The organism is Bifidobacterium sp. wkB344, assembly GCF_003688305.1.
Lineage (GTDB): Bacteria > Actinomycetota > Actinomycetes > Actinomycetales > Bifidobacteriaceae > Bombiscardovia > Bombiscardovia mizhiensis.
Genome location: NZ_NPOQ01000005.1, coordinates 1 through 54,551, shown reverse-complemented (window position 1 = coordinate 54,551; position 54,551 = coordinate 1). Strand labels below are relative to the sequence as shown.

The following is a 54,551-nucleotide window of genomic DNA, read 5'->3' as shown; positions in this document are numbered from 1 at the left end:
TGATTTCGATGGTTGGTCGGTCGATTCGTAGGTGGTGGGGGTTGTTTGTGTTGCCTACGTTGTTGGCGTTTGTGGTTGGTTTTGTGGTGCCGTTTGTGATGGGTGTGTATTTGAGTTTTTGCCGGTTCACGACGGTGGTGGATGCCCGGTTTGTGGGGTTGGGCAATTATGCGGCGGCGTTGTCGGATAGGGAGTTCTGGCATGCGATGGTGTATACGGTGGCGTTCACGGTGGTGACGACTCTGGTCATCAATGTGTGTGGTTTCGCGGTGGCGTATATGCTGACCAAGGCGATCCGTGGGGCGAATGTGTTCCGTTCGGTGTTCTTCATGCCGAATCTGATCGGTGGGATCATCCTGGGGTATATCTGGCTGCTGTTGTTGAACGGGGTGCTGGCCCATTGGGGTCGTTCGATCACGTATTCGGGGGTGTATGGCTTCTGGGGGATGGTGCTGTTGTATTGCTGGCAGCAGATCGGCTATATGATGATCATTTACATTGCCGGCCTGCAGGCGCTTCCTGGGGATGTGGTGGAGGCTGCTTCGGTTGACGGGGCCAGCGGCCGTCAGATCCTGTTCCGGATCACGCTGCCGTTGATGATGCCTTCGATCACGGTGTGCACGTTTTTGACGATGACCAACGGGTTCAAGATGTTCGATCAGAATCTGGCGTTGACCAACGGGGCGCCGTCGAACACGTCGGAGCTGTTGGCGCTGAACATCTACCGGACCTTCTACGGGCGTACGGGCTTCGAGGGCGTGGGCCAGGCGAAGGCGGTGGTGTTCTTCGTGATCGTGGCGGTGATCGCGGTGGTGCAGAACAGGCTGACGACCAGCAGGGAGGTGTCGGCATGAGCGGCAAGGTGAAGCATTCGGGGCTGTGGACCCTGTTCTTTGCTCTGGTGTCCTTGTTGTGGGTGTTCCCGATCGCGCTGGTGGTCGTGAACTCGTTCAAGAACAAGGCGTATATCTCGCGCAACGCGTTCTCGCTTCCCACGGGCAGGACGTTCGTGGGTCTGGAGAACTACCGCAGGGGTGTGGAGCGGACGAACCTGCTGGCCAGCTTCGGCTGGACGGTGGTGGTGACCGTGGGTTCGGTCCTGCTGATCCTGGTGTGCACGTCCATGTGCGCCTGGTGGATCGTCAGGGTCAACACGCGGGTGGCCAAGTTCCTGTATCTGCTGTTCCTGTTCAACATGATCGTGCCGTTCCAGATGGTGATGTTCACCCTGTCGAAAATGGCTGACATGCTGGGTCTGAACACGCCGTGGGGGCTGTGTGTGGTGTATCTGGGGTTCGGTGCCGGCCTGGCGGTGTTCATCTTCACGGGCGTGGTCAAGGGCATCCCCCAGGAGCTGGAGGAGTCGGCCATGATCGACGGGGCCAGCATCCCGCGCACCTTCTTCGGGATCGTGGTGCCGATCATGCGTCCCTCGATCGTGTCGGTGGCGATCCTGGAGGCCATGTGGATCTGGAACGACTTCCTGCTGCCCTACCTGACCCTGGACATGCGCCGGTTCAAGACCATGAGCATCGCCATCCAGTACCTGAAGGGCGGGTACGGCTCGGTGGACATGGGCGCCATGATGGGCTGCCTGGTCCTGGCCATCATCCCCATCATCGTCTTCTACCTGATCTGCCAGAAATACATCATCAAAGGCGTCCTCGCCGGCGCCGTCAAAGGATAAACCAAAATCTGGTACATACCAGATTTTAAAAGGGCCTCGCAGCAATATGTGGATTACTGCGAGGCCCTTTTGTTGACTTGTGCTCAGCGTTCTTTGTCCGTTATTCCTGCACTGTGCGAACTACCCAAGCGGTTGTGTCTTGGGGAAGCGAGCCGTCCTCGGCTAGGTCTCCCGATGTGAGCACAATTCGTCCTTGTGGAAGGGGAGTCGGTGTCTGCGAAAAATTAGTCAGACAGGTCAGTTCCGCAGGTTTGGAATCGACAAGTGCCTTGCGTGTGTAGGAAATCCGGCCGTCTGTGGCAGATAGGGCCGTGACTTCCACGTTGCCTGTGGGGGTCAGCAATGTGGCTCGTAGATTAAGGGCTTTCCTATAGAGGGAGAGCATCGAGGTCTTATTGCTCTCCTCTTGATCAACAGCAAAGTCTTTGAACCAGAGCGGCTGCGGAAGATGGGGGTCGCTGGCTGGCCCTCCATCCTTGGTATGCGAGGGGGAGAACCCGAAGGAGGCCCCTTCTCCAAAGGCAGGATTCCACTTTGCGGGGGCAGGTGTGTCTCCGGCGACCCAGGGCAAGGGGACTCGGCACCCATCACGGCCTTTTTCGGTGTATTTGCCGCGGGTTCGGTGCGCAGTCGGATCCTCCAGACGGTCCCAGGGAATATCAGGAACTTCGAACAGGCCAAGCTCCTCACCCTGATAGATGTATACAGAGCCAGGTAATGCTGCTTCGAGGGCAAATCCTGCGCGTGCCCTGCGCGTGCCCTTGGCCCGGTCCTCGAAATAAGTCTGCCCGTCTCGAAGGATCCAGTCCTTGTCAAGCTGATGATAGGTGGAGCTGTCCACTTGGGGCAGCGCGTATCTGGTAGCTTGTCTGACCACATCGTGGTTGCTCATCACCCATGTTGTGGTCGATCCTGAGTCCTTGGCGGATTGCAGGCCTTCGGCAATGGCGGTGTACAGGGCCTGGCAGTCCCAATTGGCCTTGGCGAACTCGAAGTTGAAGACCTGCCCCAGTTCGTTCTCGGATGCGTACAGATGCTGGTGCTCAGGCACGACCCAGGCTTCTCCGACTGCGAAACGGTGAGGTTCGAATTCGTTGAAGACCTTTCGCCATTCCTTATATATGTCATGTACTTCGGGTCTGTCCCATAGCGGATGCTCATAGTTGTGATAAGTGGACTGTTCCTGGACGGGCCATTTGTCCAGCTCGGACAGAGGGCGGCTGTCCAGATCCTTGGCCAGCCCGTGGGCCACGTCAATTCGAAAACCGTCTGTGCCATGATTGGACCAGAAACGGAATATGTCCTTAAAGGCTTCGTGAACTTCCTTGTTCTTCCAGTTCAGATCAGGCTGCTCTTTGGCGAATATATGCAAGTACCATTCGCCGTCGTCAACCTGCTCCCAGGCAGGCCCTCCGAACAAGGACATCCATCCATTGGGTGGCAGTTCTCCATTCGTACCTCTGCCCCGGCGGAAGATGTATCTGTCTCGTTCGGGGGATCCCGGAGCTGCACGCAGGGCATCCTGGAACCATTCGTGCTTGTTTGACGTGTGATTGGGAACAATGTCCACGATGACCTTGAGCCCTAATGCATGAGCTTTTTCGGTCATTTCGTCGAAATCAGCCATGCTGCCTAGGCGTGGGTCGACATTGCGGTAATCCATGACATCATACCCGCCGTCGGCCAATTCCGATGGGTAGAAGGGTGACAGCCAGATGGCGTCTACGCCCAGGTCTCGCAGATATTCCATTTTTTCGGTCACGCCTCGGATGTCGCCAATGCCGTCGCCATTGACATCCTTGAAACTGCGCGGATATATCTGATATACAACTGCCTGCTTCCACCAATCATCGTTCATGTTGTTGTTGGTCATGCACATCTCCTCCTCGAAACAGGCCGTCTTATTGATCAGCTTTTATGTGACAACGATAGCAAAACCATTGGTCATTAATTTTCGGCTTTCTAACAGCATTCATTAGAGCTTATTTCAGAGCTATGATGAGTCAATGCGAGCTTTGGAAATGTGTAATTGCATACGTTCTCATTACCATCAAATTGATCCGTCTCGGCAATTTAGACGCAATGGGAATAATATTTGCCAGAAGAAGTTGAGTGATGTAGGCTCAAGTTTCGGAGTGGTCATGATGGCTGCTTGCCCGGGCCGACGGGAGCCGGCCATCGGGACCACGAACGAAGCGCGAGCGGAGAACGTGAACGATGAGGTGCAGGGTCAGGCCCTACGCCCCGATTTCATCAGGAGGTAATGAGTATGGCACGTGCAGTTGGCATTGATCTGGGAACCACCAATTCCTGCATTGCAACCCTGGAGGGCGGCGAGCCCACCGTAATCGTCAACGCTGAGGGCGCGCGGACCACGCCGTCGGTGGTGGCGTTCAGCAAGTCCGGCGAGATTCTGGTCGGCGAGGTGGCCAAGCGTCAGGCAGTCACCAACGTTGACCGGACCATCAGCTCGGTCAAGCGCCACATGGGCACCGACTGGTCCGTCGAGATCGACGGCAAGAAGTGGACCCCGCAGGAGATTTCGGCCCAGATCCTCATGAAGCTCAAGAGGGATGCCGAGTCCTACCTGGGCGAACCCGTCACCGACGCGGTCATCACCTGCCCTGCATACTTCAACGATGCCCAGCGCCAGGCCACCAAGGATGCCGGCAAGATCGCCGGTCTGAACGTCCTGCGCATCATCAACGAGCCCACTGCCGCGGCTCTGGCCTACGGTCTGGAGAAGGGCAAGGAGGATGAGCGCATCCTGGTCTTCGATCTGGGCGGCGGCACCTTCGATGTCTCCCTGCTGGAGATCGGCAAGGACGACGACGGCTTCTCGACCATTCAGGTCCAGGCCACCAACGGCGACAACAAGCTGGGCGGCGACGACTGGGATCAGAAGATCATCGACTGGCTGGTCAGCGAGGTCAAGAACAAGTACAACGTGGATCTGTCCAAGGACAAGATCGCCCTGCAGCGGCTCAAGGAGGCTGCTGAGCAGGCCAAGAAGGAGCTGAGCTCCTCCTCGTCCACCAGCATTTCCATGCAGTACCTGGCCATGACCCCCGACGGAACCCCAGTCCACCTGGACGAGACCCTGACCCGGGCGCACTTCGAAGAGATGACCTCCGACCTGCTGGGCCGCTGCCGCACGCCGTTCAACAACGTGCTGCACGATGCCGGCATTTCGGTCCAGGACATCGACCACGTGGTGCTGGTCGGCGGTTCCACCCGTATGCCCGCCGTCAAGGACCTGGTCAAGGAACTGACCGGCGGCAAGGAAGCCAACCAGACCGTCAACCCCGATGAGGTTGTGGCTGTCGGCGCTGCCGTGCAGTCAGGCGTCATCAAGGGCGACCGCAAGGATGTGCTGCTGATCGACGTGACCCCGCTCTCCTTAGGTATCGAGACCAAGGGCGGCATCATGACCAAGCTGATCGACCGCAACACCGCTATCCCCACCAAGCGGTCCGAGGTCTTCTCGACCGCCGAGGACAACCAGCCCTCCGTGCTGATCCAGGTCTATCAGGGTGAGCGCGAGTTCGCCCGTGACAACAAGCCTCTGGGGACCTTCGAGCTGACCGGCATCGCTCCGGCTCCGCGTGGTGTTCCTCAGATCGAGGTCACCTTCGACATCGACGCCAACGGCATTGTGCATGTCTCCGCCAAGGACAAGGGCACCGGCAAGGAGCAGTCCATGACCATCACCGGCGGTTCAGCCCTGCCCAAGGACGAGATCGACCGCATGGTCAAGGAGGCCGAAGCTCACGAGGCTGAGGACAAGCAGCGCCGTGAGGATGCCGACACCCGCAACGCCGCCGAGTCCGCCGCCTATCAGACCGAGAAGTTGGTCAACGACAACAAGGACAAGATCTCCGACGAGGTGGCTAAGGAGGTCACCGACAAGGTCAACGCTCTGAAAGAGGCTCTGAAGGGCGAGGACATGGACAAGATCAAGAACGCCCAGAGCGAGCTGATGACCTCTGCCCAGAAGATCGGCCAGGCCCTCTACGCCCAGCAAGGCTCCGCTGACGGTGCAGGCGCCCAGGGCGCTGCAGGTGCCGCCGGTGCTGCCTCGAGTGCAGGCTCCTCTTCGTCCGCCGATGACGACGTGGTGGATGCCGAGGTTGTGGATGACGACGACAAGAAGAAGGACGGCGAGTGACATGTCGGCCTTCGACAAGGATGATGCCGGGCCGCTGAAGGGCGACCCGGCCGCTGCCGGCGAACCGGACGGGAACGAGGCCAAGGCCTCTGACGCCGCATCGACACCCGACCAGGAAGCGGCTCGCGGACGTCACGCCGACAAAAGCGCAGCAGACGAGAGTCAGGCGGATGGTCAGACCTCGTCGGGTTCCTCCGCCAAGGACGCCTCGTCAGCAGATGCTCAGGTTGATGCTGATGCTTCGAAGTCCGATGACCAGGATGGTTCCGACTCGGCCAAGGAAGACGGCGCCGACAAGGAATCAGAGGGTCTGACCCCTCTGGGCCAGGCCAAGAAGGAGGCCGCCGATTATCTGGAGGCTCTCCAGCGTGAGAGGGCCGAGTTCGTCAACTTCCGCAACCGTGCCAAGAAGGAGCAGGACATCTTCCGCCAGCACGGCATCGTGGATGTACTGACCGCCCTTCTTCCGGCCCTTGATGACATTGACCGGATCAAGGAGCACGGGCAGATGGACGACTCCTTCCAGGCTGTGGCCAAGAAGATCGACAAGACCTTCGAGAAGTTCGGCGTCGAGAAGTTCGGTGAAAAAGGCGAGGACTTCGACCCCACCAAGCATGAGGCCATCCTGCACAAGCCAGACCCCGATGCCAAGAAAGAGACCGTTGACACGGTGGTCGAAGCAGGCTATCGGATTGGCGACCGGGTGATCCGGGCTGCCAGGGTAGTGGTGACCTCGCCCGGGCAGTAGCAGGGACGGTGATTGCGGACCTTCCGCAGGCTGAATCGACGCCTTCGCATGCGGCGGCTGGGTGGGTTATGGTCCCGCCCGCCGCCGCACGCGAAAGGGCGGATTCCAATTCCATATATTCGTAGCTTATGAGGAAAGGAGACATGGATGGCTGAGAATGAATGGCTGAGCAAGGACTATTACAAGGTCCTTGGTGTCTCCAAGGACGCCAGCGAAGCGGAGATCACCAAGGCCTACCGCAAGCTTGCCCGCAAATACCATCCCGATCTCAATAAGACCAAGGAGGCCGAGGAGAAGTTCAAGGATATCTCCGAGGCCTACGACGTGCTCAGCAACAAGGAGCAGCGTCAGAAGTACGATGCCATCCGCCAATTCGGCATGGGGGGAGCCCGGTTCGCGGGCGGTTCCGGCCAGGGTGGCTTCAACACCGATGCATTCTCGGACATCTTCGGCTCCATGTTCGGCGGGGCCGGGGCGCCGGGAGGCACCCGCATCCGGTTCGGTAACGGTTCGGGACAGCCCGATTTCGCTGACATCTTCTCCTCCTTCGGCGGAGGGGCCGGTGGTGGCGGCCGAACCACCTACCAGGAGAGCAGGCCCAGGCCCGTCAAGGGCGAGGATCGCAACTCGAAAATCGGCCTGTCCTTCCGTCAGGCGGTCAAGGGGGCCACGGTATCCCTGAGCGTGGGTGGCAAGCGCTTCAAGACGCATATCCCCGCTGGGGTTCACAACGGCCAGAGGATCAGGCTGGCCGGCAAGGGTCGGCCTGGCAGGGACGGGGGCGCCAATGGCGACCTCTACCTGCAGATCAGCGTTCAACCCAGCCAGCGGTTCACCATGGAGGATAGGGATCTGGTCATGACCCTGCCGGTGACGGTATCCGAGGCAGCCCTGGGAGCCAAGGTTCAGGCACGGGACATCGACGACCAGGTCGTCACCTTCAAGATTCCGGCTGGCTCCTCCAGTGGCGATGAGATTCGTATCGCCGGCAAGGGGGTTCAGGATCGCCGCGGCAAGGGCGACCTGGTGGGGCGGCTTGAGATCCGTATGCCCGGTCGGTTGGGCATGGCCCAGAAGAAGGCCATGCGTGACTTTGCCAAGTCCAGTGGCGACTTCGACGAGCAGATCGCCGGAGAACGCATGAAGATATGACGATCCGGATGCCGGATCAAGTCGGAACGAACAGCGGAGAGGAGTGATGATCATGGTCAGGGTGGATCCCGAGACCAGGCGGATCTATCTGGCCTGCGCTCGCGGTCTGGTGGCCGGGCGCATCAGCCTGGATGCTGCCGACGATGCCGGCTTGGATATTGAATTGCCGGTCTTCAGCGTCGGTCAGGTCGGGCAGTTGGCCAACATCCATCCGCAGACCCTGCGTCAATATGACCGGTTGGGTCTGATCGTGCCGGAACGGACCGAGGGGGGTGCGCGCCGGTACTCCCTGCGGGATCTGGATCGGTTGGGTCAGGCCCAGCATCTGAGCCAGGACGAGTCCATCAACCTGGCCGGGGTGACCAGGATTCTGGCCCTGGCCGAGGAAAATCGACAGCTGAGGCGCCAGCTGCGCCGCTCCCACCAGTCACAGGGGTCCAGCATGTTCGCCGCCGCTGCCGACGGCCGGGTTGTCGAGGTCAGGCGATCCAGCAGAGCTCGGCTCTGGCGGCAGGACACGACACATGACGAGGCCGATCCGACTGAGTCCAAATCGCTGATCGTCTGGAGCGTACGCTCCTGAGGCAGGTGAGTGGCCTGTGCTATGGTGTACAGGTTGGCCGCTCGCCCAAGAGCTGCGGCTGATCGTCGCCTGAATGCTTTGAGTACGGGGAAACCGCTTGCGCGAAATTCGTCATTCTCTGCTTTGCACGCGGCCCGCGAACTGTCGACCGACAGTACCGTTTTCTTCCCTGTTGTGAAAGGTCATTGTGACTGCTTCATCCATGCCCGATTCCAATTCGTCCAATGCCGACCATTCTGCTGTAGAACCTATGACTTTTGACCAGCTGGGGGTGCCTGAACCCTTGGTTCGTGTCCTGCGCAAGGACGGCAAGACCAGTGCCTTCCCCATCCAACGCGACACCCTGCCCGATGCTCTGGCTGGTCGTGACATCCTGGGCCGAGGGCGGACCGGTTCCGGTAAGACCCTGGCCTTCAGCATCCCCCTGGTGGCTCGGCTGGCTGCCGACCAGGGAGGGCGGGCTCGCCATGGCCGCGGGAATGCCGCCGGATCAGGCAGTCTGCCCCGCCCGCGTGGTCTTGTTCTGGCTCCCACCCGCGAGCTGGCCAATCAGATCGACGAGGTTCTCAACCCCCTTGCCCAGGCCTACGGCATGCGGACCTGCACCGTCTACGGCGGCGTTGGCCAGGGTCGTCAGGTCGATGCCCTTCGCCGCGGGGCCATGATCGTGGTGGCCTGCCCTGGTCGCTTGGAGGATCTGCTCCGCCAGCACAAGCTCAGCCTGGAGGATGTGGAGATCGCCGTGCTGGACGAGGCCGACGAGATGGCTGATATGGGCTTCCTGCCTGCCGTGGAGCGGATTCTGGCCCAGGTTCGCCCGGGCGGTCAGCGCATGCTCTTCTCAGCCACCCTGGATCACGGTGTGGATGCCGTGGTCAAGCGTTTCCTCAAGGATCCCAAGATTCACGAGGTGGATTCCGCCACCCAGCATGTGGATCTGATGACCCACCACATCTTCCGCACCACCCAGGCTGCCAAGCATGATCTCGTGCGCAAGTTGGCCTCGGGCACAGGACGGCGGATTCTCTTCACCCGGACCAAGTTCCAGGCCAAGAAGCTGGCCAAAAACCTGATCGACAATGGCATCCCGGCCGCACAGCTGCATGGCAACCTTTCTCAGAACCAGCGTGATCGCAACCTGGGGGCTTTCTCCCGGGGCGAGGTGAAGGTCCTGGTGGCTACCGACGTGGCCGCCCGCGGCGTGGACATCAGCGATGTGGACCTTGTGGTTCAGGTGGATCCGCCAGCCGATCCCAAGTCCTTCCTGCATCGGTCAGGGCGTACGGCCCGGGCCGGCCGTTCCGGCGACGTGGTCACCTTGGTCCTGCCTGACCAGTGGCGCGACACCAGGCGGATGCTACGCATGGCCCATATCGATGCCAAACCGGTTCAGGTGACCGCCGATTCGCCCGAGGTTACCGAACTCGTAGGGCCCGTGGCCAAGCCGGTGGAAGGCTGGTCCTTGCAAGCCGAGCAGCCGCAGGCCTCGGGGGGCCGTTCTGCCCGTGGAGGCCGTGGCGGCCGAAGTGGACATCGGAATCGTTCCCGGTCGGACAGGCATTTCGATCGCGGCGGCCAGGCTAGGGCTGCGGGCCGGGATCGGGACCGTCGGCCTTACCGTTCCCGGCGGTCAGGTGACCGACCGGTATTCGATCGTGAGGATGGCCCCTTGGACGGCCGGACCAGAGGCCATCGTCATTCCGGCAGCAGCGAGCGGACCCATGGTCACGACCATGGCCGTGGCAACGGCCGTGCTGGCTCTCGTTTTGACGCAGACCGTCGTGGGTTCCGCCGCGGTCATCGTCATCATCGTCGCGATGACAACCCCTTCCGCTCTGCCTCCAAGCGTTGATCCACTGATGGGCGTGTTTCCAGCGATACGTCCATCGTGGTTGTCGGCTTCGATGAAGCCTCTCTGAGGTTTGACGAGGAATTGCAGTTCAATCTGACCCTGGCCGTGCGCCAGGGTTCTTGCTTTTAAAATTGCCTGATTGATCCTGGCAGAAGAGCGATTGCGATGTAGCGAAACGGCATAAAAAAGAAGAAAAAGTATCTCGACACTGTGGAGCTGAGGGTAGTCGAAACCCCGACCTCTTCGATGCGAACGAAGCGCTCTACCAACTGAGCTACAGCCCCATTCGTTGCCCGACCGTAGCCGAACAACAGAAGCTTACTTTAGCGCGTGCCCTGGCCAAACGCAAAATATCTCAGGCCAGGTATCAGTCTGCCTTGGCGCTGGTTTCTTCGACGGAAGTCTTCTTGCGGCCGAACTTTGCCTTGGGCAGGCCAATGACCGTGGGCAGGACCGAGATGACCAGGATCAGGATGATGACCAGCTCGAAATGCTGCTGGACTGCGGGGATGCCGCCGAAGAAGTAGCCCAGGAGGGTGAAGAGACTTGACCATACCAAGCCGCCTAGCACACTGAAGGGAGTGAAGCGCCGCCACCGCATTCCGGAGATGCCTGAAATGAAAGGCATGAAGGTCCTGATGAAGGGGAGGAAGCGTCCCAGGACCACGGCCAGAGGGCCCCACTTGTCGATCAGGCCCTCGGTCTTGGCGATTCGCTCGGGGGTCAGTGACTTCACGCGCCCTGAACGGACGATGGCCCGGCCGAAGAAGTGCCCTATGAAGTAGTTGCTTTGATCGCCCAGGATGGGGGCCAGCCAGACGACGGGCAGGAGCACGTCCAGGGCCATACCGCTGGATGGGTCATGGGCGAAGACGCCGGCGGCGAAGAGCAGGGAGTCGCCCGGCAGGAAGGGCATGAACACCACGCCTGTCTCGATGAAGATGATCAGGAAGATGAATCCGTAGGTCGGCACCAGCCCCATGGCGATCCAGCTCGCGATGGCGCTGCGCGGATCCTTGAGCAGGTGTATCAACCAGTTGACGAACCCCATGAATCGCGTTCCATTCCGTCGATGTGTGCTTTTCCAGAACCGAGACATACTTTAACAAGCTGGCCTTGGCACCCGGCACTCCCCGGTCTGATTCCTTGCGAGGACAACACAACCTATCAGCAGTCGGCCACGGTCCTGTCGTCGGCCCACCTGTGCGAAGATAGGCGGGAAGGGTCACACAATTGAGGAGTGGACATATGGTCAATGACGAACGACTTGCCTTCCCTGAGGACTTCACCTGGGGCACGGCAACGGCATCCTTCCAGGTAGAGGGTGCGGCGCACGAGGATGGCAGGGAAGACTCCATCTGGGACGTTTACTGCAGGCAGCCAGGAAAAATAGCGGATGGATCCAATGGCGATGTCGCCTGTGACCAGTATCACCGCTACCCAGAGGACATCGCTCTGATGAAGCGGATGGGGGTGGGGGCCTACCGGCTGTCTGTGGCCTGGCCCCGTATTGTGCCCCAGGCAGGCGGCGCCATCAACCAGGCTGGCCTGGACCACTACCGGCGGGTGCTGGACATGCTGTTGGAAAACGGCATCAAGCCTGTCGTCACCCTCTACCACTGGGATCTGCCCCAGTACCTGCAGGAGGCTGGAGGCTGGGCCAACCGCGACACCGCCCAACGATATGCCGACTATGCAGCTGTCCTGGCCAAGGTTCTAGGCGATCGGGTGCAGACCTGGACAACCCTGAACGAACCCTGGTGCTCGGCCTATCTGGGCTACGGCAATGGCGGCCATGCTCCAGGCATCTGCGACTACGGGCAGGCTCTGGCAGCGGTTCATCATCTGAATCTCGCTCACGGGCTGGGAGCCCAGGCCATCCGTGCCGAGCTGGGTGACAGGGCGCGCATATCGGTGACCCTGAACCTGCAGGTCAACCGGGCCGATAGCGACGATCCGGCGGATCTGGCGGCCAAGACCCGGGCCGACTTGTTCGCCAACGAGGTCTGGCTGGGCCCCATGCTTGCCGGCACCTATGACCAACGCATCCATGATGCCGCCGAGGGCCTCACTGACTGGAGCTTCGTCCGTGACGGTGATCTGGAACAGATCCATCAGCCCTTGGACGTGCTGGGCATCAACTACTATTCAACCAACCACGTGCGGGGTCGAAACGGCGCTGGTTCCGAGCGCAACCCCATGCCCGCCCAGGATATGGTCGAGACTCTGCCTCCTCAGGGACCGTTGACCGCCATGGGCTGGAACCAGGAGCCTCAGGGACTGACCGACCTGCTTATGGAGGTCTCCGGCCGTTTCCCCAAGCTGGATCTTATGATCACCGAGAACGGGTCCGCCTGGGAGGACCAGGTCAGCTCGGATCCGTCCTTCCCTGGAGGCAAAGGGGTGCATGATCCCCAGCGGGTGGCCTATCTGGAGGAGCACCTGCGCGCTGTGGCCCGGGCCATCCATGAAGGGGCCCGGGTGACCGGTTACTTCGCCTGGTCCCTGCTGGACAACTTTGAGTGGGCCCTGGGCTACACCAAGCGTTTTGGGCTGATCAGGGTCGACTATGACACCCAGGAGAGGATCTGGAAGGATTCCGGTCTGCGGTACGCGCAGATCATCCATGATCGCGCAGTCTGAGCAAGACGGCATACAAAGGTTACTGCAAAGCGGTCGGGCATCCCTGTCCGACCGCCTTCTTTGTCTTAGATCCAGCTGGACAGCCACATGTGCATGCGCCAGAAGTCATAGGGGATGGGCATGGCGGTCCACAGCGGGTAGAAGAAGACGGAGGTCAGGCCTAGCAGGGTCAGGCCCATGATCATGGTCTGCCGGTAGAGGACGCCGTCCGAATTCTGCCGTAGCCAGTTGGCCACATAGCAGATTGCCAGGATCATCCAGGGCAGGATGACGATGGAATAGAAAGTGAAGGTGGTCCGGTTCATGTATTGGATCCAGGGCAGCCAGCCGGCCAGCATGCCTGCCAAGACCCCCCAGATCCGCCAATCTCCGTGCTTGACCACGACGGCGATGACGATGGCCAGAACCATGCAGATGCTGCCCAGCCACCAGGTCAGGGGATTGCCCAAGGATGTGACAGCAGCCACGCAGGGGGAGTCCTTGGCCAGTCCGCACAGGCCGGGAAAGCCTGTGATCTTCTGCCAGTAGAAGCTGGTGGGTCTGATCTGCAGGGGCCACGTCAGGGGATTGGCCATATATGGATGGCGGGTGTGCAGGGTGGTGTGGAAGTGCCACATCTGCCGGTGGTATTCAGCCAGGGACCGCAACCCCTCCGGCAGCCAGGTCAGACCCTGGCCAGGGTGCTGGGCCGCCCAGCTGTGCATGAAGGAATCGCCGTGCAGGAACCATCCCGTCCAGGAGGCCAGATAGGTGCCCGCCCAGACGGGGATCATAAGCAGGGCCGCCGGCAGCCCGTCCCTGAACACGGCGCTCTGCAGCCAGGATCCGTATCCTGCCTGATGGCGTTCCCAGCCATCCCAGAGCACTGAGATCAGGGCGAAGACGGCGAAGAAGTAGGCGCCTGACCACTTGGTGCCGGTGGCCAGGCCCAGGAGCAGGGCGGCTCCTGTCCGCCACCAGGACCAGGCGATGAAGGGGCCGGTAGTGGCCACGGGCAGTTCGACACGGCTTTGCCGTCCTTGCTGTCCCTGTGACTGGATGACCTTCACCCGGTAGTGCAGACGAAAATCAGCCTGATCCTTGGCCCAGGATTGTCGCAGCCTGGTCCGAGCCCAGTCCCGGTGGCCCATCAGGCACAGCCAGGCTCCCAGGACGAAGATCATGACGAAGTTGTCCAGCAGGCCGGTACGGCTCATCACGATGCCCAGACCATCGATAGCCATGAGGAAGCCAGCTGTCAGAGCGATGGGCAGGTTATGGAAGAGGCGCAGGGCTACTCGGCAGAGCAGCAGGATGGCGATGGTGCCCGCCAGAGCAGTGGCCGCTCGCCAGGCGAAGGGGTTCCCGGCTCCGCCGAACAGTTTGAGACCCAAAGCGATGCACCACTTGCCCACCGGCGGGTGAACCACGTATTCGGCCTGGGGCAGCCAGTCGCCTGTATGCCCCTGGGCAAAGAGCTGGTCGATGGGAAGGTCAAGGGGGCCGGCTTTTTTTGGCCAGTTGCGCGGCTCGCCGGTCATCAGCATGGTCCAGGCGTCTTTGACGTAATATGTCTCGTCGAAGACGATGGCCCGAGGGCTGCCCAGCCGCACAAACCTCAAAAGCCCGCCCAGAAGAGCCATGAGTATGCAGGCCAGCCAGCTGCTCTGCCTACGGGAGAGCCTGGGTATCGTGATCCCTCGTTTGGTGTGGTGACCCTTGGGCGTGCTGAAGATGGACAGCATGGCAGGGCGACCGGACCGGTGGGCGGCGTGCCTGCCGTGTCTGGAGGAGCGATGCTGCGAAGAAAGCCCTGCCAAAGATGTCATCACCCCTAGATTAGGCCATACTGAAGGCATGAGCAGCATGAATGGCCGGAGCGATGGACATATACAGGGTGGAGAAAGCCATGCAGGGTCGATTTCGCCCAGTGTTTCACGTGGAACAGTGGTGCTGGCGGCCACGCCTATAGGCAATGTCGCCGATGCCTCGACACGCTTGGTGGAGCTCCTGCAGTCGGCGGACCTGGTGGCAGCAGAGGACACGCGGCGGCTCTATGATCTGGCCAATCGTTTGGGGGTGCGCGTAGGCGGCAGGGTGGTGGCCTATCACGATCATAACGAGCGGCGGATGGCCGATCCCATCCTGGATCAGGTTTGTGACGGAGCCTGCGCGCTGGTGGTCTCAGATGCAGGCATGCCCACCATCAACGATCCGGGCATGGCCATCGTCAGGCGGGCCATTGAGCGAGGCATACCGGTCACCTGTGCCCCTGGTCCCAGCGCCGTGCTGGATGCCCTGGCCCTCTCTGGTCTGCCGACCGACCGCTTCTGCTATGAGGGGTTTCTTCCCCGTCGGCACCAGGAGCGGTTGCGGCATCTGCGCACCCTGCGCAGCGAGGAGCGGACCATGGTCTTCTATGAGACGCCCCACCGCATTGATCAGGCTATGCAGGACCTTCAGGAGGTCTTCGGCCCCGACCGGCTCATGGCCCTCTGCCGGGAGCTGACCAAGGAACATGAACAGATCCGGCGGGGCACAGTCGGTGAAATTGTGCGTTCCCTCCAGGAGGATCCTCCCCGTGGAGAGATGGTCCTGGTCGTGGCTGGCGCATCCGCCTTGGAGGCCAGGCGCAACGATCCTGAGGCCATGGATGATCAGCGGCTGGCGGTTCTGGCACGTGATCTGGCTCGCAACGAGGGCTTGCGGCTCAAGGAGGCCATCGCCCGGGTAACTGCCGAGCACCCCTTGGCTGATGGAAGCCTGCCCAATCGCAAGCGGATCTATGCCTTGGCTGTTCAAGAGGATAAGGGGGACTGATGTCCATTGCCCTCATCCAGCAGCACCTCCAGCGCCCTGCGCACACCGGGCCCGCCCAACTGGGAGATGGTCTCCAGCAGCGCTGGTGAGGCGGCGGGATTGGCCACCAGCCACCGGCGCAGCTGAGGCTCTTCTCGGGCGATGGCCCAGAGGATGCTCGGGTCGGTCGCGGGGTCTGTGGCCATCAGTGCGGTGGGCACCAGGGGAGGCTCTGGTGGCGGGGCACGCATCTCGGCCATCGGTTGGATGCTATGGGGATCGTCTTGGCCCAAACCGTCTTCTGCCAAGGATCGCGACCGGCTGCTGATGGCAGTCATGAGCCGGGACATGCGTTCAGTGGCGGAGGATTCACGATGGCCATGTGCACCTCGGCCACCCATCATAGGCAGACTCATAGGATCGCCTTGAGTCTTCTTATGGTCTCCATCCCTTGAGCGTGGCCAGGCCAGCGGGGGTTGGAGGACAGAAGCGCCTCGCAGGATCCGCAGCTGACCTGGTATCGCTCCATGAGCTCATGCAGGACCGCTATGGTCTCTTCTCCGTTGCACCGGCCCGAGGGATCGCAGGCCAGATCGCAGGCCGTCCAGAGCGGCGAAGTCACCCAAAGTTTCCCCAGCTTCATCAGATAGCGGGCATCCAGCTGTCGCTGGTGGGGGTGCAGAGGTCTGCCGTGAACCGGCGTGCGGAAGTGGGAGTTGGAGATGATGTCCAGTGTATCGGGGAAACGGCCGTTGATCCATATCCAGAGCGCCAGTCCACCGCATGCTGCTGCGCCGTAAGGCACCATGGGCATGACGATGGAGGCGCGGCCGTAGAGGCCGTCCGCCTGTTCGTTCAGGTAGCAGCAGGATCGGTCCAGACAGGTTACGATCCCCTCATTCACCAACAGGCTGAGGCTGAGCGGGCCGGGCAGATCGCCGGTTTGGATCAGACTGGGCAGCGGTTTGGGTTCGGGGGTCAGGGCCCCAAGCTCGGTCGTAGGAGGACGGCCGCGGGTGCGCATCGGCGCTGCTCCGGCTGGTGGTCCGGGCCACTGTTGAGCGGTGTCGGCGAGTGGTGTTCGGCCTGGCGGCTTTGTTGTAGCTCTGAGGGTGCGGCTGGCGCCATGGGCAGTGGTAGGCGTCCACGTCACTCCCCCGAGGACGTGTTCTCGTTTCATGGTTCGACTGTAAATGGCTGGTTCCGGGTTTACCTGGGGGAAGGCCAAATTTGTGCACTTGTGGATAATCTGCTTGCTGGATGGCGGTCCTGTGGACGGGCAGGGGGATTGTAGGCCTGAGCCGATAATCTTGCTGGTATGAGTCATATCCTTGTTTCCGTCGCCTGGCCCTACGCTAATGGGCCCCGTCACATCGGCCACGTCGCTGGGTTCGGCGTCCCCTCGGACGTCTATGCACGCTACGAACGCATGAAGGGCAATGATGTCCTTATGGTTTCGGGGACTGATGAGCACGGCACCCCCATCCTGGTGGAGGCTGACGCCGAGGGTGTGGGCCCCCAGGAGATCGCCGACCGCTACAACCGTGTCATTGTCAAGGATCTGTGCGATCTGGGGCTCAGCTATGACCTCTTTACCAGGACCACGACCGGCAATCACGAGAAGGTGGTACAGGAACTCTTCCGCCAGTGCCGGGCCAACGGCTACATCTATGAGGGCCAGCAAAAGGTGGCCATATCGCCCTCCACCGGCCGGACCCTGCCCGATCGCTATATCGAGGGGACCTGCCCCATCTGTGGCGCCGATGGCGCTCGCGGTGACCAATGTGACAACTGTGGCAACGAGCTGGATCCGGATGAGCTGATCAACCCCGTATCCAAGATCAACGGGGAGACGCCTCGGTTTGAGGAGTCCAAGCACTTCTTCCTGGATCTGCCCGCCCTGGCCGAGGCCAACCTGGCATGGCTGAAGACCCGCAAGGGCTGGCGCAGCAACGTGCTCAACTTCTCCCTGGGGCTCTTCAAGGAGGTCAAGCCGCGGGCCATCACCCGTGACATCGATTGGGGCATTCCCGTGCCTGTGGACGGCTGGGTGGATGACCCCAACAAGAAGCTCTACGTTTGGTTCGACGCCGTCATCGGCTACCTGTCGGCATCCATCGAGTGGGCCCGCCGTCAGGGCGACCCCGAGGCCTGGCGCAAATGGTGGAATGACCCCAAGGCTCTGGGCTACTACTTCATGGGCAAGGACAACATCACCTTCCACTCGCAGATCTGGCCCTCGGAGATTCTGGCCTACAACGGCCAGGGGTCCAAGGGCGGGCAGCCGGGATCCTACGGCGAGCTCAACCTGCCTGAGCAGGTGGTGGCCAGCGAGTTCATGACTATGGAGGGCAAGAAGTTCAGCTCCTCCAGGGGCATCGTCATCTACGTCAAGGACATCCTGGCACGCTATCCGGTCGATGCAGTCCGCTATTACATTTCCATCGCTGGGCCGGAGACCTCGGACTCGGACTTCACCTGGGCTGAGTTTGTCCGGCACAACAACGAGGAGCTGGCCGCCTCCTGGGGCAACCTGGTCAACCGCGTGGCCAACCTGCTCAACAAGGACTTCGGTAGCATCCCCCGCATCGAGGAGGACTGGCTGACCGAGGAGGATCGTGCCCTGCTGGATCGCAGCCTGCAGGCCTTCGATACCGTGGGCTCCCTGATCGAGCACCATCGTCAGAAGGCCGCCCTGGTCGAGGCCATGGCTCTGGTGGGCGACATCAACAAGTACATCTCCGCCCAGGAGCCTTGGAAGATCAAGGACGACCGGAATCGTCTGGCTGCCGTCCTGCACACCGCAGCCCAGGCGGTGCTGGACGCCAACATCATGCTGGCCCCCTTCCTGCCCCATGCCTCACAGCGGGTCTGGGAGACCATGGGCGGCAAGGGCACCTTCTCACCCCTGCCCCGTATCGAGGAGGTTGACGATCTGGATCGGTCCGACTTCCACTATCCCATCATCACCGGCGACTACCGGCTGGGGGAGACGGTCCATCCTTGGGCGCGCGAGCCTCTCAGGGACGGCACACCGATCGAACAGCCCACACCTATCTTCCCGCGTATTCCCAAGGAAGCCGTGCAGGAGGAGCTGGATCGTTTCCAGGAGCAACTGGATCGCCGCAAGGCCAAAGAGCGCGCCAGATTCGAGGCGGAACAGGCCAAGCTGGGCGACCAGGGCAAGTGACGGTCGACGCGCCCGGGACGGTATTCGTGATTCACAGAGAACTTTGAGGTTTTCGGGCACTTCCTCCAAGGTAGCGCTGGTTATATTTGTTCTGTCGGTTGAAGTACTGGCCGATGGGGGTCATGCGGCCCCGATAACTGAACCCCTTCTTCTCTCTCTTCTCGCCCGGCGGTTTTTCAAACCGCCGGGTTCTTTCGTCATGGAAGACCCATAGGATGAGTAACCATGAAGGTTGCCCAATTCGCCTGTGTGCTCTTCGATCTGGACGGGGTACTGGTGCCCACGACCGTCCTGCACAAGGCCGCCTGGAAGGCGTTGTTTGATCAGGTCCTGCCCTCGAACGTCCCGGCTTATACGGAGCAGGACTACTACGCCTATGTGGATGGCCGGCCCCGCTATGACGGTGTCGACGCCCTGCTGCGCAGCAGGGGCATTGAACTGGACTGGGGCAGCCCCAATGACGATCCGCAGCTGGACACCGTCTGCGGATACGGCAATCGCAAGAACATGACCTTTGAGCGGATGCTGAAGCAGAAGGGCATCGATCCCTACCCTGATACGGTGGATCTGCTCAGGCACCTGCGCACCGACAAGAAGCGTCTGGCTGTGGTATCCAGTTCGCGCAACACGGCCGAAGTCCTCCAAGCTGCTGGAATCGCTGGATACTTCGACACCGTGGTGGACGGCAACCTCAAGGACGAGATGGGTCTTCAGGGCAAGCCGGCCCCGGACACCTATGCCTATGCGGCCAAGGTGCTGGGCCTGCGCAATGAGGATGCTGTTGTGGTCGAGGATGCCCTCTCCGGCGTAGCCGCCGGCCATGCGGGCAGGTTCGGCCTGGTCGTGGGCGTGGACAGGGGTGCCGGCCGCGAGCAGCTGCTCAAGGCTGGCGCGGACCTGGTGGTGGACCAGCTGATCGAGCTGATCGACGACGATGCCAGCGAGCGTGCACAGGCGGAGGATCCGGACCTGGATGAGAATCGTTTTCCTGTCGAGGACTGGGGTCTGAGCGAGGTCGGTCGGCCCGATGCTGTCAGCGCCACGGTTTTCTCGGTCACCAATGGCTCTGTCGGTGTCAGGGGCGAAGGCGGTGGGGAGCGCTGCCTGGGCAACGGCACCTTCCTGAGCGGCTTCCATGACACCTTCCGTATAGCCCATCCCGAAAGCGCCTACGGATACGCCCAAGTGGGTCAGCTCATCCAAGGGGTGCCCGATGCTTCGGATTTCACCCTCAAGGTGGAGGGGCTGCCCCTGGGTCGGCCGGAGAAGACCACGCAGCGTTTGGACTTCCGAACCGGAATCGCAACCACCACCAATCTGTACGATCTGGGCCACGGCATCCACCTGAAGACCGTGCTCACCCGCATGGTCTGCCTGTATGACCGCAGCCTCAGCGTTTGCACGCTGACCGTTGAGTCGCCTGACCGGGACATGGCTGTGGTCGTCGAGGGTCCGGTCAACGCCGACAATCCCCGCCATGTCAACTCCAGCGACCCCCGCAAGTCGACCTTTGTGGACGGCTGTGGAATCCATGAGGTGCTGGACAATGCGGTCTATGGTGAGCTGAGTGCGGATTGCAGGGTCTTCCGCTGCAATAATTCACGGCTCAGCCTGGCCTTGGGCGTCAGGCAGTTCAGGGATGGTCGGCCTGTCGAGGGCCCCGGTTGGCGCATGGACGTGCCCAAGGGCGGTTCCACCCGTCTGGTCCGCTACGCCGTCTACCGCAGCCACCCCATTCTTCCGGCTGGCACCAGCGGCAACGGTCTGGTCGTGCAGACCCGCGGCGAGGGGACCAGGAATCTGGTCGAGGACTGCCGAGATCGGCTGGAGGAGGTCAGCACCCTCTCTGTGGAGGAGCTGGAGCGGCGTCAGCGGGAATGGCTGGATCGATTCTGGGAGCGTCAGGATATCCGCATCCAGGCCGACGATGGCGGTCGTACCCAGCAGATGGTGCGTTGGGAGCTCTTCCAGCTGGCCCAGTCCACGGCCCAGATCGAGAACGGTGTGGGTGCCAAGGGTCTGAGTGGGTCCGGCTACAGCGGCCACTACTTCTGGGATACCGAGATCTACATTCTCCCCTTCCTGATTTATTCAGCGCCTGCTCGGGCAAGAGCCGTCCTCCACTACCGCTACCTGATGCTGCCTGCCGCCAGGCGTAGGGCCTGCGCACTCAACCTAAACGGCGCCCTTTTCCCTTGGAGGACCATCGACGGCGAAGAGGCCTCCGCCTACTTCCCCACGGGCACGGCCCAGTACCACATCGATGCCGATATCGCCTACGCGGTGGCCCAGTATGTGCAGGTCACCGGCGATGAAGACTTCCTACAGGCTGAGGGCATCGACATCCTGGTGGAGACGGCCCGTCTCTGGATGAGCCTGGGACGTTACAAGGAGGACGGCCGCTTCCACATCCACTGCGTGACCGGCCCAGACGAATACACGGTCTTGGTTGATGACAACCTTTACACCAACCAGATGGCCCGATTCAACCTTCTGGCCGCTTACAAGGGCTACCAGCACCTGCGCGAGAAGCATCCGGATCTGATCGGCGGCATACGCGAAAGGCTGCACTTCGACGACGAGGAGGCCGACAAATGGTCCAGCGCGGCTCAAGCCATGTTCGTCCCCTTCGACGATCAGGAGGGCGTCCATGCCCAGGATGCCCAGTTCATGCAACGCCCTCGCTGGCATTTTGATCGGTTCACGGCCAGGCCCCTGCTGCTGCACTACCATCCGCTGGTCATTTACCGGCACAAGGTGCTCAAGCAGACCGACGTGGTTATGGCTCTCTACCTGCTCAGCTCCTGGTTCACTCCGGAGCAGAAGCGGGCCGATTTCGACTACTATGATCCGCTAACCACCGGGGATTCGACCCTGTCAGCAGCCTCCCAGTCCATTCTCGCCGCAGAGGTAGGGCATGACCAGCTGGCCATGCAGTACTTCCGTCGGTCCTTGTTTACGGACGTGGACGATCTGCATGCCAACACGACGGACGGCATCCACTTGGCTGCCTGCGGAGGTGTCTGGTCCAGCCTGGTCTGCGGCTTCGGCGGCCTGCGGGACACGGGCGGGACCGGTCTGAGCATTGACCCCCACCTGCCTTCATCCTGGCGCTCGATGACCTACGAGCTGGAAGTGCGGGGCACCAGGTTCCAGGTTGCTGTAAGGACGGACGGTGTCGATCTGAAGCGCCTGTCAGGACCCAAGCTGGATCTTCTGGTCCAGGGACATCCACGTCACATATGACCTACGGATTCTGGGCCTAGACACACTCGGGATCAATGGATTAAGTAGGTGCCGGGCTGATCGAAGATGACTGGAACTTAACGCTACAGACTCGAGTGGGTCTGTAGCTTCAGGAACAGTTTTCAAGAAAAACTAGAAGTGAAGATACCATGATCTGATTCACTCATATCCCAGATCTAAGTTTTACTGGTCGTGTCCTCTGTTGCGGTACCAGTGAACACATTTATTGGAGCACCGACGCACGATTATGGGATCGTATTCGTGTGAAGCTTCGTCCTGGTTGTCTGCATGCTGCCGCCGCTCAGCGGGTCAGGGTGCGCTTCAGAATTCGGTACTCGCTCTCGGTGATGGGCATGATGGAACCGTGGCGCTTGGTCAGCCGGCCGAAGTTCATATCTGTAACCAGATCCCAGTCCTGCCGCTCTCTGGAGGACAGATCGGCACAACGGAAGGGCAGATAGCCCCGGCCTTCGGCGAACTGGTCGCAGATCAGGCCGAAGGGCATGGCTCGGCCGTCGGGTCCGGCGGTGTCGGCATCGTTGTAGAGGAAGAGCTCGGGGCCCTCCAGATACCGTGAGGAGTAGCGTCCCTGGCCAAAGATGTCGGTCAGGTTCGACAGGTATGACCAGGCCTGGTCGTCGTCGGTACGCACAAGCTCATGGGTGACCGCATAGGGGTTGCGGGTGCGTTCCAGGGTGATCTGGTCATCCTTGGAGGCCCGGTACCACCAGCCGTCGGGTGCCTTGAGCATGGTCGTGTCGATGATCCCGTTGCTGCGGTCGATCCATTTGATCGGGCGGGAGAAGGAAACCAGATCGGTGCTGGTGGCGTAGTACATGTTGATGCCGTCGCCCAGCTCGTTGGCCAGGTCGGATGCGGCCGGATCCTCGGCCCTGTCGGCGGCCGCCGTGGCCCAGAAGACTATCCACTGCTCCCTGTCGGCATCCCAGCAGGCCTCCGGTGCCCAGGCCATGCCAGCCTTGGGTATGGCCGAGGCCACATCCACCAGGCGGGGTCTGCCCCAGTGGGCCAGGTCCGGCGAATCCCAGATGACCAGGCCGGTGGATCCATCCACCGTGGACCGGCCCTCCTGCCAGCCGCCCCTGTGGTAGACGGACAGGTCGGTGGCGATGATGTGGAAGAGGCCGTCGGGTCCACGGACGATATAGGGATCGCGCACACCACCCTCGCCCTCGCTCCAGGTCAGCACCGGGTCTCCCTGGGCCCGCAGGTCATGCCAGTGCAGACCGTCCCGGCTGAGGGCGAAGTAGAGCTGCTCGTCCGTCTCGGCCTGTTCGTGTCCGGTGAAGTGGACGAAGAGGTAAGCGCTGGTCGCCTCGAACGAGGGTTGCCAATCCGTAGACATGTTCCACCTTTCCTGCTTACGGCAACGGTACCGCGGCGGCGGGGGACTGGCGGACAGGCGGCGGGTGCTTCTTCGCTCTTCCGTTCCGGCCGTCCCAGGGCCGTCAGAGGTGATTCTAGCTGCCGACCTTCCTTTTGGCGGAGTCGGTTGTCTGGGCGGGTCGCAGTTTGGGCCGCACGAGACCCTAGACTGTGGACTATGAGCAAGCATCATCGTGACCGCAGCTGGGCTCCCGACCCCGAGCCGCTGCCCGAAGGCATCGGAGTCATCGACGATCACACCCACATGGCCTCCGTGGTCCCCTTCGCCCAGGAGATGGACCGGCAGGCCAGGGAGCGCGGGCAGGATCCCGTTCCCGTCCGCACAGTCGACCAGCAGCTGGAAAGGGCCAGGGCTGTGGGGGTGGTCGGGGCCATCGACGTGGGCTGCGAGCTGCCCAACCTGCAGACGGCTGTGGACCTGGCCCTGGCCCATCCCGGGGTGGTCCACGCAGGACTGGCCATCCATCCCAATGAGGCCGTCCTGCACGGCCATCGAGGGGTGCCGGGCCCGGATGGACTGCCATTGAAATATCAGCCTTGGCATGATGTTTCTTTCGAGCAGGCGCTTGAAGAGGTAGCCCGCCTGGCCCGCGCATATCCCGACCAGGTGGTGGCCATCGGGGAGACGGGTATGGACCTCTTCCGAACCGGTCAGGGGGCCGAAGAGAACCAGCGGCAGGCCTTCCGCGACCACATTGCCCTGGCCAAGGAGCTGGATCTGCCCATGCAGATTCACGATCGCGACGCCCATCGGCAGGTTATCGAGACCCTGCTGGAGGACGGTGCTCCCGAGCGCACGATCTTCCACTCCTATTCAGGTGATGCGCAGATGGCCCAGGTGGCCGCTGAGCACGGCTGGTATCTGAGTTTTTCGGGGACGGTCTCCTACAAGGGCAACGAGGGAATCCGCCAGGCCCTGTCTGTGGTCGGCATGGACCACATCATGGTGGAGACCGATGCGCCCTACCTGAGTCCCATGCCCTACCGGGGACGCACCAACTCCCCTTACATGATTCCCTACACCCTGCGTGCCATGGCCGATGCGCTGGACTGCCCCCTGGCCCAGGTGGCCCGAGCAACGGCAACCACCACGCGCCGGGTTTATGGCCTGTGAAGGATGTCCGACGGACGGTGCCAGACCGGGATTAAGCTAATGGTGTGTCGCGGTCTGAATCGCCCCCACCAAGTGTGGGGGGAGAGTGCTACGGTTGTCGTCGCACGTGTGCGCGAACAGCAACATACGGCACCCGGAAGTAGATGAGTGAAGGCATTGGCCGATGGAGGGCTCTATGGCGGATGAGCGGCATGAGTTGGCGGCTCAGGATGATGGCAGGGGCGCTGACGAACCACCCCGGTTATCCGGTGAAAAAGCGGCGAAGCCGACGACGGCCCGTCGTAAAGGTCGGCCGACGAAAGAATCGATACTTCCTCAGGAGAGCTTCACCAAGGCTCCCAAGATCTCGGCCAAGTCCCGCACCCGGGAAGAGGAGAACGAGCTCAAGCGGGTTCGGCGCGAGGCCCAACGGGCGGCCCAGCGTCGCCGCACCCCGCCGAAGGGTCCTCTGGGCCGCTGGTGGCGGCGGGTGCAGTCCTCGCCAGACAGAATCAGCCTGGGCATGTGCATCGTGGCCCTGGGCGTGGTCTACGGCGACATCGGCACCTCGCCCCTGTACACTATGCAGGCCTTCGTGGCCGGGCAGGGCGGCATGGCCCGTGTGGACAGGCCGGCCGTGCTGGGCATGCTCTCCCTGGTCTTCTGGTCCATCACGCTGATCACCACGGTCAAATACGTCCTGGTGGCCATGCGCATCGATAACAAGGGCGAGGGCGGCATCTTCGCCCTGTACACCCTGGTTCGGCACTACGGCAAATGGCTGGCCATTCCGGCCATGGTCGGCGGTGCGGCCTTCCTGGCTGATTCGGTGCTGACCCCTGCGGTCTCCATCTCCTCGGCAGTCGAAGGCCTTAAGACCATCCCCATCCTGACTCCGATCTTCCGTGAAAACGGGAACCTGACCATGGTCATCACCTTCGTGATCATCCTGATCCTGTTTGCCGTCCAGTCACGCGGAACCGAGCGGATCGGCAAGGTCTTCGGCAGCGTGGTCATGGTCTGGTTCGCCTTCCTGGCCCTGATCGGCATCTACTGCATCGGCAACGACTGGTCCATCTTCGAGGCCCTGAACCCGGTCTACGGGATTCGCTTCCTCTTCAGCCCGCAGAACCCGGTGGGCCTGACCATCATGGGCACGGTTTTCCTGTCGACTACGGGAGCCGAGGCCCTTTACTCCGACATGGGCCATGTAGGCCGCGGCAACATCTACGCCACCTGGCCCTTCATCAACATCGCCTTGGTCTTCAATTACTTCGGCCAGGGGGCTTGGATTCTGCGCAACACCGACAATCAGGCCCTGCAGGGCGTGGACGGACTCAACCCCTTCTTCCAGATGATGCCCACCACCGTGCGCTACGTGGCGGTTCTTCTATCGGTGACGGCCGGTGTCATCGCTTCGCAGGCCCTGATCACGGGCGCCTTCACCATGGTCTCGGAGGCCACCGGCCTCAACTGGATGCCCCATCTTCAGGTGCGCTACCCGGCGCGTACCCGCGGCCAGCTCTACATCCCCACCATCAACTGGGTGCTGTGCGCGGCCACGCTGACGGTGCTGGCCATCTTCAAGGATTCCGAGCACATCTCAGCCGCCTATGGACTGGCCCTGACGGTGACCATGATCACCACCACCGTCCTGCTGGCCGACTACATCTGGCACGACGGTAAGCGCGTGTTCTCTCTGCTCTTCGCCTTGGTCTTCCTGGCCATCCAGATCCTCTTCTTCATGGCCTCCATGGCCAAGTTCATGCACGGCGGCTGGTTCACCATGCTGCTGACCGCGGCCATCCTCTACATCATGTACACCTGGGATGTGGGTACCAAGGTGGAGCGCTCGCAACGGCGGCATATGACGGCCAAGGAGTGTCTGCCCGCCCTGGAGATGCTCCACAATGACTTCCGCGTTCCCTACTACGCAGACAACCTGGTCTATCTGACCTCGGATGCGGAGATGCGGCGGCTGGACACCGACATCTTCTTCTCCATCTTCGCCAACCGGCCCAAGCGGGCTCGCGCCTGGTGGGCCGTCTCGGTCCAGACCACGGACGCCCCCTACACCCGCAAGTATTCGGTGGAGAACTTCGGCACCAACTACCTCTTCCGTGTGCGTATGAGGCTGGGCTTCAAGGTGGACCAGAATGTGGCCACCTACCTGCACCAGATCATGCACGAGCTGATTGACAGCGGCGAGCTACCCAAGCAGCCCTCCATCTATCCCAAGGTGGACGAGGATCCGCAGATCGGCACGGTCACCTATGTGCTGGTTCATAAGGCCCTGATGCCCGAGTCCAAGATCGACTCCCGCGGTGCCTTCTCGCTGAAGGTCAAGTACGCCATCCGCAAGGTGGCGGGCTCGCCGATCAAGTGGTTCGGCCTGGCTCCCTACAACCCCATCGTGGAGGTGCAGCCCCTGTTCGTCTCCACCAGGGCGGTTCCCAAGCTGACGCGCGTGGTCCTGCCCTCCCGCAAGATCAAGGGCGGCAAGCACCACAAGGGCTGAATGAGTGGAATCTCACCCCGGAGAGCTTGGCCCAAATCGAGTCCGGGCCATAGAATTGACGGCATGGAACCTGGTGCCCGGCCTTTCCGGGCTACCGTCGAAAGGTGATGTGATGACACAAGCTCAAGCCAATATCGGAGTCGTGGGTCTGGCCGCCATGGGTGCCAGCCTGTCCAGGAACCTGGCACGGCACGGCAATACCGTAGCGGTCTACAACCGCCACTATTCGCGCACCGAGACCCTGATCAACGATCATGGCCAGGAGGGCCGGTTCGTTCCGGCCAAGACCCTGCAGGAGTTCGTGGCCTCGCTGACCAAGCCCCGCACGGCCATCATCATGGTCAAGGCCGGGGATCCCACCGACCAGATGATCAACGACCTGGCCGACCTGATGGAGCCCGGTGACATCATCGTCGATGCCGGCAATGCCTACTTCAAGGACACCATCCGCCGGGAGAAGGCCATCAGGGCCCGCGGGCTGCACTTCGTGGGCTGCGGCGTCTCGGGAGGCGAGCAGGGCGCCCTCCTGGGGCCTTCCATGATGCCCGGCGGGACCGATGAGTCCTGGAAGACCCTGGGGCCCATCCTGGAATCCATCGCCGCCAAGGTCGATGGGGAACCCTGCGTCACCCACATCGGCACCGACGGTGCGGGCCACTTCGTCAAGATGGTTCACAACGGCATCGAGTACGCCGACATGCAGGTGATCGCCGAGTCCTATGACCTGATGCGCCGAGGCCTGGGCATGGATCCCGAGGCCATCGCACAGGTCTTCGAAGAGTGGAACCAGGGGGATCTGAACTCCTACCTGGTGCAGATCACTGCTGAAGTGCTCCATCACACCGATGCCACTACCGGCAAGCCCTTCATCGACATCGTCACCGACCAGGCTGGCATGAAGGGCACCGGCACCTGGACCGTGCAGACCGCGTTGGATCTTGCCGTGCCCGTGACCGGCATTGGCGAGGCCGTCTTCGCCCGGGGACTGTCCTCTTCGCCCGAGCTGCGCAGCCAAGCGGCCCAGGAGGGCCTGAAGGGGCCGCAGCCCAAGGCCGTCATGGCCGACCTGGCCGCCGATCCCGAGGCTCGCAAGTCCTTCATTGAGGACATCCGTCAGGCCCTCTACGCCTCCAAGATCGTGGCCTACGCCCAGGGGTTCAACGAGATGCAGGAGGGCGCCCAGGTCTACGGCTGGAAGCTGGACATGGGTGCCATCGCCCGCATCTGGCGTGGCGGCTGCATCATTCGGGCCAAGTTCCTGAACCGGATCTCCGATGCATACGCCTCTGGCCGTGAGCCGGGCTCCCTGCTCTTCGACCCCTTCTTCAAGCAGGCGGTCGAGCAGGCCCAGGATTCCTGGCGGCGTGTCGTGGCCCGTGCCACCCAGGCCGGCATCCCCATCCCTGTCTTCGCCAGCTCCCTGTCCTATTACGACGGGCTGCGTTCCGATAGGCTCCCTGCCGCCCTGATTCAGGGCCAGCGTGACCTCTTCGGCGCCCACACCTATGGGCGTGTGGATCAGCCAGGTGCCTTCCACACCCTCTGGGCCGAGGACAAGTCCGAGATCAAGCAGGACTGAGCTTCTCGCAAGAATCGCAAGGGGTCCGCACAGCCGCTGAGACGGCAGCGCGGACCCCTTTTTGTCATCCTGTCAGCGGATCTTGGCTGTGGATTCCCGGACCACCAGCTGGCAGGCAGCAGTCGTCTGGGTGGGGGGACGATTATCGTCGCCGCCCTGCAGGCGGGCCAGCAGGGCATCCACCGCCTTGCGTGCCAGGTCGTCCTTGTCGGTGCTGATGGTGGTCAGCGAGGGTATATAGGACTCTCCCTCCTGGATGCCGTCGAATCCCACGACGGCCAGGTCCCGGGGGACCTCCACGCCGCATTCGTGCAATCCTCGGATCAGACCTAAGGCCAGAGAGTCGGTCATACAGAAGATGCCGTCAAAGGGCTGGCCGGACGTGTGCGCCAGATGATGGCCCAGGTCACGCGCCATTTCCCCGTCCCAGCGGTCCAGGGGCAGGAAGTCTTTGGGGCGGGCCTTGATTCCGGCGTCCTTCAGAGCCTTCAGGCAGCCGGCCACTCTGCGACCGCGAACCGAGTGCTGTTGGACCGGATCGGTGGTAGCCGTCATGTCGGCACCAATCACGCCTATATGTCGGCACCCGCAGACCAGCAGGTGCCGCACGGCCATAGCGGCTCCCTCGAATCCGGCAGTCATGACCGAATCGAAGACCGGTTCTGCTGAGGGATCGTCCAGCAGAACCAGAGGCTTGCCATCGGCCAGCTCCTGCATCTCTTCATTGGTGATGCTGCCTGGGCTGAAGATGGTGCCGTCGCAGAGCTGACTGGTCACATGCCGGAGTATGGAGACCTCGTCCTGTTTGGAGTTGGAGGTCTGCTGGATGATGGCCTGCATGCCGTGGGCGTTGATCTGCCGGGAGATGGCTGCACTCATCTGTGCAGGGTAGGGCTTGTCAAGCTCGAAGATGGCGACGCCGATGATGCCGCTCTTGCCCGAGCGCAGGCTTCTGGCTGACAGGTTGGCCGAGTAGCGGAGCTTGCGGGCGGCGAGCAGAACCCTGCGCCTGGTGTCATCCGCTATGCGTGTATCGCCTCGAAGGGCATAGGAGGCAGTGGCTCGAGAGACTTGCGCCTCCTTGGCCACATCGCTCATCGTCACCATCTCGCACCTTTCCCGGGGTTCAGCCATTATCTTAGGCACGCGGGTGGCCTTATCAGAATGTAATTGACACGATTCAACCAACGTGCTATACCATATTGTGACAGCAGTTGAATCGTGTCAATTCGCGGGCCTCGACGTTGAACAGCCCGGACGGATGTTCAGAGGATTGATTGCAAGGAGGAGTCATGAAGCTGAAGCGAGCATGGAAGGGCATAGCTGCGGCGCTTGGGGTCGGCATGGTGGTGTCGGCCATGGGTGCCTGCGGGGCTGGTGGCGCTGACGGATCCAAGACCACGCTGACCTTCCTGTCATGGAACAACGAACAGGTGATGAGGCCATACATCGACCAATTCGAGCAGGAGAACCCCGGGATCAAGGTGGACTTCAGCTATTCGCCGCCGACCCCTGAATACATCCAGACCCTGCAGACCCGGCTGGTCGGCAACCAGGCCCCGGATGTGTTCGTCATCACCTCCGAGAACAAGGCTGACCTGATCAAGAACGGCTACGTGCGAGACCTGACCGACGAGCCCTTCATGCGCAACATCTCCAAGGCCAACAAGGACTTCGTCAGCCACCAGGGCAAGGTCTACGGCATGTCCGTGTCCTCCTGGGCTTCAGGAATCGTCTACAACAAGGATCTGCTGGCCAAGGCGGGTGCCAAGGAGGTGCCACAGACCTGGGATGGCTTCCTGCAGCTGTGCAAGAAGCTCAAGGCCGCTGGGGTCACGCCCTTCCTGGAGACCATCGCCGATGGCCCGAGCAGGATCCCCGATGCCTTCATGGGTTCGCAGTTCGACAGGGACAAGGTTGATGTGACCAGCCTGATCGACCGCCGCCCGCAAAAGCCGGGCAGCGACCAGCGTGAGGCGGCTGCGGCCTGGATGAAGCTCTACGACCAGGGCCTGGTCACCCGGGACACGGTCGGCATCAGCGGTGACGACATGAAGACCCAGTTCATCAACGGCCAGGTGGCGATGATCTGCACCGGCCCCTGGGACCTGCCATCCATCGGCCAGTCCGGGCTCAAGTATGGCATGGCCCCCATGCCGCTCATGGAGAAGGGCATGGTCAACTATGCCCAGGGATCGCCATCGCCTGCCTACGCCATCTACTCCCACCTCAAGGGCGCCAAGCTCAAGGCAGCCCAGAAGTTCCTGACCTTCATGGACAGCCGCTGGGCCCTGCAGCGTTCGGCCGACAACGGGGATGCCATCACCGTCCAGGGGTTCAAGGCCAAGGTCAAGCCCGAGTATGAGCAGGTCTACCGGGCCAACGTGCAGCCGGGCCACTACTTCCTGCTTATGAACTTCTACGCCAAGCCGGATGTGCTGACCACCGTCCGCCAGTCCGAGACCCAGCAGCTGGTCCAAGGATCCATCAATCTGGATCAGTGGGCCAAGGCCATCGACGACAAGATGGCCTCGGTCAAGTAGGAAGGGGCTGGATCATGGCTTCCCAATCTGCCTCGGAGCGTGCCAACGCCCATCGGCGGCGCATGCTCGGCCTGCGGCAGGATCTGACCTCTTTCTGGTTCCTCCTGCCTATCCTGGCCGTCTTCGTCATCCTCTTCGCCGTGCCGCTGGTGCAGACCATCATCTACTCGGTGACCGACTTCAACGGCTACAGCCTGAACATGCACTATGTGGGCTGGAAGAACTACCACAGTGTGTTCACCGATTCCTCGACCATGCAGGGCCTGGTGTTCACCATCCTGTACGCCGTGGCTCAGACGGTCCTGGTGACCATCTTCGCCATCCCCCTGGCTGTCACCCTGAACAGGAAGTTCTGGGGCCGCAACTTCGCTCGTTCCCTGTTCTTCTTCTTCAGCGTGCCATCGCTGGCCATCATGGGCATGGTCTGGAAGTACATCTTCTCGCCCATGAAGTCAGGCGTCTTCAATACCATCCTGGGTGTCTTCGGTCTGGGTCCGGTGCCCTGGCTGTCCAATTCGACCCTGGCCCGCTGCTGCGTCATCTTCATCGCAGTTTGGGCGCAGATCGGCTGGCACGCCACCCTCTACCTGGCCTTCCTGCAGTCCATTCCCGGAGACCTCTATGAGCAGGCCACGGTGGATGGGGCCACCAGCCGCCAGCAGTTCGTCCATATCACCCTGCCCCAGCTGATTCCGGGCATCGTCACCTCCAGTTTCCTGCTCATGTCAGGAGGCCTCAAGGTCTACGACCTGCCCTACACCATGACCAAGGGCGGCCCCGGGTACTCCACCTATACGGTGACTCAGTCCATCATTCAGCAGGGCATCGGCCAGTCCCAGTATGGGCTGGGCTCGGCCCTGGCGGTCCTGTTCACTCTGGCCACGGCTCTGGTGGTCTTCGCCCAGATGGGTGCCGCCAGCCTGATTTCCAGGAGGTTCCAATGAGCAGCAACAAGAGCTCGACCCTGACCCTGAGCCAGCGGGAACGGCGGCGTTCGACAGTCAGAAGCGTGGTGGTGCTGATCATCGCCCTGATCTGCGCTGTGCCCCTCTGGTACATCCTGATCAACACCTTCAAGACCATCCCCGACATGGCCACCAATCCCCTGGGCCTGCCCAAGCAGTGGACGCTGCGCAACTACACGCGGGCCTTCGCTACGGTGCCCATCGTCCGCAGTCTGGTCAACACCCTGATCGTCACCTTCTTCGGTGTCCTCTTCCAGGTGCTGATCGGAGCCTTGGCTGCCTACGGGATGATCCTGCGCAAGTCGATCTTCACCTCGGTCATCGGGGTGATCCTCATGATCGCCTTCGTCATCCCCACCCAGTCCACCCTGATTCCCCTCTATCGGATGGAGTCTAGCGTGGGGCTGGTCAACACGCTCCTTGGCCTGATCATCATGTACCTGGGTGGCGCGGTCTTCTGCTACTTCCTGATTGTGGGCTACATGCAGTCCCTGCCCTTTGAGGTCATCGAGGCCGCCAGGATCGACGGGGCCGGCCCCCTAAGGATCTTCTGGAGCATCGTGCTGCCTCTGATCAGGCCCATCCTGACCACGGTGGTGGTCTTCCAGACCATGTCGACCTGGAACGACTTCATGACAGCCAACGTCTTCATCAGCAGCTCCAACCTGCGCACCATCGTTCTGCAGGTCTACAACGCGGTCGGCCAGTTCACCACTGATTGGCCCAGCTTCATGACCATTACGGTCCTGGCCCTGATCCCGGTCTTCGTCTTCTTCATCTTCTGCCAGAAGTGGATCGTCTCCGGGCTGGTTGCCGGGGCAGTCAAGGGGTAAGCGACCAGTCGGAAGGTCGTAGTCAATGGCGGCGGTCGGAGGTTCCGGCCGCCGCACTCATAAGGAATCGGAGTCACAGTCCATGGAGGAATTCGCAAGCGCACAACAAGGGTCGAAGGGGATGGGATTGGCGAGCAATCCCTTGCATCGCTACTGTGCGGACCCGGATCTGGTCATGATCGGGGACCGCTGGTACCTGTACTGCACCGAGGACGGTCTGCCTGATTGGTCCTCGCACGCCTTCTACGTCTATGAATCCGGGGATCTATGCCACTGGACCCGCAGAAAAATCCTGGACCTGGACCAGGTTCCCTGGTGGCATGGGGGACAGGGTGCCTGGGCTCCCTGCCTGCTGGTGCGCCAGGGACGCTGCATCCTGTATTTTGTGGCCGACGGGCAGATTGGCCAGGCTGTCGCTCCTGGGCCAACTGGACCCTTCCGGGCGGCCCAGGAGCCATTCATCGCTCGGGGGGACTATGACTGCCTGCCCATCGATCCCTCGGTCTTCGTGGATGACGACGATGTGCCCTATCTGCTCTGGGGCAATAGCCGTGCCTACATGGGGCGGCTGAGTCCGGACGGCCTGCGTCTGGAAGAGGGTTCGGTGCGCTCCGCTGTGCCCGACAACTTCCGCGAGGCCGTCACTGTTTGCCGACGGGGAGACACCTACTATGCCTCCTGGTCGGAGAACGACACCAGGGATCCGAGCTACCAGATCCGCTGGTCCAAGGCGCCATCGCTGGACGGGCCTTGGACCGCGCCCCAGGTTCTGATCAAGGCCGATCACGCCAAGGGAATCCTGGCCACGGGACACCACTGCATCACCCGTGTGCCAGGCCAGGACGACTGGATCGTGGCCTACCACAGGTTCGCCAAGGACGGCCGAGGCGACGGCTGTCATCGCGAAATCGTCTTCGCTCCCTTGGATTTCGCCGATGACGGCGCCATGGTCCAGGTCCGTCCGCAGGTAGGATCCTACTGGTACCCGGCCCGGAACCCGGTTACTTCCTGACGATGGGGTGGCCACCGAAGGCGCTGCGCAGGGCGGAGACCACCTTCATGGTCATGGGGTCCTCGATCTTGGAGGATTGGCGGGCATAGAGGGCTGAGGTGATGGCCGGTGTGGGCACCCCCAGCTCCAGGGCATCCGCGATCATCCACTTGGTCTCGCCGGTCTCATCGGCCTTGCCAGCGATTCCGCTCAGGTGCGGGTCCTCCTTCAGGGCCTGGGCCAGCAGGTCCAGCAGCCAGGACTGGATGACCGAACCCTTGCGCCAGGACTCCACCACTTCGCCCGGCTCCTTGATCAGGTCCGAGGCTTCCAGGACCGCATACCCCTCGGCCAGGGCCTGCATCATTCCGTACTCAATCCCGTTGTGAACCATCTTGGCATAGTGGCCTGCACCGGTGCCTCCCGCGTGGACCAGGCCGTAGTCGCCCTCGGGCTTCAGGGTGTCCAGGATGGGCTGGATCCGGGCCACGTCCTGGTCCGATCCGCCGACCATCAGGGCGTAGCCCTTCTCCTTGCCCCAGATGCCATTGGAGGTGCCTACATCCACCAGGCCTATGCCCTTGGCGGCCAGAGCTTGGGCGTGTTCCTGGTCCTGGGTGAAGCGGGTGTTGCCACCATCCACGACCAGATCGCCGCGCTCCATCAGATTGCCCAGCTGATCGAGCGTGGACTCGATGGGCTTGCCGGCCGGAACCATGACCCAGATCACCCGTGGAGCCTCGAGGGCCTGAACCAGGGCTTGCAGGCTGTCCACATCCCTGCCCGAGTCCGGCGCGATGTCGTACCCAACAACCTGGTGGCCGCCGGTGCGCAGACGGTCTGCCATGTTCTTGCCCATGCGTCCCAGGCCGATCATGCCAATCTTCATAGTGTCAGTTCCTCTCCATTGACTGCAACAGTGTGAAGTTGACCGCGATGGTTGGTGGTCGGCCGCGGTCGGGCCGAATTGTCGGTGCTACTGGCGGGCTGCCTGCTTGACGTCGCACTGCAGGCCCAGGGTGTCGATGACCTCCTCGGCCTCGATCTCGGGAGACATGCGCAGACCTACGTCGATGGTCAGATGAACTTCGTCCGGTCCCAGGGGTTCCAGGTCGTCGAACTGGGATCGGAGCATCTGTGGCTTCATGAAGTGGCCCTTCCGCTTGGAGAGCCGTTCCATGATGGAGTCGTAGTCCCCGCTCAGGTGAATGAAGACCACTCCAGGCATCCGCAAGCGGTCACGGTAGATCCGCTTCAGGGCCGAGCAGGTGACGGTTCCGGGCACTCCACGGCGCATGTGGTCCTCGATCCAATCATGGATGCTGTCCAGCCAGGGCCATCGGTCCTCGTCGTTCAGGGGAATGCCGCGGGCCATCTTGTCGATGTTGGCTTGGGGGTGGAAGTCGTCGGCCTCGGCCATGTCCCAACCCAGTTTGCTGCCGAGGTGCTCGTTCATGGTGGTCTTGCCGCAGCCGGCAACCCCCATGATGACCAGAACCGGCGTGCGGCCTTGGAAGTAGTTTGGGGGAACCGTGTTGTCCACTGCCGAGGGGACCTTGGGCTCCGGGTGATCCTCTGCGCTCAAGGCGTCGGAGTTCTTCAACGTTGTGTCGACCATGTGCAACCTTTCTGAAAAGTGATTTGACAATGACGCTCAGGCGGTGATGGGCACAAAGATGCTGGCGATCATGACCAGAACCAGAACCACTACCGACAGCAGGCATTCCAAAACCGACCAGGTCTTCAGGGTCTCGCCAACGCTCAGGCCGAAGTACTCCTTGATCAGCCAGAAGCCCGCGTCGTTGAGGTGGGAGAGGAAGATGGAGCCGGCGCCGATGGCGATGACCAGGAGCGTAGTGGCTGTGGAGCCCGCATGCATCATGGTCATGGCGTTGCTGAGGATGCCGGCCGTGGTCAGGATGGAGACCGTGGCCGAGCCTGTGGCGATGCGCACGAAGACGGCGATGACCCAGCCCAGCAGGAAAATGGAGATGTTGGAGTGTTCCACAAAGGTGCCGATGATCTTGCCGATGCCGGTGGAGACCAGTACGCCCTTGAAGCCGCCGCCTGCGCCCACGATCAGCAGGATGCCTGCCACAGCGGGCAGCGAGGCTCCCAGGGAGTCATTGACGGTCTTCCAGGAGATGCCCGAGGCCGCCTTGAGGACCAGCATGGATACAATCAGGGCTATGGCCAGGGCCATTACCGGGTTGCCGATGAAATTGATGGTCTGTGCCAGGCCGTCCGTACGATCCTTGAAGCCGGGAACAGCGATCTCGAAGATGGAGGTCAGCAGCATGAGGACTGCCGGCAGCAGAATGCAGCAGACCGAGATGGCGAAGGAGGGCAGTCGGGTCTCCTCCTTGCCGGCCTGCTCGCTCTTGGCCACGAAGTCGGCTGGTGCCTCGACGGGCACCCAGCGGGAGGCCAACCGGGAGAAGCCCGGGCCCACGACGACCAGGGTGATCAGGGCGAAGGGGATGCCGAACATCATGGTCAGGCCCACATTGCCGGTCTGCTCGAACTGGCTCAAAGCGGCCAAGGGACCGGGGTGAGGAGGCACGCAGGCGTGCATGATGGATAGGCCCGCCAGGGTGGGGATGGCCACCCGCATCAGCGGAAGCTTGGTACGGCGGGCCACCAGAATGATGACCGGAACCAGAATGACCAGGCCAACCTCGAAGAACATGGGCAGGCCGATCAGGGCGCCAATCAGGGCCATGATCCAGGGGATGGTGGCGGGCTTGGACTTGGCTACCAGAGTGTTGACCACCTGGTCGGTGGCCCCGGTGTCCATGAGGACCTTGCCGATCATGGCTCCCAGGCCGATCAGAATGCCCACGGAGCCCATGGTGGAGCCGAACTCGCCGGTGAAGCTGGTCAGGGTGGCCACGGGACCATAGCCGGAACCGATGCCGACCACCAGGGCGGCACCCAGCAGGGAGACAAAGGGATGAAGCTTAACGACGGTGACCAGGAAAATGAGCACTGCCAGGCTGAGCACCAGACTGATGCCCAATTGGGTGGTGTTCAGGGAAACGGCCTGACTCGCCGCCAGGGTCAGGTACCCGTCGGCTGTCGGCTGCGACGCTAAAAGCATTGCTGCCTCTTCTCTGAGGATGCGAACCGTTCGGCCTGATCAGCTTTCCGGCTCTTATTTTTGCATTACTTAATATCGACAGTGTGATATTAAGTATGCCTTAACAGACAATATCTTACACGAACCTGGGACGGTTTGGAAGATGGCATGCTAAAAGCAGGATCGAGCCTCAACATGTTTGCAGAATCGTTTGATCCCTTTGGAAACGAGCCCGGTTGCTAGAGTGGAATTCGTGGAAAGCGCGAGCAAGCCTGATGACAAAACGGCTACAGAAGGCACCCTGCATGACCGGCTCTTGGACCAGTGGGGGGCAGCCATTGTCGATGGCACCATCGCTCCGGGCGACCGGCTGCCCGCCCCGGATCTGGATAGCCAGAGGCCCTCGCGCACGGTCACCCGGGAGGTCACCAGGGTTCTTGAGGCCATGGGTCTGGTCACCGTCAAACGCAAGGTCGGTGCCACGGTCAACCCCCGTCAACTCTGGAACATCTTTGATCCGCGGGTGATTGAGTGGAGGCTGCGCGGATCTGGCCGGGGACGAACCCTGCATGAGCTGTCCGAGCTCAGGGCATGCGTGGAGCCCATGGCTGCCCAGCTGGCGGCCAGCCACGCTGATCGGGATCAATGGGCGAAGCTGACGCGGGCCGCCATTGACATGGTGGCCAACGCTGACCGGGCCGACGGGCCGGACTATCTTCGGGCTGACGAAACCTTCCATCGAACCCTGCTTGAGGCATCCGGCAACGCTATGTTCGCGGCGCTGGGCGATGTGATTGCCTCAGTGCTGTCTGGGCGGACCCGGCATGAGCTTATGCCCAGGAAGGCTGATGAGAAGGCTTTGCGGCTGCACGGCGACGTGGCTGCGCTGATACGTCGGGGTGATGCAGAGGGGGCCCGCCACGCCATGGATTGGATCGTCGACGAATCCGATCGGGCTATCGCGCAAATGACTCGAAAAGACTCCGAAGACTCGGTCCCTGCTGCGGATAAGGAATCTTCGGAGTCCTGAAATCTGTAAAGGCTTTTGTTGCTGAAGGCTCAGTGTAGTTTCGAGGCGGCATCAGCGTCCAGGAGCCAGAGGGTCTCCAAGGTGCCCCTGGCATAAGAGGAGGGTACATGGGGATCGTCTGTAGTTCCCAGGGCAGCAGCCACGGCTGAGGCTTTCTCAGTAGTTGAGGTGAAGAGCCAGATCTTGGGGGTCCGGCGGATGAATGGCGTGGTCATGGTGACCCTGAGCGGCGGCAACTTGGGGGAGTTGCTGACGCCCGTCACCAGCAGATCGTCATCCTGCAATCTGACCTCGGACCGGTCGGGGAAGAGGGAGGCATAGTGGCCGTCGGGGCCCACGCCAAAGACAGCCAGATCCATGCGGCCCTCAGGGCCCAGTTGGTCGATGATCTCCTGCTGATAGGCGGCTGCCGCCTGGGTCAGGGCCTGTTCGTTCTCCTCCTGGCCCGCGGCCTCAACCCGGGCTGGGCTACGGGTGTCCACGGGCATGGAATGTACGTTGGCCTTGGGCAGCAGCCCCTGGTCGATCAGCGAGCCATACCAGGCCCGCCGTGCCTGTTCGTCGTTGCGGTCCGGGTCTTCCAGGCCCACGAACCGCTCATCGCTCCACCAGAGATGGACCCGGCTCCAGTCCACGCTCTGGCTCAGGGGATCGGCACCCATCAGGGTATAGACATCCGCCGCGTCCCGGCCACCGGTCAGCGCCAGGTCGGCCCGATCCTGACGGGCCAGGAGGTCGCCCAGCTCCAGCAGGATCCGGGCTGCGGTGGCTTGATTGAGCAACTTGGTTGTGGCATAAGTCACGACGCGACGATCGGTCATCTGATCCTCCTTGCATGCAGGTGAAGCTGGCCTCAGCCTACACCCGGACGTTTGCATATGAATTGAGTTACTGCAGAGGTCTACTGGTGGTCAACCATTCCCCACCCGGTGTGGATAACCTCCTGATAGACCTCGTCAGGATCCAGTCGCCCCAGTTCCTCGCTCATGCAGTCCACGGCAGAGCGCAGGGGCATGGAGATGGTCTGTGAGGCCTGACCGGGCTGGTTGATCCGGGCCTGGTCGTCGTGGTGGCGCTCCATGCTCATGACCCCGTCCGGGCGTTCGAAGTAGACACCGGTGACCGCCTGAGCCTTCGGATCGCGCTCGACGGTGACCGGTACCTTTAGCTTCAGAGCCAGCCAGGAGGCCAGCAGCTCCAATGGCAGGTAGTGGGCTTGGCCGGTTACCATGACCGAACGGATGGGCAGGTGGGGCGGTTGTTGCACCATGGAGGTCAACAGCGCTCGCCAGATGGTGATCCTGGTCCAGGACAGATCCACGTCCTGATCGCGCGAATGGGCCAGCAGCCCGGCGAAGGTGGCCTGGCGATCGTCGGCCTCCATGGCATCGGTGATTCTGCTGGCGGCCATGGTCCCGATGGGATCCTGTGAGGGATCCAGGGGCGGATTGGTGGGCCACCAGACTACTAGAGGTGCATCCGGCACCAGGAGGGGAATGACCAGGGCATCGGAATGGTCCAGCAGGGCTGCCACTGGTCGCAGAACCACCACTTCGCCGGCACCGGCATCCGAACCGAAACGTATTTCGGCATCCAGCGTGCGATCCCCGTTATGGTCGGTGTTCTTGTAGGAAACGCAGTCTTCTGTGGACTGTGCCGCAGCCGTCCTCTGATCCGCCTCCTGTTGGGCCTGATGGTCTTCGGCATTGGTCACTATGGCGATGACCCGGCAGGGATGTTCCCGGCTTGCGGCGTTTACGGTTTCCAGGGCCGCCTCCAGATGGGCCTGTTCGGTGACGATGACCAGGGTCAGCACCCGTCCCTGGGCGGCCTCCCCTCGTTCAACGTGGAGTTCGTCGATCTCCCTGGCGATGGCGGAGGTAGTGGTGTTGTTCAGTCTGACGATCATGGCATCCTCCAGTGGTATCCGTCGCGGGCCAGCATCAAATCAGCCTCTCGCGGTCCCCAGGTGCCGGCGCGATAGGGCTGGGGCTGACCCTGTCCTGCCCAAAACTCCTCGATGGGGTCCAGGATCTTCCAAGACAGATTGACCTCCTCGGTGGTGGGGAAGAGAGGCGGGTCTCCCAGAAGCACGTCCAAGATCAGCCGCTCATAGGCCTCGGGAGAGGCCTCGGTGAAGGAACGCCCGTAGGAGAAGTCCATGTTGACGTCGCGCACCTCCATGGCCGAGCCGGGAGTCTTGGCCCCGAAACGCATGGTCACGCCCTCATCAGGCTGTACGCGGATGACCACGGCGTTGGCGCCCAGTTCCCGGGTGGCTGTGGCCTCGAAGGGCAGGTGGGGAGCACGCTTGAAGACGATGGCGATTTCGCTGACCCGCTTGCCCAGGCGCTTGCCCGTGCGCAGGTAGAAGGGGACGCCGGCCCAGCGGCGGGTGTCCACATCCAGCCTGATGGCGGCATAGGTTTCGGTGGTGGAGGAGGGGTCGATTCCGTCCTCGTCCAGGTAGCCGACCACGTGCTGGGATCCCTGCCAGCCGGCCGTGTACTGGCCCCGGGCGGTGTGGGCCGCCAGGTCCTTGGGGATTCGGACTGCCGAAAGGATCTTGGTCTTCTCGGCCGTCAGATCCGATGCCGAGAAGGAGACCGGCTCTTCCATGGCTGTCAGGGCCATCAGCTGCAGGAGGTGGTTCTGGATGACGTCCCGGGCTGCTCCGATTCCGTCGTAGTAGCCGGCCCTGCCTCCGATGCCCATGTCCTCAGCCATGGTGATCTGCACGTGGGAGACATAGTTGGAGTTCCAGACTGGCTCGAACATCATGTTGGCAAAGCGCAGGGCCAGGATGTTCTGCACGGTCTCCTTGCCCAGATAGTGGTCGATGCGGAAGACCGAATCCGGCTCGAAGACCTCGGAGACCACCCGGTCAAGCTCCTTGGCCGATGCTAGGTCACGACCGAAGGGCTTCTCGATGATGACGCGGCGCCAAGCCCCCTCGGTGGAGTGGGAGAGCCCCGACTCGGCCAGCTGACGGGCCACTTGGGGGAAGGCCTTGGGTGGCACCGACATGTAGAAGGCATGGTTGCCACGGGTGCCCCGGACCCGGTCCAGCTCCGAAACAGTAGCCGACAGGCGGCGGAAAGCCTCGGCATCGTCGAAGCTGCCCTTGACGAAGCGCATGCCCTGGCTCAGATGTCGCCAGGTGGACTCGTTGAAGGGGGTGCGGCAGTGGGCGCGGACGTTCTCCTCCGCAAAGGCGACGAACTGCTGGTCGCTCCAGTCGCGCCGTCCGAAGCCGATCAGCCCGAAGCTGGCTGGAAGCAGCCCCCGGTTGGCCAGGTCATAAACAGCCGGCAAAAGCTTTTTCTTGGCCAAATCGCCGGTGACGCCGAAAATGACCAATGAGCTGGGGCCCGCGATGCGCGGCATGCGCAGATCGCGCGGATCCAGCAGGGGGTTGTGCCAGGGCGCCTGTCGGCCGCCGTCCTCGTCGGGAGGAGCGGGCTGGTCGGCGGAGCGCGCAAGTGGTGAAGTGTCCATAGTGCTCCTCGTGAAATACCGTGGCTCCCAGTGTACTGTCGGCAGTAGAAGGGCAGGGCTGATTATCCGCTGAAGTGTGCATAAGCGTCGCAAAGGTCACATTTGTGGCAAGGATCCCTAGAATGGTCGGTATGATTCCCAATGTTCCCATGGCCGAGGTCCTGCACCGCCAGTATGCGCCATCACAAGCCGCCTATGAACTGATACACACCCATTGCCAGATTATTGCCGCCCTCGCGGTGCGTATGGCTGACCAGGTCAACGAACGCCTGCTGCGTGGCGATGACCCTGACGGGGTTCTGCCCGAGCGTCCCCTGGACCGTGACCTGGTCCGCATAGGTGCCCTGCTGCATGACATCGGCACCTACCGGATCCTCAAGGACGACGGCTTCCAGGGCCGGCCCCTGACCTTCCAAGGCGAGCGGTACATCGAGCACGGGCTGGAGGGCTACCACCTGCTGCTGGATGCCGGGGTGGACGAGTCGGTGGCCCAGTTCGCCCGCAACCACACAGGAGTGGGACTGACCCGCCGCCAGGTGGAGGAGGAGCATCTGAATCTGCCGCCGGACGACTACCTGCCGGTCAACCATGAGCAGGAGGTGGTCATGTATGCGGACAAGTTCCACAGCAAGCACCAGCCGCCCATTTTCGTCTCCGAGCCCACTGCCGCCAAGCGCACGGCCAAGTATGGTCCCGACAACCTGGCTCGCTGGAGGCAACTGGTGGCCCGGTATGGAGTACCGGATCTGCAGCCTCTGGCTAAGTACTACGGCATGACCATCGTCTAATCCGGCCGGGCTGCTCCCCAGGAACTGCGGAAGCGACCACTGAATTCGCGCAGCATCCATGGGTCTGGTTGATAGGGGTCGACTGGATCGGTCCGGCAGGCCGCTACGGCTTTCAAGAAAGAGACCATACCTTGAGGCCCGTAAGCGTAAGGAGCTGCACACCAGACCGGGTTTCCCTCCAGGACGAGAGGTCGATCCGACCCACGGAGGAAGGCCAGATCCACGCTGATCGGAGCAGGCGATCGACCCTTGGCTGCCCGGAGGGCGCAGTTCTCGACGATCGCTCGATGCCTTGGATCGAAGATGGCACCGTCAAAGATCGTGGTAATGGTTCGAGAGCCCTCGCCTTCATGCAGGCAGTATCCGCTGGAGGTTACGATTTGGCCCCTGTCAACGATGACCCGCCACTCTTCATGGATATCGGGCAAGTGGGTCTGGAGGCGAATCAGCGATTGCGCAGGGGCTGTTCGCAGATCATTCTGCAGGTCTTCAAGGGTTCGTCGGGCTGCCGGCAGGCCCGATACCCGGCCGGCAGCCAGCTGCGACCAGGGGCGCTGTCCCAAGCCCGATGGCAGCCGACGCCAGTTCAGAATGGTCTCGGCCGTCACGGTCAGAATCCTGCGTTCGGTCAGGGACTGGTCCAGCTCATCCAGCCACAAAGTAGGTGGCGTTGACAGGATCCAGGAGGGACGTCCGTGGGAGGCCAGCCAGGCGTTCTGGGCGATCAGCAGCCCTGGGGTAATCCATATGGCTTCCTTGATGCCGACCTCCCGAACTGGTCCGAATCCATGGTGATGGTGCAGGATGACCCTCCGTTGCCGGCGTGGATCATTGTTGCTTAAATCGATTTGTTTGGTCATGACCCGGGGTATCCACTCCTCATGGGTGATGACCGAACAAATCAGTGCAGTGCTGTCCATCCCCAACCCGGAAGGCTGCGGCTTAATCGACGATGAATCGGTCGTCGTAGGTGCCCTCGTCCACGGTGTCAGAACCCCCGGAGGTCAGGATGATCACGGTGCAGTCATGACGGCGGGAGACCCTCTTTAGTGTGGCCAGCAGGGTGTCCCAGTCGCTTGGCTCAAGACCTTCGGTGGGCTCGTCGGCGATGAGCACGTCGCATTCGCAGCACAGGGCACGGGCCACGGAGGCCAGGCGGAAGTCCAAGGGGCCCAGATCAGCGGTCGGCTTGTCCTGCAGGCGCTCCGGGAAGCCCACCTCGTCCAGCAGCTGACGGGCCAGATTGTCCTTGGGGCCTAGGAAGGTGCGCCCGCTGGCGTCCATGGTGTAGACAAGATTCTGTACGGCGGTCAGGTCGCGCCTTAAGGCATCGGTACCAAAGATGGCTCCGATCAGGTGGCCGCGATAGTCGGAGGCCAGCAATTGGCGCAGGTCCGTGCCACGGAAGAGCACGCTGCCTTGGGTGGGGGCGCGCAGACCGGTCATCAGGGCCATCAGAGCGGCTCGTCTGGAAGGCGAAGTGGTCTCCACCGAGTAGATGCGGCGACGCTGGAATTCCAGATCGACATCATCCAGGATCTGTTCAGGGCGACCCTGGACCTTGCGCGTGTAATCCACATGCTTCAGGGAGAGCACCGGGTAGCCGCCAGGAACCAACACCCGCTGGCCATCGGTCTCCAGCAGTGGGTCCTCCTCCTGATCGTCGTCGGGATCCTCGGCATTTTCCTGCTCGATGACCACCTTGAAAGCGGCCATCGACACGTCTTCTTCCGAAGAACCATCCTCCTCGGGCTGTCCGTCCGTCTGAGTGGCTGCTTCTTCCTCGGATTCGGGCAGCGGTTCGGCGCCGGTGTTCTCGTCGGCTTTTTGCTCAGTATCGGCCGTTGTTTGAGCGGCTTGCTTCTGATCAGTCGTTGCCTGGTCGGCGGCCTTGGCTACAGCTTTTTCCTGGGACTCTTCGTCTGGCTGCTGGTCCGATGTCTTTTCGCTCATGCCTCGTCCTCCAGGTCGTTGGTGTATAGCTGGGCGGTTCTAAAGGCCGCTACCCTGGCAGCTGCTGCCAGAGCGAGAACCAGGCAGACGGCCAGGCCAATCAGGATCAGCTTCCAGATCAGACCAGCATGAGGCATGCTGGACAGGTTCCCCAGCCGGAAGAGCGACCGGCCCAACGGCCGACTGATCGCGGCGCCCAGCACCAGGCCCAGCACCAGGCCGGGCAGGGTGAGCAAGAGGGTTTCCAAGGCGAACTGCCAGCCTAGCCGAGCCTTGTGGACCCCGATGGTGATGGCCATGCCGATTTCGTTGGCACGGTTGCGCAGCATGAGGAACAGACAGCCAAGCAGAATCAGCCCGCCCAGCAGGCAGACCAGGATAATGGTGGTTCGCGCCTGGTCGGCGGCCCGGTGAACAGGCGCCATCCGCCGTTGGTAGTCCTTCAGGCTGGGGGAGTCGATGTCGTACTGCGAGGCCTTGAGTCCGTCCTTGCGCAGCTCCTTGATGAACTTTTGGTAGGTGCTTGGCGAATCCAGGACGAAGGCGACGAGCAGTTCATGGCCGGGGTCTCCAGGCTTGCTGGCTGCATCCAGCCCCAGCATGGCAAAGGTGGGATAGGCCGTGTAGATGGCCCGGTTGGCGGCCTGATCCACGGCCTTGCGATAGTGGTAGGTGCCGGAGATGGTCAGCTTGACCTGCTGATCCTGCTGGCGAGGATCCTTGATGGTCAGGGTGTCGCCCACCTTGAGCTTGTTAGCCTGCGCCATCTGCTTGGAGATCAGCACGGTCTGGGTGCCGGAGGCATTCTGGGAGGCGTAGTCCAGCCCCTTGCCCTGATCCACCGCGAAGGGGCCGTGAGGCAGGGTGGGTTCGGCCTCCTTGTCAGAGACCCCCACCAGGGAGTAGGTGCCTGACTGGGGCAGTCCCTCCGGGCTGATGTCGGCGGTCTCATGGAAGTAGGCCTTGTACTGCATGCCATCCATCTGCAGGCGCTGGGCGTACTTGGAATACTCGTTCCAGCCCAGTGGAGAGGCCTTGGTTCCCTTGCGCGGGCTAATGACGGCATCCACCTGTTGGGATTCGTAGTCTGTGGTACGTGCCTTGGTGTCAGCCTGGAGCACGGTGGCCGCCGTCGTGGCCAGAGCCGTCACTACCAGGCAGGCCAGAACCATGACCAGGCTCCGCGCCGCATGCCGCCTGATGGTGAACCAGGCGTTCTTGAGAACGAACATGACACCCTTCCTGATAGCGTTCCAGGGATGACCGGGCGGCCCACAATGGCGGGCCTAAAGTCCGGTCGCCGTCCTCCAGTCTAGCCAGGGACGCTCCCAAGCTAGCGGTGCGAACTTGGAGCTTGCTGAATGTCTCGCTCGGCCTCCTGTTGGTCGGCGTGGGAGAAGTTGCGCACCTTCAAAGAGACGACCAGAGCAGCCAGGATCAGCACCAAGGTGAAGACCAGTCCGTAGTGGGTGCCCCTGGTGAAGGCCTGGGCTTTATCAACACCGGTTGCCTGCCCCTCGCCCATGGCCAGCAGGGAGGTGGTGATGGCCGTAGCCACGGCTCCTACGATCTGTTGCATGGTGTTGATGATGGTGCTTCCGTCGCCGGACTGCGGGCCGCTCAGTGAGTTGAGCGCGTAGGTCTGGGCCGGCGACATGGCCAGGGGGCAGCCGATCATCAAAATGATATGGGCAGCCACCACCAAGGCCACAGGGGTGTGCGGGCCGGTGAACAGGAGGATGACCGTGCCAAGCAGGGCGACAAGGAATCCGCAGCGGACGGGCATTCGGGCTCCGAAGCCGTCATAGAGTCGGCCGGCGAAGGCTGAGACCAGAGCGTTGATGGCGCCGCCGGGCAGCATGAGGATGCCAGTCATGGCTACGGGCAGGAGCAGTCCCCGCTGCAGGAACTGGGGCAGCAGATACATGGAGGAGAGGATGACTGCGAAGTCCAGCATGACCAGGGTGGCACCGTAGCGGAAGGCCGGGATGGAGAAGATGCGCAGGTTGAGCACCGGGTGCTCCAGGCCCAGCTGGCGACGAATATAGAGGACCAGTGCAGCCAGGGCAACAACCAGAATGATCAGGGTGACCGGGGAGAGCCATCCATAACGACTGGCCAGACTGACCCCTGCCACCAGTCCGCCGAAGCCGACAATGGACTCCAGAATAGAGGCCAGGTCGGGACGCTGGTGGGTGATGGTTCCTACGTTCTTCAGGAAGCAGACGGCGAAGATCAGAGCCACCACCAGGAAGGGGGTGAAGAACCAGAAGATCCAGTGCCAGGTCAGCTTGCCCAGGATGATCCCGGTCAGGGTCGGGCCGATTGCCGGGGCGAACATGATGACCAGAGCGCACATGCCCATGACCGTGCCCAGACGGGCAGGCGGGAAGATCAGCATGGCCACGGTGAACATGAGCGGCAGGATCAGGCCAGTGCCGATGCCCTGGATCAGCCGTCCCGTCAAAAGGACAGGGAAGGTGGGGGCCATGGCCGAGACCACTGAGCCCGCCAGGAAGGCGACCAGGCCGAAGATCACGGTCTGCCTGGTGGTGAACCACTTGGAGATCAGGCTGGAGAAGGGCAGGACGATGCCGATGACCAGCATGTACCCCGTGACCAGCCACTGCACGGTTGAGGCGGGGATCTGGAAGCTCTCCATCAGGTTGGGCAGGGCGATATTGAGCGAGGTCTCGCTCAGCATGCCCACGAAGGCCCCGATCATCAGCGCGGCGATGGCCGGCCAGGGATGGGGGACGGCCGGTCGTGACCGGTGAACAGAGGCAGGGGTGGACGTGTTGTGCACGATAATGATCTCCTTCTTCAGACAAACAGCACGCCATCTTAGGGAGGCGGCCATTTTTTCGTAAGTCGGCATGTCTACTCGCTTCGCCGAAGGCGTGCCGCATCGGGGTGGAAAAGGTTATGCTCGGGAATGGTCGTCAGAGACCATAAGGAGGGTGCGTGTGGATTGGCATGCAACGGTCTACGGGTCAAGAGCCGTTGGTTCAGGAGGCCATGGTTTCTATGATCCGGGCGACGAGGAGGGGCGGACCTTTGGCGACCCGGACACCATCTCTGACGCCGCTCTGCGTCGATTGGGCGGCAAGGCCTACTTTCGCGCCCACCAACTGCTGGATGACCGCCGCTTTACGGACCTGCGCCTACGGCACCTAGGAGCTTTGACCGTTCTCAAGGGACGTGTGCCCGCCACCTATCAGCCAGACGGTGACTGCATGGTCCAGGCTCGGCTGGATGAGCAGGCCCATCGGGTCATTGACTCCTCCTGCACCTGCCGGGCCTTTGGGCGCCAGGGTCCTGCCTGCAAGCATGTGGTCGCCCTGATCATGGCCTACAACGAGTCCAGCCAGTTCTTTGCAGGATCGGATGACTGGGCCGGCGATCAGGGTCGGTCCGGTTCCGCCCGGTCAACTTCGGGACCTCTGGCAGCCTATATGCACCGGCAGGAGGGTCGGCGGCGGCAGGCCTTTCGTGACCGCCAGCTGAGCCTGCTCAAGCAGGAGAACGGGCCGGTTGGTGGCCGTCACCTGCCCATCGGCTCGGTCGGGTTGATTCCCGACCTGACCAGCGAGCGCGGAGGCTGGCTGGTCCGTCTGCACATCACTCTGTCCTCCCACGGGGTCGCCTACCTGGTCAAGGATCTGCCAGCCCTGCTGCGCGCTGTGGACCAGGGCGAATTCATGTCTTACGGACGGCGGTTGGCCTTCATCCATTCTCGTGACACTTTTGATGACCGGGCCCAGGCTCTGCTAACCATTCTGGAAAGGGCCGGTGCCATCCGCCGTAGCCTGGCCGAGCAGGAGGGGGGCATGCACCGCCGTCTTACCCGTGCGGGATTGGCGGGGATCCGACTCAGCGACGACGAAGTGGCGCAGATCCTCGACCTGTTCGTGGACTCTGGACTCACCCTGGACTACACGCCTCCCGAGGATTCCTTCCTGCAGACCATGCCTGCCCCGGTAGTTGGCGGGGATCCGGACCCCGGCATCGCGGTCAGCAAGGAGGCGGATGGCTACCGGATCACCCATGCCCTGGCCGTGGAACGCTTCGTCGTTGGCCAAGCACATTCTTTCGTTATCGTGCGCCCCTCACAGCCCGGCATAGGGCTGGATCCGGGACCGGTCATCCACCGCTGCAGCGCGCATTTCATGCGTCATCGGGACCTGCTGGAGACCCTCTGCCGCCCTGGTGAGGATCGGGATCTGCATCTGGATGCCGACGACCTGGATCTGTTCGCCCGGACCGTCCTGCCTGACCTGAATCAGGGTTCCCATGAAGGATCTGGGCTCTCCGCCAGTCTGCCCGAGGAGCTGGATGCCCGGCGGAGGCCGCCCTGCAGGATCGAGCTTTACCTGGATAGGGATCGGCAGGGGGTCAGCTGCGATCTCAAGGCCCGCTATGGGGACCGTCTGCTGCCAGTCGGTGCTGATCCCGCCTCGGAGGATGAACCCGGCAGGGATCGGGAGAGCGAGTCTTTGGCCCGGCAGACGGTCCGCCGTTATTTCCCTCTGATGGAGGAGGGGCTGGCCCGCATCCCCGAGGAGAACGAGGAGGCCATCCACACCCTGCTGACCCGAGGTCTGCCCGTGCTCAAGGGGCTGGGGCGGGTCTTCTCCACCCCGGCCTTCGACGGGCTGAGCGTCGTCTCTCATCCGCAGATCCGCGTGGGTGTCAGGGTGCGCTCCGGTCTGGTCGAGATCTCGCCCATCGCCGATGAGGTACGACCCGAGGAGGCTGCTGCCATCCTTGCTGACCATCGCCGCCGTCGCCGTTTCCATCGCCTGCGCAACGGGGCCTTCGTCGAATTGACTGATCTGAATACGGATGCTGTGGACACCCTGGCTGAAGACCTGGGCATTGACCCTGCTGATCTGGCCAAGGGGCCGGTCCGGGTGCCTGACTTTCAGCTGGGCTACCTGGATGCGCTGGTGCCCGAGCAGGACCGCGATTCTAGCTTCCGCGACTACCTGAAGGAGCGCAAGCCTGATCCTCAGGGGTTCGAGGTCCCCGATGGGCTGCGCGGGCAGCTCAGACCCTATCAGGTCGAAGGGTTGCGTTGGCTATGCACTCTGAGCGACCGTGGATTCGGCGGCATCCTGGCCGACGAGATGGGTCTGGGCAAGACCATACAGATGCTGGCCTACCTGCTTTCCCGTCGGGGTCAGGCCAGGGATCGGGGAACTTCGCTGATCGTCTGTCCGGCCTCCTTGGTCTACAACTGGGAGGCCGAGTGTCGCCGCTTTACGCCGGATCTGCGGGTAGCGGTCCTGGCGGGAGGGCGCAGCCAGCGTCAGGCCCTGCTGGATCAGGCCGGGTCCTACGATCTGCTGATTACCTCATACGATCTGCTCAGGCGGGACCTGGACCGGTATCGGAGTCTGCCCTGGTATGCCCTGGTTCTGGATGAGGCCCAGTACATCAAGAACCATGCCACCAAGGCCGCGCGGGCCGTACGAGCTCTGGACAGCCTGCACCGGTTCGCCCTGACCGGCACGCCCATCGAGAACCGGCTTTCCGAGCTTTGGAGCATCTTCGACTTCCTGATGCCGGGGATGCTGGGTCCATACTCTCGGTTTCGGGACCGCTTCGAAATGCCCATACTCAGCGGAGACCAGGATGCCCAGTCCCGGCTCCAGGCCCTGGTGGGACCCTTCATTCTGCGCCGGCTCAAGTCCCAGGTGCTGACGGATCTGCCTGAGAAGATCGAAAACGTGATCAGCGTGCCCCTGCAGGGTCGGCAGCGCAAGCTCTATGCAGCCCTGGAGCAGGAGCTGAGGGCTACCCTCAACAAGGAAAAGGACCAGGAGTACGAAGTCGGCAAAATCCAGGTCCTGGCCCAGCTGACCAGGCTGCGGGAGGTCTGCTGCGATCCGCGTCTGGTCTACCAGGATCAAGGTCGGGACCGGCGCGGCGATTCGGCCAAGTTGGATGCCATCGAGGATCTGGTGGTCTCCTGTCAGGATGCCGGACGGAAGATGCTGATCTTCTCCCAGTTCACCTCCTACCTGGACCTGATAGCCCAACGGCTCCGTCGGCTGGACGTGTCCTACGATCTGATCACCGGCGCCACCTCCAAGAAGCGGCGGCTGGAGCTGGTGGAACAGTTCAACAGGGATGCCACGCCGGTCTTTCTGATCTCCCTGAAGGCAGGCAACACCGGGCTCAACCTGACCGGAGCCTGTGTGGTGGTCCATGCGGACCCCTGGTGGAATGCCGCTGCCCAGGAGCAAGCCAACGACCGCGCCCACCGGATCGGCCAGACCCAGGATGTCAACGTCTACCAGGTCGTAGCCAAGGACACCATCGAGGAACGCATCCTCAACCTGCAGCACAGTAAGAGCGACTTGGCATCGCGCTTTGTCGATTCTGCCGCGTCCACCGGCGCTGCAAGCGTGGCCAGGCTGAGCAGAAAAGACCTCTTGGCCTTGCTGGGCTGATTTTGATCGCATCTTGATGTGAATCTACTTGAACCTAATAGTCATTAGTCTTGAATGCTGTGTCATCATCGGTGGCGAGGCCCTTGGGCCACGGTTACGGTTACTCTTGATGCGGTAGTCAAATCGAAAGACTATGTATATAAGCGGATTGACGGTTGTTTCACTGCCGGCTTGTCGTTTTGGCTGCAGTTGATTATTCGGGTTATGGGAGCCTGGCTATCTTCAGCTCCTTTGATGACGGGAAGCTGGAGGAGAGAGCATGATCAGCGGCGTGCAGATGTTCTGCTCAGAGTTTTTGGGCACAGCACTTATGATGGCCATCGCTTTCATGGTCGCAGCCAGCAGATCGCTTCCCAAGACAGGGGCCTATCGAGCCGACTGGATCAACGCTTCGTTGGGCTGGGGCCTTGCTGTCTATGTAGGCGTATATGCAGGGTGGAAAACGGGCGGCCATCTCAACCCGGCCGTGACTTTGGCCAGGGTAGTCGGTCACTGGATTGATCCACAGGCGACCTTGAACGGCCTGGCCATGGGCAAGGGCGGCATTCCGGTCACCTTAGCCAATGTGGCCATCTTCATTTCCGCCCAGTTCCTGGGTGCTTTCTTTGGCACCTGCCTGGGCTACCTGGGTACTCGCAAGCATTTCGAACTTCCGACCGATACAGATACCAAACTCATGGTTTTCTGCACCAAGCCGGCTATACGTTCGAATTTCTGGAATCTGACATCGGAGGCCATCGGCACGGCCATCCTGGTTACCTGGGTTTTCATCAACGGAGGAACGCCTACCCAGGTCGGGCCCCTGGGCGTGGCTCTGGTCATCACGGTTCTGGTCATGGCTCTGGGAGGGGTTTCCGGTGCGGCCATGAATCCTGCGCGTGACTTTTCCGCTCGATTGGCCTACTGCCTTTTGCCCATGTCCGGAAAGAAGGACGCGGACTGGAGCTACGCCTGGATACCCTTTGTCGGGCCGATCGTCGGAGCCTGTATCGGTGTTCTAGCTCCTGCCTGGATGGGGCTTCTGCCTTGATTGTCGGCATGGAAAAGCCCCTGGACCTGTCAGGGGGTTATTACGACAGGACCGGGGGTCGAATTAGTTAAGGTAGCTCAAGCTCAGTAGCTGGCTGAGGTGGGCTCCTGGAAGCGGACTGTCAGCCCGCGGCCGTGGTGAAGGAACATCTCTGCACCGTGGCGGTCGACGTCGCGATGGGTGAAGAGCATGCGGATGGCGAAAGCCGTCTGAACGTCATCGGGCAGATCCAGGAAGGCCTTGTGGGCATCCCATCCATCGGCTGCGACAGCCTTGTTGGGTACGTAGGCATATCCATAGCCGTCCTCGTCCACGTAGCCCAGGAATGGCAGATCCCATGCCTGGTGGTAGCTCAACTGATCCTTGTAATCCTCGACCTTCTTAAGGGCCTCATCGCTGATGCCGTACTTGCGTGCGACCTCGTTAGCCTTGGCGGTTTTCGCGTCGGCATCTTTTTCGAACATGGAAGTATCAACAACAATGACTGTATCGTCTGCCATGACTGACCTTTCTGTGTGACGGCCTGCACGTGTGACAATCGACATCATGACCGTGCAGGGCCATGACCGTTCAGGTGACCGTCCATCGTCGACGGTGACCTCTGGATGCAAGATTCCTTCCACTTGCAAGAATAGCAAATTTCGTCAGTAGATAGGGGCAGGGAACCGTGAGGTTCGCCATAGGTGGCTGTCACCAGTGAGAAACGTGTCCAGCTGTGTTCTCATGCGGGGAACGATTAGCCCAGGTCGGCTTCTCGATCTCTGCGATGCCGAAGCAGGCACATCAGTGCCAGGCCGAGGACGGCAGTGCCGATAGCCAGCGCTACAGGCATGACCATGTCTGAGCCTGAGGCGGCTAGGGCCTGGGAATCTGCAGATGGCTTTGCTTGGTCATCAGAAGATTGGTTTCCTGCTGCCAGTTTTTGGCTATTGCTGGGTACATGATCGGACTCGCTCGGCTTGTTCGGCTTGTTTGGTCCTACCGGCGGATTTGGCTTGTCATGTCCTCCAGAGTTGCCAGGGTCGTCGGGGTTATCTGGCTTGGCCTGGTAGGTGTTGGTGAAGGTGGTGTCCTTGCTGGTGACGGTGGCCTGGAGCTGGCCGTTGAGGTCGTCGGTGACGTGGACGTCGACCGTGGCCGCGTGCCGGTCGTAGGTGATGCCGGGCAGGCTGCCCTGGTCCTCGCGGATGGTGTAGTGGTAGTCGCCGGGCTGGTCCAGGGTCAGGTCGTTGAAGGCGATCCTGCCCTGGGCGTCGTTGGATGCCGAGCCCGCTTCATGGCCGGTCTGCCCGTCGTACAGGTGGAAGGTGAACTCCCCGGCTTTCAGGTCCCGGCCCTGCAGGTGCTTGGTGGCGGTGATGACGGGCTTGGCCGGCTTGGCCTGGTAGGTGTTGGTGAAGGTGGGGTTGTTGCCGTCGATGGTGGCTTGGAGCTGGCCTTGCTGGTCGTCGGTGACGTGGACGGTGATCCGGTGCGTCTTCTGGTCGTAGGTGATGCCGGGCAGGCTGCCCTGGGCCTCGCTCACGGAGTACGTGTAGTCGCCGGCCTCGGTCAGGGTCTGGTCGGGGAATGCGACGGTCCCGTCGGCCTTGTTGGATGCCTGGGCCGGCTTCCCGCCCTTGGTGTTCTGCAGGAGGAAGTCGAACTCCCCGGCTTTCAGGCCCCGGCCTTCCAGGTGCTTGAAGGCGGTGAGCCTGACCGTGGCCGGCTTGGCCTGGTAGGTGTTGGTGAAGGTGGTGTCCTTGCTGGTGACGGTGGCCTGGAGCTGGCCGTTGAGGTCGTCGGTGACGTGGACGTCGACCGTGGCCGCGTGCCGGTCGTAGGTGATGCCGGGCAGGCTGCCCTGGTCCTCGCGGATGGTGTAGTGGTAGTCGCCGGGCTGGTCCAGGGTCAGGTCGTTGAAGGCGATCCTGCCCTGGGCGTCGTTGGATGCCGAGCCCGCTTCATGGCCGGTCTGCCCGTCGTACAGGTGGAAGGTGAACTCCCCGGCTTTCAGGTCCCGGCCCTGCAGGTGCTTGGTGGCGGTGATGACGGGCTTGGCCGGCTTGGCCTGGTAGGTGTTGGTGAAGGTGGGGTTGTTGCCGTCGATGGTGGCTTGGAGCTGGCCTTGCTGGTCGTCGGTGACGTGGACGGTGATCCGGTGCGTCTTCTGGTCGTAGGTGATGCCGGGCAGGCTGCCCTGGGCCTCGCTCACGGAGTACGTGTAGTCGCCGGCCTCGGTCAGGGTCTGGTCGGGGAATGCGACGGTCCCGTCGGCCTTGTTGGATGCCTGGGCCGGCTTCCCGCCCTTGGTGTTCTGCAGGAGGAAGTCGAACTCCCCGGCTTTCAGGCCCCGGCCTTCCAGGTGCTTGAAGGCGGTGAGCCTGACCGTGGCCGGCTTGGCCTGGTAGGTGTTGGTGAAGGTGGTGTCCTTGCTGGTGACGGTGGCCTGGAGCTGGCCGTTGAGGTCGTCGGTGACGTGGACGTCGACCGTGGCCGCGTGCCGGTCGTAGGTGATGCCGGGCAGGCTGCCCTGGTCCTCGCGGATGGTGTAGTGGTAGTCGCCGGGCTGGTCCAGGGTCAGGTCGTTGAAGGCGATCCTGCCCTGGGCGTCGTTGGATGCCGAGCCCGCTTCATGGCCGGTCTGCCCGTCGTACAGGTGGAAGGTGAACTCCCCGGCTTTCAGGTCCCGGCCCTGCAGGTGCTTGGTGGCGGTGATGACGGGCTTGGCCGGCTTGGCCTGGTAGGTGTTGGTGAAGG

Annotated in this window: 40 protein-coding genes, 1 tRNA gene and 1 pseudogene; 22 read left to right on the top strand and 20 right to left on the bottom strand. The window is 62.0% G+C overall.

What is annotated here, in order from left to right:
- Positions 1-2: 2 nt before the first annotated feature.
- Entirely contained in the window at positions 3-854 is an 852-nt protein-coding gene (locus CI601_RS00725; RefSeq protein WP_259465266.1) for a carbohydrate ABC transporter permease, read from the top strand.
- Positions 851-1,687 (top strand): carbohydrate ABC transporter permease, encoded by an 837-nt coding sequence (locus CI601_RS00720; protein ID WP_024628121.1) that lies wholly within the window; start codon positions 851-853, stop codon positions 1,685-1,687. Before CI601_RS00725 ends, CI601_RS00720 begins: the two co-directional genes overlap by 4 nt.
- A 100-nt stretch (positions 1,688-1,787) precedes the next feature.
- Here CI601_RS00720 and CI601_RS00715 read toward each other — a convergent pair whose 3' ends face one another.
- Positions 1,788-3,560 (bottom strand): glycoside hydrolase family 13 protein, encoded by a 1,773-nt coding sequence (locus CI601_RS00715; RefSeq protein ID WP_024627813.1) that lies wholly within the window; start codon positions 3,558-3,560, stop codon positions 1,788-1,790.
- 396 nt (positions 3,561-3,956) lie between these two features.
- On the opposite strand from CI601_RS00715, the gene dnaK reads away from it, so the two are divergent.
- The 5 genes from dnaK to CI601_RS00690 all read left to right on the top strand — a co-directional run bounded on the left by dnaK (position 3,957) and on the right by CI601_RS00690 (position 10,190).
- A complete protein-coding gene (gene dnaK, locus CI601_RS00710; protein ID WP_121913956.1) occupies positions 3,957-5,855 on the top strand; it encodes a molecular chaperone DnaK in 1,899 nt (632 codons plus the stop codon).
- Position 5,856: 1 nt separating this feature from the next.
- Positions 5,857-6,603 (top strand): nucleotide exchange factor GrpE, encoded by a 747-nt coding sequence (gene grpE, locus CI601_RS00705; protein WP_121913955.1) that lies wholly within the window; start codon positions 5,857-5,859, stop codon positions 6,601-6,603.
- A gap of 147 nt (positions 6,604-6,750) precedes the next feature.
- Entirely contained in the window at positions 6,751-7,755 is a 1,005-nt protein-coding gene (locus tag CI601_RS00700; protein WP_121913954.1) for a DnaJ C-terminal domain-containing protein, read from the top strand.
- Positions 7,756-7,807: 52 nt separating this feature from the next.
- Complete coding sequence (locus CI601_RS00695) at positions 7,808-8,338, top strand: heat shock protein transcriptional repressor HspR (RefSeq protein ID WP_024627809.1); 531 nt, start codon at positions 7,808-7,810, stop codon at positions 8,336-8,338.
- A gap of 202 nt (positions 8,339-8,540) precedes the next feature.
- Complete coding sequence (locus tag CI601_RS00690) at positions 8,541-10,190, top strand: DEAD/DEAH box helicase (protein WP_395947990.1); 1,650 nt, start codon at positions 8,541-8,543, stop codon at positions 10,188-10,190.
- Between the two features lie 211 nt (positions 10,191-10,401).
- Here CI601_RS00690 and CI601_RS00685 read toward each other — a convergent pair.
- Together CI601_RS00685 and CI601_RS00680 are read right to left on the bottom strand one after the other, a co-directional pair.
- A tRNA-Ala gene (locus CI601_RS00685) sits at positions 10,402-10,474 on the bottom strand.
- Between the two features lie 83 nt (positions 10,475-10,557).
- Entirely contained in the window at positions 10,558-11,241 is a 684-nt protein-coding gene (locus CI601_RS00680) for a VTT domain-containing protein (RefSeq protein ID WP_121913952.1), read from the bottom strand.
- Between the two features lie 197 nt (positions 11,242-11,438).
- Here CI601_RS00680 and CI601_RS00675 point away from each other — a divergent pair, with 197 nt between their 5' ends.
- Complete coding sequence (locus CI601_RS00675) at positions 11,439-12,833, top strand: GH1 family beta-glucosidase (protein WP_121913951.1); 1,395 nt, start codon at positions 11,439-11,441, stop codon at positions 12,831-12,833.
- Positions 12,834-12,898: 65 nt separating this feature from the next.
- Here CI601_RS00675 and CI601_RS00670 read toward each other — a convergent pair whose 3' ends face one another.
- Positions 12,899-14,455, bottom strand: coding sequence for a dolichyl-phosphate-mannose--protein mannosyltransferase (locus tag CI601_RS00670; RefSeq protein WP_121913959.1), 1,557 nt, complete (start codon positions 14,453-14,455; stop codon positions 12,899-12,901).
- 223 nt (positions 14,456-14,678) lie between these two features.
- Between CI601_RS00670 and rsmI the strand changes: the two genes are divergently transcribed.
- Positions 14,679-15,632 carry a 16S rRNA (cytidine(1402)-2'-O)-methyltransferase gene (rsmI, locus tag CI601_RS00665; RefSeq protein ID WP_121913950.1) on the top strand — a complete coding sequence of 318 codons (954 nt, stop codon included), beginning with the start codon at positions 14,679-14,681 and terminating at the stop codon, positions 15,630-15,632.
- Here the strand turns inward: rsmI and CI601_RS08485 are convergent.
- Positions 15,611-16,027, bottom strand: a complete 417-nt coding sequence (locus CI601_RS08485) for a hypothetical protein (protein WP_259465265.1) — start codon at positions 16,025-16,027, stop codon at positions 15,611-15,613. The genes rsmI and CI601_RS08485 overlap by 22 nt on opposite strands.
- Positions 16,024-16,635, bottom strand: a complete 612-nt coding sequence (locus tag CI601_RS00655; protein WP_121913949.1) for a hypothetical protein — start codon at positions 16,633-16,635, stop codon at positions 16,024-16,026. Before CI601_RS00655 ends, CI601_RS08485 begins: the two co-directional genes overlap by 4 nt.
- Positions 16,636-16,929: 294 nt before the next feature.
- Here CI601_RS00655 and metG point away from each other — a divergent pair, with 294 nt between their 5' ends.
- Together metG and CI601_RS00645 are read left to right on the top strand one after the other, a co-directional pair.
- Positions 16,930-18,801 (top strand): methionine--tRNA ligase, encoded by a 1,872-nt coding sequence (metG, locus tag CI601_RS00650; RefSeq protein ID WP_121913948.1) that lies wholly within the window; start codon positions 16,930-16,932, stop codon positions 18,799-18,801.
- A gap of 225 nt (positions 18,802-19,026) precedes the next feature.
- Positions 19,027-22,047 carry an HAD-IA family hydrolase gene (locus CI601_RS00645; RefSeq protein ID WP_121913947.1) on the top strand — a complete coding sequence of 1,007 codons (3,021 nt, stop codon included), beginning with the start codon at positions 19,027-19,029 and terminating at the stop codon, positions 22,045-22,047.
- A 301-nt stretch (positions 22,048-22,348) separates the two neighbouring features.
- On the opposite strand, the gene CI601_RS00640 is transcribed toward CI601_RS00645, so the two are convergent.
- Positions 22,349-23,413, bottom strand: a complete 1,065-nt coding sequence (locus CI601_RS00640) for a glycoside hydrolase family 43 protein (RefSeq protein WP_121913946.1) — start codon at positions 23,411-23,413, stop codon at positions 22,349-22,351.
- Positions 23,414-23,611: 198 nt separating this feature from the next.
- Between CI601_RS00640 and CI601_RS00635 the strand changes: the two genes are divergently transcribed.
- From CI601_RS00635 to gndA, 3 genes are all read left to right on the top strand, one after another.
- Entirely contained in the window at positions 23,612-24,568 is a 957-nt protein-coding gene (locus CI601_RS00635; protein WP_121913945.1) for a TatD family hydrolase, read from the top strand.
- Between the two features lie 175 nt (positions 24,569-24,743).
- Positions 24,744-27,065 carry a KUP/HAK/KT family potassium transporter gene (locus CI601_RS00630; protein WP_121913944.1) on the top strand — a complete coding sequence of 774 codons (2,322 nt, stop codon included), beginning with the start codon at positions 24,744-24,746 and terminating at the stop codon, positions 27,063-27,065.
- A gap of 112 nt (positions 27,066-27,177) precedes the next feature.
- Positions 27,178-28,644 carry an NADP-dependent phosphogluconate dehydrogenase gene (gene gndA, locus CI601_RS00625; RefSeq protein WP_121913943.1) on the top strand — a complete coding sequence of 489 codons (1,467 nt, stop codon included), beginning with the start codon at positions 27,178-27,180 and terminating at the stop codon, positions 28,642-28,644.
- A gap of 72 nt (positions 28,645-28,716) precedes the next feature.
- On the opposite strand, the gene CI601_RS00620 is transcribed toward gndA, so the two are convergent.
- Entirely contained in the window at positions 28,717-29,751 is a 1,035-nt protein-coding gene (locus CI601_RS00620; RefSeq protein WP_183129692.1) for a LacI family DNA-binding transcriptional regulator, read from the bottom strand.
- A gap of 185 nt (positions 29,752-29,936) precedes the next feature.
- Between CI601_RS00620 and CI601_RS00615 the strand changes: the two genes are divergently transcribed.
- The 4 genes from CI601_RS00615 (at position 29,937) to CI601_RS00600 (ending at position 33,997) form a co-directional block, all read left to right on the top strand.
- Positions 29,937-31,187: an ABC transporter substrate-binding protein gene (locus tag CI601_RS00615; protein ID WP_121913941.1), complete on the top strand. Its 1,251-nt coding sequence runs from the start codon at positions 29,937-29,939 to the stop codon at positions 31,185-31,187.
- Positions 31,188-31,201: 14 nt separating this feature from the next.
- Positions 31,202-32,131 (top strand): carbohydrate ABC transporter permease, encoded by a 930-nt coding sequence (locus tag CI601_RS00610; RefSeq protein WP_024627793.1) that lies wholly within the window; start codon positions 31,202-31,204, stop codon positions 32,129-32,131.
- Entirely contained in the window at positions 32,128-32,985 is an 858-nt protein-coding gene (locus CI601_RS00605) for a carbohydrate ABC transporter permease (protein WP_121913940.1), read from the top strand. Before CI601_RS00610 ends, CI601_RS00605 begins: the two co-directional genes overlap by 4 nt.
- Before the next feature lie 82 nt (positions 32,986-33,067).
- The gene (locus CI601_RS00600; protein ID WP_121913939.1) at positions 33,068-33,997 is read left to right on the top strand and encodes a family 43 glycosylhydrolase; all 930 of its coding nucleotides are present in this window, start codon (positions 33,068-33,070) and stop codon (positions 33,995-33,997) included.
- Here the strand turns inward: CI601_RS00600 and gnd are convergent.
- The 3 genes and pseudogenes from gnd to CI601_RS00585 form a co-directional block, all read right to left on the bottom strand.
- Positions 33,987-34,898: pseudogene (gene gnd / locus CI601_RS00595) on the bottom strand (phosphogluconate dehydrogenase (NAD(+)-dependent, decarboxylating)); the annotation flags it as partial. The gene CI601_RS00600 and the pseudogene gnd overlap by 11 nt on opposite strands.
- A gap of 54 nt (positions 34,899-34,952) precedes the next feature.
- Positions 34,953-35,594 (bottom strand): gluconokinase, encoded by a 642-nt coding sequence (locus tag CI601_RS00590; RefSeq protein WP_121913937.1) that lies wholly within the window; start codon positions 35,592-35,594, stop codon positions 34,953-34,955.
- Positions 35,595-35,630: 36 nt separating this feature from the next.
- Positions 35,631-37,076 carry a GntP family permease gene (locus CI601_RS00585; protein WP_121913936.1) on the bottom strand — a complete coding sequence of 482 codons (1,446 nt, stop codon included), beginning with the start codon at positions 37,074-37,076 and terminating at the stop codon, positions 35,631-35,633.
- A gap of 232 nt (positions 37,077-37,308) precedes the next feature.
- Here CI601_RS00585 and CI601_RS00580 point away from each other — a divergent pair, with 232 nt between their 5' ends.
- Entirely contained in the window at positions 37,309-38,085 is a 777-nt protein-coding gene (locus CI601_RS00580; protein WP_220702612.1) for a FadR/GntR family transcriptional regulator, read from the top strand.
- Positions 38,086-38,114: 29 nt separating this feature from the next.
- Here CI601_RS00580 and pgl read toward each other — a convergent pair whose 3' ends face one another.
- From pgl to zwf, 3 genes are all read right to left on the bottom strand, one after another.
- Entirely contained in the window at positions 38,115-38,906 is a 792-nt protein-coding gene (gene pgl, locus CI601_RS00575; protein WP_121913935.1) for a 6-phosphogluconolactonase, read from the bottom strand.
- A gap of 80 nt (positions 38,907-38,986) precedes the next feature.
- A complete protein-coding gene (locus CI601_RS00570) occupies positions 38,987-39,994 on the bottom strand; it encodes a glucose-6-phosphate dehydrogenase assembly protein OpcA (RefSeq protein ID WP_121913934.1) in 1,008 nt (335 codons plus the stop codon).
- A complete protein-coding gene (gene zwf / locus CI601_RS00565; RefSeq protein WP_229133471.1) occupies positions 39,991-41,472 on the bottom strand; it encodes a glucose-6-phosphate dehydrogenase in 1,482 nt (493 codons plus the stop codon). Before zwf ends, CI601_RS00570 begins: the two co-directional genes overlap by 4 nt.
- Before the next feature lie 233 nt (positions 41,473-41,705).
- Between zwf and CI601_RS00560 the strand changes: the two genes are divergently transcribed.
- Positions 41,706-42,371 carry an HD domain-containing protein gene (locus CI601_RS00560; protein ID WP_121913933.1) on the top strand — a complete coding sequence of 222 codons (666 nt, stop codon included), beginning with the start codon at positions 41,706-41,708 and terminating at the stop codon, positions 42,369-42,371.
- Here the strand turns inward: CI601_RS00560 and CI601_RS00555 are convergent.
- The 4 genes from CI601_RS00555 to CI601_RS00540 all read right to left on the bottom strand — a co-directional run bounded on the left by CI601_RS00555 (position 42,368) and on the right by CI601_RS00540 (position 47,130).
- Positions 42,368-43,231: a hypothetical protein gene (locus CI601_RS00555; protein WP_121913932.1), complete on the bottom strand. Its 864-nt coding sequence runs from the start codon at positions 43,229-43,231 to the stop codon at positions 42,368-42,370. The two genes, CI601_RS00560 and CI601_RS00555, sit on opposite strands and share 4 nt — an antisense overlap.
- Before the next feature lie 82 nt (positions 43,232-43,313).
- A complete protein-coding gene (locus CI601_RS00550; protein WP_121913931.1) occupies positions 43,314-44,324 on the bottom strand; it encodes an ATP-binding cassette domain-containing protein in 1,011 nt (336 codons plus the stop codon).
- Positions 44,321-45,556: an FtsX-like permease family protein gene (locus CI601_RS00545; protein ID WP_121913930.1), complete on the bottom strand. Its 1,236-nt coding sequence runs from the start codon at positions 45,554-45,556 to the stop codon at positions 44,321-44,323. Before CI601_RS00545 ends, CI601_RS00550 begins: the two co-directional genes overlap by 4 nt.
- Before the next feature lie 101 nt (positions 45,557-45,657).
- Positions 45,658-47,130, bottom strand: a complete 1,473-nt coding sequence (locus CI601_RS00540) for a DHA2 family efflux MFS transporter permease subunit (RefSeq protein WP_121913929.1) — start codon at positions 47,128-47,130, stop codon at positions 45,658-45,660.
- A 160-nt stretch (positions 47,131-47,290) separates the two neighbouring features.
- Here CI601_RS00540 and CI601_RS00535 point away from each other — a divergent pair, with 160 nt between their 5' ends.
- Both CI601_RS00535 and CI601_RS00530 read left to right on the top strand, forming a co-directional pair.
- Positions 47,291-50,782: an SNF2-related protein gene (locus CI601_RS00535; protein WP_121913928.1), complete on the top strand. Its 3,492-nt coding sequence runs from the start codon at positions 47,291-47,293 to the stop codon at positions 50,780-50,782.
- Between the two features lie 259 nt (positions 50,783-51,041).
- Positions 51,042-51,812: an MIP/aquaporin family protein gene (locus CI601_RS00530; RefSeq protein ID WP_121913927.1), complete on the top strand. Its 771-nt coding sequence runs from the start codon at positions 51,042-51,044 to the stop codon at positions 51,810-51,812.
- Between the two features lie 83 nt (positions 51,813-51,895).
- Here CI601_RS00530 and CI601_RS00525 read toward each other — a convergent pair whose 3' ends face one another.
- Complete coding sequence (locus tag CI601_RS00525) at positions 51,896-52,312, bottom strand: hypothetical protein (protein ID WP_045924232.1); 417 nt, start codon at positions 52,310-52,312, stop codon at positions 51,896-51,898.
- A gap of 236 nt (positions 52,313-52,548) precedes the next feature.
- Positions 52,549-54,551: Spy0128 family protein (locus tag CI601_RS00520; RefSeq protein WP_220702611.1), on the bottom strand; the 2,003-nt coding region annotated here is incomplete at its 5' end.

What these genes read in the sequence shown, in the direction of transcription:
- CI601_RS00715 (WP_024627813.1), bottom strand. Translation starts at nt 3,560, where the DNA reads ATGACCAACAACAACATGAACGATGATTGGTGGAAGCAGGCAGTTGTA.
- CI601_RS00550 (WP_121913931.1), bottom strand. Translation starts at nt 44,324, where the DNA reads ATGAGCGAAAAGACATCGGACCAGCAGCCAGACGAAGAGTCCCAGGAA.
- CI601_RS00695 (WP_024627809.1), top strand. Translation starts at nt 7,808, where the DNA reads ATGGTCAGGGTGGATCCCGAGACCAGGCGGATCTATCTGGCCTGCGCT.
- CI601_RS00570 (WP_121913934.1), bottom strand. Translation starts at nt 39,994, where the DNA reads ATGATCGTCAGACTGAACAACACCACTACCTCCGCCATCGCCAGGGAG.
- CI601_RS00610 (WP_024627793.1), top strand. Translation starts at nt 31,202, where the DNA reads ATGGCTTCCCAATCTGCCTCGGAGCGTGCCAACGCCCATCGGCGGCGC.
- CI601_RS00655 (WP_121913949.1), bottom strand. Translation starts at nt 16,635, where the DNA reads ATGCGCACCCGCGGCCGTCCTCCTACGACCGAGCTTGGGGCCCTGACC.
- CI601_RS00630 (WP_121913944.1), top strand. Translation starts at nt 24,744, where the DNA reads ATGGCGGATGAGCGGCATGAGTTGGCGGCTCAGGATGATGGCAGGGGC.
- CI601_RS00525 (WP_045924232.1), bottom strand. Translation starts at nt 52,312, where the DNA reads ATGGCAGACGATACAGTCATTGTTGTTGATACTTCCATGTTCGAAAAA.
- dnaK (WP_121913956.1), top strand. Translation starts at nt 3,957, where the DNA reads ATGGCACGTGCAGTTGGCATTGATCTGGGAACCACCAATTCCTGCATT.
- CI601_RS00720 (WP_024628121.1), top strand. Translation starts at nt 851, where the DNA reads ATGAGCGGCAAGGTGAAGCATTCGGGGCTGTGGACCCTGTTCTTTGCT.
- CI601_RS00605 (WP_121913940.1), top strand. Translation starts at nt 32,128, where the DNA reads ATGAGCAGCAACAAGAGCTCGACCCTGACCCTGAGCCAGCGGGAACGG.
- pgl (WP_121913935.1), bottom strand. Translation starts at nt 38,906, where the DNA reads ATGACCGATCGTCGCGTCGTGACTTATGCCACAACCAAGTTGCTCAAT.
- CI601_RS00600 (WP_121913939.1), top strand. Translation starts at nt 33,068, where the DNA reads ATGGAGGAATTCGCAAGCGCACAACAAGGGTCGAAGGGGATGGGATTG.
- CI601_RS00560 (WP_121913933.1), top strand. Translation starts at nt 41,706, where the DNA reads ATGGTCGGTATGATTCCCAATGTTCCCATGGCCGAGGTCCTGCACCGC.
- zwf (WP_229133471.1), bottom strand. Translation starts at nt 41,472, where the DNA reads ATGCCGCGCATCGCGGGCCCCAGCTCATTGGTCATTTTCGGCGTCACC.
- CI601_RS00555 (WP_121913932.1), bottom strand. Translation starts at nt 43,231, where the DNA reads ATGACCAAACAAATCGATTTAAGCAACAATGATCCACGCCGGCAACGG.
- CI601_RS00615 (WP_121913941.1), top strand. Translation starts at nt 29,937, where the DNA reads ATGAAGCTGAAGCGAGCATGGAAGGGCATAGCTGCGGCGCTTGGGGTC.
- CI601_RS00545 (WP_121913930.1), bottom strand. Translation starts at nt 45,556, where the DNA reads ATGTTCGTTCTCAAGAACGCCTGGTTCACCATCAGGCGGCATGCGGCG.
- metG (WP_121913948.1), top strand. Translation starts at nt 16,930, where the DNA reads ATGAGTCATATCCTTGTTTCCGTCGCCTGGCCCTACGCTAATGGGCCC.
- CI601_RS00620 (WP_183129692.1), bottom strand. Translation starts at nt 29,751, where the DNA reads ATGGTGACGATGAGCGATGTGGCCAAGGAGGCGCAAGTCTCTCGAGCC.
- CI601_RS08485 (WP_259465265.1), bottom strand. Translation starts at nt 16,027, where the DNA reads ATGAGTCTGCCTATGATGGGTGGCCGAGGTGCACATGGCCATCGTGAA.
- CI601_RS00675 (WP_121913951.1), top strand. Translation starts at nt 11,439, where the DNA reads ATGGTCAATGACGAACGACTTGCCTTCCCTGAGGACTTCACCTGGGGC.
- grpE (WP_121913955.1), top strand. Translation starts at nt 5,857, where the DNA reads ATGTCGGCCTTCGACAAGGATGATGCCGGGCCGCTGAAGGGCGACCCG.
- CI601_RS00530 (WP_121913927.1), top strand. Translation starts at nt 51,042, where the DNA reads ATGATCAGCGGCGTGCAGATGTTCTGCTCAGAGTTTTTGGGCACAGCA.
- CI601_RS00590 (WP_121913937.1), bottom strand. Translation starts at nt 35,594, where the DNA reads ATGGTCGACACAACGTTGAAGAACTCCGACGCCTTGAGCGCAGAGGAT.
- CI601_RS00585 (WP_121913936.1), bottom strand. Translation starts at nt 37,076, where the DNA reads ATGCTTTTAGCGTCGCAGCCGACAGCCGACGGGTACCTGACCCTGGCG.
- CI601_RS00635 (WP_121913945.1), top strand. Translation starts at nt 23,612, where the DNA reads ATGAGCAAGCATCATCGTGACCGCAGCTGGGCTCCCGACCCCGAGCCG.
- CI601_RS00680 (WP_121913952.1), bottom strand. Translation starts at nt 11,241, where the DNA reads ATGGGGTTCGTCAACTGGTTGATACACCTGCTCAAGGATCCGCGCAGC.
- CI601_RS00690 (WP_395947990.1), top strand. Translation starts at nt 8,541, where the DNA reads ATGCCCGATTCCAATTCGTCCAATGCCGACCATTCTGCTGTAGAACCT.
- CI601_RS00700 (WP_121913954.1), top strand. Translation starts at nt 6,751, where the DNA reads ATGGCTGAGAATGAATGGCTGAGCAAGGACTATTACAAGGTCCTTGGT.
- CI601_RS00645 (WP_121913947.1), top strand. Translation starts at nt 19,027, where the DNA reads ATGAAGGTTGCCCAATTCGCCTGTGTGCTCTTCGATCTGGACGGGGTA.
- rsmI (WP_121913950.1), top strand. Translation starts at nt 14,679, where the DNA reads ATGAATGGCCGGAGCGATGGACATATACAGGGTGGAGAAAGCCATGCA.
- CI601_RS00670 (WP_121913959.1), bottom strand. Translation starts at nt 14,455, where the DNA reads ATGGCTCTTCTGGGCGGGCTTTTGAGGTTTGTGCGGCTGGGCAGCCCT.
- gndA (WP_121913943.1), top strand. Translation starts at nt 27,178, where the DNA reads ATGACACAAGCTCAAGCCAATATCGGAGTCGTGGGTCTGGCCGCCATG.
- CI601_RS00640 (WP_121913946.1), bottom strand. Translation starts at nt 23,413, where the DNA reads ATGTCTACGGATTGGCAACCCTCGTTCGAGGCGACCAGCGCTTACCTC.